This is a genomic window from Enterococcus caccae ATCC BAA-1240, assembly GCF_000407145.1.
Classification (GTDB): Bacteria; Bacillota; Bacilli; order Lactobacillales; family Enterococcaceae; genus Enterococcus_L; species Enterococcus_L caccae.
Genome location: NZ_KE136472.1, coordinates 115343 through 173013 on the forward strand (window position 1 = coordinate 115343; position 57671 = coordinate 173013).

58 protein-coding genes, 1 CRISPR repeat array and 1 other annotated feature (2 of these 60 running past the window's edge) are annotated in these 57671 nt (G+C 35.2%); of the genes, 46 read left to right on the top strand and 12 right to left on the bottom strand.

Translation table 11 applies throughout. The features are described 5' to 3' along the window. The 7 genes from I580_RS00515 to I580_RS00545 form a co-directional block, all read left to right on the top strand. A protein-coding gene (locus I580_RS00515) for a DUF1048 domain-containing protein (protein ID WP_010773279.1) crosses the window boundary here: on the top strand, positions 1–128 show its final stretch. Its footprint begins 235 nt before the window's first position; only the last 128 of its 363 coding nucleotides appear in the window; its start codon lies beyond the left edge, outside the window; its stop codon occupies positions 126–128. 211 nt (positions 129–339) lie between these two features. Then, positions 340–1020, top strand: a complete 681-nt coding sequence (locus tag I580_RS00520) for an O-methyltransferase (protein WP_010773278.1) — start codon at positions 340–342, stop codon at positions 1018–1020. Positions 1021–1095: 75 nt separating this feature from the next. Further along, positions 1096–1722, top strand: coding sequence for an endonuclease III domain-containing protein (locus I580_RS00525; protein WP_010773277.1), 627 nt, complete (start codon positions 1096–1098; stop codon positions 1720–1722). 75 nt (positions 1723–1797) lie between these two features. Next, complete coding sequence (locus I580_RS00530; RefSeq protein ID WP_010773276.1) at positions 1798–2649, top strand: alpha/beta hydrolase; 852 nt, start codon at positions 1798–1800, stop codon at positions 2647–2649. 351 nt (positions 2650–3000) lie between these two features. Next, complete coding sequence (ahpC, locus tag I580_RS00535) at positions 3001–3564, top strand: alkyl hydroperoxide reductase subunit C (RefSeq protein WP_010773275.1); 564 nt, start codon at positions 3001–3003, stop codon at positions 3562–3564. Positions 3565–3658: 94 nt separating this feature from the next. After that, the gene (locus I580_RS00540) at positions 3659–5347 is read left to right on the top strand and encodes an FAD-dependent oxidoreductase (protein WP_010773274.1); all 1689 of its coding nucleotides are present in this window, start codon (positions 3659–3661) and stop codon (positions 5345–5347) included. A 182-nt stretch (positions 5348–5529) separates the two neighbouring features. Beyond that, entirely contained in the window at positions 5530–6555 is a 1026-nt protein-coding gene (locus I580_RS00545) for an acyltransferase (protein WP_010773273.1), read from the top strand. Between the two features lie 130 nt (positions 6556–6685). Here I580_RS00545 and I580_RS00550 read toward each other — a convergent pair whose 3' ends face one another. From I580_RS00550 to I580_RS00560, 3 genes are all read right to left on the bottom strand, one after another. Continuing rightward, positions 6686–7447, bottom strand: coding sequence for an SGNH/GDSL hydrolase family protein (locus I580_RS00550; RefSeq protein ID WP_010773272.1), 762 nt, complete (start codon positions 7445–7447; stop codon positions 6686–6688). A gap of 87 nt (positions 7448–7534) precedes the next feature. Next, complete coding sequence (locus I580_RS00555) at positions 7535–8068, bottom strand: 3'-5' exonuclease (RefSeq protein ID WP_010773271.1); 534 nt, start codon at positions 8066–8068, stop codon at positions 7535–7537. 284 nt (positions 8069–8352) lie between these two features. Beyond that, complete coding sequence (locus I580_RS00560) at positions 8353–9111, bottom strand: exodeoxyribonuclease III (RefSeq protein ID WP_010773270.1); 759 nt, start codon at positions 9109–9111, stop codon at positions 8353–8355. Between the two features lie 405 nt (positions 9112–9516). Between I580_RS00560 and I580_RS00565 the strand changes: the two genes are divergently transcribed. Both I580_RS00565 and murB read left to right on the top strand, forming a co-directional pair. Continuing rightward, positions 9517–10431 carry a Gfo/Idh/MocA family protein gene (locus I580_RS00565; protein ID WP_010773269.1) on the top strand — a complete coding sequence of 305 codons (915 nt, stop codon included), beginning with the start codon at positions 9517–9519 and terminating at the stop codon, positions 10429–10431. Positions 10432–10502: 71 nt separating this feature from the next. After that, positions 10503–11405, top strand: coding sequence for a UDP-N-acetylmuramate dehydrogenase (murB, locus tag I580_RS00570; RefSeq protein ID WP_010773268.1), 903 nt, complete (start codon positions 10503–10505; stop codon positions 11403–11405). 38 nt (positions 11406–11443) lie between these two features. On the opposite strand, the gene cbpA is transcribed toward murB, so the two are convergent. Next, entirely contained in the window at positions 11444–12088 is a 645-nt protein-coding gene (cbpA, locus tag I580_RS00575; protein WP_010773267.1) for a cyclic di-AMP binding protein CbpA, read from the bottom strand. Between the two features lie 148 nt (positions 12089–12236). Between cbpA and rpmG the strand changes: the two genes are divergently transcribed. From rpmG to I580_RS00630, 11 genes are all read left to right on the top strand, one after another. Then, entirely contained in the window at positions 12237–12389 is a 153-nt protein-coding gene (gene rpmG / locus I580_RS00580; protein ID WP_010760564.1) for a 50S ribosomal protein L33, read from the top strand. A gap of 17 nt (positions 12390–12406) precedes the next feature. Then, positions 12407–12577 carry a preprotein translocase subunit SecE gene (secE, locus tag I580_RS00585; protein WP_010773266.1) on the top strand — a complete coding sequence of 57 codons (171 nt, stop codon included), beginning with the start codon at positions 12407–12409 and terminating at the stop codon, positions 12575–12577. 168 nt (positions 12578–12745) lie between these two features. Continuing rightward, positions 12746–13288, top strand: coding sequence for a transcription termination/antitermination protein NusG (gene nusG / locus I580_RS00590; RefSeq protein ID WP_010773265.1), 543 nt, complete (start codon positions 12746–12748; stop codon positions 13286–13288). 112 nt (positions 13289–13400) lie between these two features. Further along, positions 13401–14267 carry an alpha/beta hydrolase gene (locus tag I580_RS00595; RefSeq protein WP_010773264.1) on the top strand — a complete coding sequence of 289 codons (867 nt, stop codon included), beginning with the start codon at positions 13401–13403 and terminating at the stop codon, positions 14265–14267. Positions 14268–14303: 36 nt separating this feature from the next. Next, positions 14304–15320, top strand: coding sequence for a LacI family DNA-binding transcriptional regulator (locus tag I580_RS00600; RefSeq protein WP_010773263.1), 1017 nt, complete (start codon positions 14304–14306; stop codon positions 15318–15320). A 144-nt stretch (positions 15321–15464) separates the two neighbouring features. Further along, positions 15465–16385, top strand: a complete 921-nt coding sequence (gene rihC / locus I580_RS00605; protein WP_010773262.1) for a ribonucleoside hydrolase RihC — start codon at positions 15465–15467, stop codon at positions 16383–16385. Positions 16386–16400: 15 nt separating this feature from the next. Further along, positions 16401–17774, top strand: coding sequence for a C4-dicarboxylate transporter DcuC (gene dcuC / locus I580_RS00610; protein WP_010773261.1), 1374 nt, complete (start codon positions 16401–16403; stop codon positions 17772–17774). A 35-nt stretch (positions 17775–17809) separates the two neighbouring features. Continuing rightward, entirely contained in the window at positions 17810–18277 is a 468-nt protein-coding gene (locus I580_RS00615) for a GNAT family N-acetyltransferase (protein ID WP_010773260.1), read from the top strand. Positions 18278–18293: 16 nt separating this feature from the next. Then, positions 18294–19193: a ribokinase gene (gene rbsK, locus I580_RS00620; RefSeq protein ID WP_010773259.1), complete on the top strand. Its 900-nt coding sequence runs from the start codon at positions 18294–18296 to the stop codon at positions 19191–19193. A 167-nt stretch (positions 19194–19360) separates the two neighbouring features. Then, positions 19361–20221 (top strand): sigma-70 family RNA polymerase sigma factor, encoded by an 861-nt coding sequence (locus tag I580_RS00625; RefSeq protein WP_010773258.1) that lies wholly within the window; start codon positions 19361–19363, stop codon positions 20219–20221. 74 nt (positions 20222–20295) lie between these two features. Further along, positions 20296–20745: a carboxymuconolactone decarboxylase family protein gene (locus tag I580_RS00630; RefSeq protein ID WP_010773257.1), complete on the top strand. Its 450-nt coding sequence runs from the start codon at positions 20296–20298 to the stop codon at positions 20743–20745. Between the two features lie 47 nt (positions 20746–20792). On the opposite strand, the gene sdaAA is transcribed toward I580_RS00630, so the two are convergent. Both sdaAA and sdaAB read right to left on the bottom strand, forming a co-directional pair. Beyond that, a complete protein-coding gene (sdaAA, locus tag I580_RS00635) occupies positions 20793–21680 on the bottom strand; it encodes an L-serine ammonia-lyase, iron-sulfur-dependent, subunit alpha (RefSeq protein ID WP_010773256.1) in 888 nt (295 codons plus the stop codon). A gap of 25 nt (positions 21681–21705) precedes the next feature. Continuing rightward, positions 21706–22374: an L-serine ammonia-lyase, iron-sulfur-dependent subunit beta gene (gene sdaAB / locus I580_RS00640; RefSeq protein WP_010773255.1), complete on the bottom strand. Its 669-nt coding sequence runs from the start codon at positions 22372–22374 to the stop codon at positions 21706–21708. A 289-nt stretch (positions 22375–22663) separates the two neighbouring features. On the opposite strand from sdaAB, the gene rplK reads away from it, so the two are divergent. The 6 genes from rplK (at position 22664) to I580_RS00670 (ending at position 25911) form a co-directional block, all read left to right on the top strand. Then, the gene (gene rplK, locus I580_RS00645) at positions 22664–23086 is read left to right on the top strand and encodes a 50S ribosomal protein L11 (RefSeq protein ID WP_010773254.1); all 423 of its coding nucleotides are present in this window, start codon (positions 22664–22666) and stop codon (positions 23084–23086) included. A 110-nt stretch (positions 23087–23196) separates the two neighbouring features. Beyond that, positions 23197–23886 carry a 50S ribosomal protein L1 gene (gene rplA / locus I580_RS00650; protein WP_010773253.1) on the top strand — a complete coding sequence of 230 codons (690 nt, stop codon included), beginning with the start codon at positions 23197–23199 and terminating at the stop codon, positions 23884–23886. A 79-nt stretch (positions 23887–23965) separates the two neighbouring features. After that, positions 23966–24093: a sequence feature (ribosomal protein L10 leader region), on the top strand. A gap of 112 nt (positions 24094–24205) precedes the next feature. After that, a complete protein-coding gene (gene rplJ / locus I580_RS00655) occupies positions 24206–24706 on the top strand; it encodes a 50S ribosomal protein L10 (RefSeq protein ID WP_010773252.1) in 501 nt (166 codons plus the stop codon). A gap of 61 nt (positions 24707–24767) precedes the next feature. Then, the gene (gene rplL / locus I580_RS00660) at positions 24768–25133 is read left to right on the top strand and encodes a 50S ribosomal protein L7/L12 (protein WP_010760579.1); all 366 of its coding nucleotides are present in this window, start codon (positions 24768–24770) and stop codon (positions 25131–25133) included. Between the two features lie 157 nt (positions 25134–25290). Further along, positions 25291–25554 carry a hypothetical protein gene (locus I580_RS00665; RefSeq protein ID WP_010773251.1) on the top strand — a complete coding sequence of 88 codons (264 nt, stop codon included), beginning with the start codon at positions 25291–25293 and terminating at the stop codon, positions 25552–25554. A gap of 114 nt (positions 25555–25668) precedes the next feature. Next, positions 25669–25911: a GlsB/YeaQ/YmgE family stress response membrane protein gene (locus tag I580_RS00670; protein WP_010773250.1), complete on the top strand. Its 243-nt coding sequence runs from the start codon at positions 25669–25671 to the stop codon at positions 25909–25911. A gap of 86 nt (positions 25912–25997) precedes the next feature. On the opposite strand, the gene I580_RS00675 is transcribed toward I580_RS00670, so the two are convergent. Next, positions 25998–27896 (bottom strand): BglG family transcription antiterminator, encoded by a 1899-nt coding sequence (locus I580_RS00675; RefSeq protein ID WP_010773249.1) that lies wholly within the window; start codon positions 27894–27896, stop codon positions 25998–26000. Positions 27897–28124: 228 nt separating this feature from the next. On the opposite strand from I580_RS00675, the gene I580_RS00680 reads away from it, so the two are divergent. Genes I580_RS00680 through I580_RS00695 form a run of 4 tightly spaced genes read left to right on the top strand, consistent with a single transcriptional unit; the run spans position 28125 to position 31512 of the window. Then, the gene (locus tag I580_RS00680) at positions 28125–28445 is read left to right on the top strand and encodes a PTS sugar transporter subunit IIB (RefSeq protein WP_010773248.1); all 321 of its coding nucleotides are present in this window, start codon (positions 28125–28127) and stop codon (positions 28443–28445) included. Between the two features lie 21 nt (positions 28446–28466). Next, positions 28467–29720, top strand: a complete 1254-nt coding sequence (locus I580_RS00685; protein WP_010773247.1) for a PTS sugar transporter subunit IIC — start codon at positions 28467–28469, stop codon at positions 29718–29720. A gap of 4 nt (positions 29721–29724) precedes the next feature. Then, entirely contained in the window at positions 29725–30069 is a 345-nt protein-coding gene (locus tag I580_RS00690; RefSeq protein WP_010773246.1) for a PTS lactose/cellobiose transporter subunit IIA, read from the top strand. An 18-nt stretch (positions 30070–30087) separates the two neighbouring features. Continuing rightward, entirely contained in the window at positions 30088–31512 is a 1425-nt protein-coding gene (locus I580_RS00695; protein ID WP_010773245.1) for a glycoside hydrolase family 1 protein, read from the top strand. 62 nt (positions 31513–31574) lie between these two features. On the opposite strand, the gene rlmD is transcribed toward I580_RS00695, so the two are convergent. Next, positions 31575–32945, bottom strand: coding sequence for a 23S rRNA (uracil(1939)-C(5))-methyltransferase RlmD (gene rlmD / locus I580_RS00700; protein ID WP_010773244.1), 1371 nt, complete (start codon positions 32943–32945; stop codon positions 31575–31577). Positions 32946–33082: 137 nt separating this feature from the next. On the opposite strand from rlmD, the gene recX reads away from it, so the two are divergent. The 3 genes from recX (at position 33083) to bph (ending at position 37063) form a co-directional block, all read left to right on the top strand. Further along, positions 33083–33883: a recombination regulator RecX gene (gene recX / locus I580_RS00705; RefSeq protein WP_010773243.1), complete on the top strand. Its 801-nt coding sequence runs from the start codon at positions 33083–33085 to the stop codon at positions 33881–33883. Then, entirely contained in the window at positions 33873–35048 is a 1176-nt protein-coding gene (gene mutY / locus I580_RS00710; protein ID WP_010773242.1) for an A/G-specific adenine glycosylase, read from the top strand. The genes recX and mutY overlap by 11 nt, the downstream gene beginning before the upstream one ends. A 165-nt stretch (positions 35049–35213) precedes the next feature. Beyond that, positions 35214–36255: direct repeats of the CRISPR family, unit length 33 nt; unit sequence GTCTAGCTCTGTTTAGAGCTAGTGGATTGAAAT. Between the two features lie 274 nt (positions 36256–36529). After that, complete coding sequence (bph, locus tag I580_RS00715) at positions 36530–37063, top strand: biofilm phosphatase Bph (protein WP_010773241.1); 534 nt, start codon at positions 36530–36532, stop codon at positions 37061–37063. Between the two features lie 322 nt (positions 37064–37385). Here bph and I580_RS00720 read toward each other — a convergent pair whose 3' ends face one another. Then, positions 37386–37820, bottom strand: a complete 435-nt coding sequence (locus I580_RS00720; protein ID WP_010773240.1) for a GNAT family N-acetyltransferase — start codon at positions 37818–37820, stop codon at positions 37386–37388. Positions 37821–37966: 146 nt separating this feature from the next. Here I580_RS00720 and I580_RS00725 point away from each other — a divergent pair, with 146 nt between their 5' ends. The 3 genes from I580_RS00725 to I580_RS00735 all read left to right on the top strand — a co-directional run bounded on the left by I580_RS00725 (position 37967) and on the right by I580_RS00735 (position 41142). Next, positions 37967–38152 (top strand): hypothetical protein, encoded by a 186-nt coding sequence (locus tag I580_RS00725; RefSeq protein WP_010773239.1) that lies wholly within the window; start codon positions 37967–37969, stop codon positions 38150–38152. A gap of 220 nt (positions 38153–38372) precedes the next feature. Then, positions 38373–39518: an AI-2E family transporter gene (locus tag I580_RS00730; protein ID WP_010773238.1), complete on the top strand. Its 1146-nt coding sequence runs from the start codon at positions 38373–38375 to the stop codon at positions 39516–39518. A gap of 244 nt (positions 39519–39762) precedes the next feature. Further along, complete coding sequence (locus I580_RS00735) at positions 39763–41142, top strand: hemolysin family protein (protein ID WP_010773237.1); 1380 nt, start codon at positions 39763–39765, stop codon at positions 41140–41142. A gap of 52 nt (positions 41143–41194) precedes the next feature. Here I580_RS00735 and I580_RS00740 read toward each other — a convergent pair whose 3' ends face one another. Beyond that, positions 41195–42685, bottom strand: coding sequence for a helix-turn-helix domain-containing protein (locus I580_RS00740; protein WP_010773236.1), 1491 nt, complete (start codon positions 42683–42685; stop codon positions 41195–41197). 503 nt (positions 42686–43188) lie between these two features. Here I580_RS00740 and I580_RS00745 point away from each other — a divergent pair. Continuing rightward, positions 43189–44766, top strand: coding sequence for a peptide chain release factor 3 (locus I580_RS00745; RefSeq protein ID WP_010773235.1), 1578 nt, complete (start codon positions 43189–43191; stop codon positions 44764–44766). Positions 44767–44984: 218 nt separating this feature from the next. Next, entirely contained in the window at positions 44985–45644 is a 660-nt protein-coding gene (locus tag I580_RS00750; protein WP_010773234.1) for a CatB-related O-acetyltransferase, read from the top strand. 96 nt (positions 45645–45740) lie between these two features. On the opposite strand, the gene I580_RS00755 is transcribed toward I580_RS00750, so the two are convergent. Further along, entirely contained in the window at positions 45741–46055 is a 315-nt protein-coding gene (locus tag I580_RS00755; protein WP_010773233.1) for a DUF1827 family protein, read from the bottom strand. Between the two features lie 203 nt (positions 46056–46258). Beyond that, entirely contained in the window at positions 46259–48514 is a 2256-nt protein-coding gene (locus tag I580_RS00760; RefSeq protein WP_010773232.1) for an ATP-dependent Clp protease ATP-binding subunit, read from the bottom strand. A 329-nt stretch (positions 48515–48843) separates the two neighbouring features. On the opposite strand from I580_RS00760, the gene I580_RS00765 reads away from it, so the two are divergent. From I580_RS00765 to I580_RS00800, 8 genes are all read left to right on the top strand, one after another. Then, positions 48844–49035, top strand: coding sequence for a hypothetical protein (locus I580_RS00765; RefSeq protein ID WP_010773231.1), 192 nt, complete (start codon positions 48844–48846; stop codon positions 49033–49035). Positions 49036–49208: 173 nt separating this feature from the next. Further along, positions 49209–49475 (top strand): phosphocarrier protein HPr, encoded by a 267-nt coding sequence (locus tag I580_RS00770; protein WP_010773230.1) that lies wholly within the window; start codon positions 49209–49211, stop codon positions 49473–49475. Next, on the top strand, positions 49475–51202 hold the full coding sequence (gene ptsP, locus I580_RS00775) for a phosphoenolpyruvate--protein phosphotransferase (protein WP_010773229.1): 1728 nt from the start codon (positions 49475–49477) through the stop codon (positions 51200–51202). Before I580_RS00770 ends, ptsP begins: the two co-directional genes overlap by 1 nt. Positions 51203–51988: 786 nt before the next feature. Beyond that, complete coding sequence (locus I580_RS00780; RefSeq protein WP_010773228.1) at positions 51989–52957, top strand: DUF1002 domain-containing protein; 969 nt, start codon at positions 51989–51991, stop codon at positions 52955–52957. A gap of 200 nt (positions 52958–53157) precedes the next feature. After that, positions 53158–55929 (top strand): sigma-54-dependent transcriptional regulator, encoded by a 2772-nt coding sequence (locus tag I580_RS00785; protein ID WP_010773227.1) that lies wholly within the window; start codon positions 53158–53160, stop codon positions 55927–55929. 72 nt (positions 55930–56001) lie between these two features. Further along, a complete protein-coding gene (locus I580_RS00790) occupies positions 56002–56418 on the top strand; it encodes a PTS sugar transporter subunit IIA (RefSeq protein ID WP_010773226.1) in 417 nt (138 codons plus the stop codon). A gap of 19 nt (positions 56419–56437) precedes the next feature. Further along, positions 56438–56908 carry a PTS sugar transporter subunit IIB gene (locus tag I580_RS00795; RefSeq protein WP_010773225.1) on the top strand — a complete coding sequence of 157 codons (471 nt, stop codon included), beginning with the start codon at positions 56438–56440 and terminating at the stop codon, positions 56906–56908. Positions 56909–56922: 14 nt separating this feature from the next. Continuing rightward, positions 56923–57671, top strand: the 5' portion of a protein-coding gene (locus I580_RS00800) for a PTS mannose/fructose/sorbose/N-acetylgalactosamine transporter subunit IIC (protein ID WP_010773224.1). Its footprint extends 40 nt past the window's final position; the window shows 749 of its 789 coding nt (coding positions 1–749); its start codon is at positions 56923–56925; the stop codon falls past the right edge of the window.

A 57671-nucleotide genomic window follows, 5' to 3' on the forward strand; every position in this document is an offset into this window, starting at 1 on the left:
AATTAGTTGGAGAAGATGTCGGATCTTTTGCTGAAAATACACTCCATGAAATGCAAGCGAAAACACGGATCAATGAACTGAAAAGAAAAATGAATGAACGAATCGCTAAAAAAATCAGTAAAGAATAGTAAAGTCCTAAGAAATGAAGATGAAAATTATTTTTTGACATCATATCCTTCTCTCCGTATAATAAAGAAGTGAATTTTTCTCACTAGTAAATCTGATGTAAAAATAAGTTCAAGATATTTTAAGGGACAAATAACATACTATGTTCCTTGTACTGTTCAACATCAGCTCATAAAAAACATTCGCTGTGTTTCACAGTAAAGGAGCGATAATATGCGAAACGAAATGATGCATCGACCAGTTGTGAAACAAGAACTCGTTGATTTTATGCGAAATAAGCAAAAAAAGATCCAAGGTGAACTTGGTGTAATCGAAGAAGAAGCACACGAAGCAGGGGTGCCGATTATTCCTCATGAAACAGTTGTGTTTCTACAATTTTTCTTAGATCAAATCAAACCTAAAAATATTTTAGAAATTGGTACAGCAATCGGTTTTTCTTCTAGTTTGATGGCACAATATGTTGGAGAAGAGGGACACGTTACGACAATTGATCGATTTGATGTAATGATCAGAAAAGCGAAAGTAACTTATGAACGCCTAGGGCTGACAGATAAAGTAACCTTATTAGAAGGACAAGCGGCAGAAGTTTTACCCACATTAACGGGCCCTTATGATTTTATTTTTATGGACAGTGCGAAATCCAAATATATTGAATTTTTACCAGAATGTTTACGTTTGTTACGTGTTGGCGGCGTGCTGATGGTAGACGATGTTTTCCAAGCAGGAACGATTTTAGACCCAATCGAGGAAATTCCACGTAGTCAAAGAACGATCCACAGAAAGTTAAACCAATTTTTAGATACAGTTATGACCCATCCCGATTTGACATCTACCTTGTTACCCTTAGGTGATGGTGTAATCATGATTACAAAAGAAAAAGAGCTAACTGAATAACCATTATAAGACTTGGGTCAGGATTTTATTATTTTGATCTGAGTTTTTTTGTGACATAATAAAGGGAGAGATACAGTGAAAACAGATAAAGAAAAACTTCAAGTGTTAAATAATTTAGTTGCACACTATGGCTTCCAATATTGGTGGGAGGACACCAATCGGATCTCTGATTGGGTCTCGATGATTTTGATCCAACAAACAACAGAAAAAAATGCGCATAAAGCATTAGGAAATTTAAAACCCTATTTAACTGTGGAAAGTCTTCAGGAAATTGAATTGGAAACACTTCAAGAACTAATTCGTCCAGCTGGATTTTTCAAACAAAAAAGTAACTATATTAAAGCCCTGATCGATTGGTTTATTTCTCATGATAGTGATTTTGATAAATTCCGTACATATTCTACAGATGCGCTAAGAAAAGAGCTTTTAACGATTAAAGGTGTAGGTTCAGAAACAGCAGATGCGATGCTGCTTTATATTTTTGAACGAAATGTATTTATCGCGGATCAATATGCGATTCGATTGTTTAATCGGCTAGGTTTTGGGCCATATAAGACGTATGAAGAAATGCGTAAAGAGTTTATTCATTTGACGGAATCGGTCCCTCATGATTTATGCAAAGAATGGCATGCAGCGATTGATGTTCACGGAAAGCATTTTAATAAAGACAAGAAAATGGATGAAACATTTTTGAGCTCTTAAACGAGCGTTTATGTTATGTTTAATTTTCATTTAAGTTTCAAGGCGTAGACTTTCTCTATATTGGAGGAGAACGCCATGAAAAAGAATAAAAGCATAAAAAGAAAGTTTCCTAAAATACTTTTGATTGTAGGTGTTGTTTTAATGCTCTTTCTTTTATTTCAAAAAAACCTTACTGCATTTGCTGAAAAATTTGTACAAACAAGTGAACCTGTGGCAATTCAAACACCTATCATTTTTGTTCCAGGCACCAATGGAACAGTAAATAGATTCAATGGTTTGATCAAAACATTAGATTCAAAAGCCGATGTGTTAAAAGTGACTGTAGCAACAGATGGAACGGTTTCTTCTAAAGGGAAACTAACAAGTTCAACAGAACATCCTATGATAGTGATTGCGTTTAAAGATAGCAGTGACAAAACATTACCTGTTCAAGGGAAATGGTATCAATTAGCATTAAGTTATATCCAAAAAAAATATTCATTTGAAACGTATAACTATCTAGGCCATTCCAATGGAGGATTAGTGATTACATCGTATCTGGAAGAATTTCAGCAATCCGAAGATCCAAAGTTAGCCAAATTGATAACTTCAGGAACACCATATAATGATACATCAGAAAAATACAATGAAGCTGTGACCTCATTTACACAATTAAAAGAAACAAGTGACCTACTCAAAGGTTACTTAAAGAATCTAGAAAATATACCAGATGCGATCAAGATGCTAAATATTGCTGGAGAAGTTGATGATACGGCATCTGATAATATCGTTCCTGTGCAAAGTGTTTTTTCTGGAAGGTATATTTATCAAGAGCGAGTAGCTGAGTATCAAGAAGTATTGATTCAAGGGGAAAATACAAGTCACAGTGAACTAGTTGAAAATCAGGAAATAGTTCTGCTGCTAAAAGATTTTTTTTGGCAGAATTAGAATCAAGATATCATAGGATAAAGCATTCACCTTTGTTCTGTTTTTGTTTTATTGTGTAAAAATGAACAGACAAACGATAAAAGCTGCTTTTTTTCGTTATTGAGAATGAAAGAGCTATTTTCTCAAAGAGAAGACGAAAATGCCAAAAATAAAATAACTAAACTGTAATAATTCTATTGACATAATAATTTTAAATTGATACGCTAAGAGTGTAGAAAAATATCTAGCTGCATGGGCTATTCTCTCAGAAAAAAGATAGAATAGGAGTGAAGGGGAACGCACTTCATCCCTATTTTTCAGTTGAGACAAAGCGAGCTCATGATGCTTTTAAATTTTAGGAGGAATAATTAAATGAACTTAATCAACACGAAACTATTAGACTTTGAATGTGATGCATACCAAGATGGTGAGTTTATCAAAGTATCAACGGCAGATGTATTAGGTAAATGGAGTATTTTCTTCTTCTATCCAGCTGACTTTTCATTTGTTTGTCCAACAGAATTAGGGGACATGCAAGATCACTACGATCACTTAAAAGAGTTGAACTGTGAAGTTTATTCTGTATCTGAAGATAGCCACTTTGTTCATAAAGCGTGGGCAGATGCGACTGATACGATCGGTAAAATCAAATACCCAATGTTAGCTGATCCAAATGGTAAAATTGCTCGTTTCTTTGGTGTTTTAAATGAAGATTTAGGTCAAGCATACCGTGGAACATTTATTGTTAGCCCAGAAGGCGAAATCAAATCATATGAAATCAACGATATGGGAATCGGCCGTAATGCAGAAGAGCTAGTTCGTAAATTAGAAGCTTCTCAATTTGTAGCTAAACATGGCGATAAAGTTTGTCCAGCAAACTGGAAACCAGGCGAAGAAACAATTGCACCAAGTTTAGACTTAGTTGGTAAAATCTAACCATTAAATAGACAACCTTAAGACTTCCTTTCTAGGAAGTCTTTCTTAAAATTTATAGAGCAAAATAATGAGATAGACAAAAAGGAGAACATACATGAGTCAAGAAGTTTATGATTTGATCGTGATCGGCGGCGGTTCAGCAGCTTTATCAGCTGGTATTTATGCTGGACGTGCAATGTTAGACACATTAATTATTGAAAAAGATAAGATTGGTGGGCAAGTTACGACGACGTCTGAAATCGTGAATTATCCAGCGATTCGAGCAACAACTGGGCCTGAATTGATGGAAGATATGCGTTTACAGGCACTAGATTTCGGTGTTGAATTTACGACAGATGAAATCATTGATGTTGATTTAAGCCAAACTGTCAAAACAGTGAAATCGGCAACTAAAACCTATCAAGCATACGCAGTGATTATCGCAACAGGTGCTTCAGCTCGTAAAATTGGTTTCCCTGGTGAAGTTGAATTTACGGGTCGTGGAATCGCATATTGCTCAACATGTGATGGTGAATTTTTCCAAGGATTAGATATTTTCGTACTGGGTGGCGGATATGCCGCAGCAGAAGAAGCAGTTTACCTAACTCGTTACGGTAAATCAGTGACGATGATCATTCGTGAACCTGATTTTACTTGTGCAAAACTAACAGCAGAAGCAGCTAAACAACATCCAGATATCAAAATTGTTTACAATACGGAAGTCAAAGAAATCACTGGGGATGACTTTGTTCGTAAAGCCGTTTTTGTTAATAATGAAACTGGTGAAGAAACAACATATGAAGCGCCAGCAGACAGTACATTTGGTATGTTTGTTTTTGCAGGGAACAAACCAAGTACAGAGATTTTTGAAGGGAAAGTCGAATTAGACCGCGGCTATGTTCCAACAAATGAAAATATGGAAACCAATGTACCGGGTGTCTATGCAGCTGGAGACTTACGTATCAAAGAATTACGTCAAATCGTTACCGCTGTTGCAGATGGCGCAATCGCTGCAACAAATGCACAAAAATATATCACAGAAGAAAAAACAAAAGCTGGCTTGCCAATCGTCAATGAACGGATGGAAAAACGTTTAGCGAAGCAACATGCTGAAAATAAAGAAACCCAACCAAAAGCAGAGAAAAAACCAGCTAAAGCAACAAGTGGTAATAACACATGGTTCCCTGATGCAATGAGAGAGCAATTGGGCGGTATTTTCGGTAAATTGACGAAGAATGTAACCTTGTTACAAGTTATGGACAGCAGTGAAGAAAAATCACTTGAATTAAATTCATTCCTAACAGAATTTGCCTCATTAAGCGACAAAATCTTGTTGGAAACTGTTCAAAAAGGTGCTGATTCTGATAGAGAAGCGAAATACGGCATTGATAAATTACCGAGTGTAGTTGTTTTAAATGACCAAGGTGAATACACAGGCATCAAGTTTAGTGGTATTCCAAGTGGACATGAAGTCAACTCGATCGTGTTAGCTGTTTACAATGTCGGAAGTGCAGGACAACCAATCGAAGAGCCAGTCGTTAATAAAATCAAAGAACTTCCTAAGAAGAAAGTACAGATTTTCGTTTCATTGACATGTCATTATTGTCCAGATGTGGTAGCTGCTTGTCAGCGAATTGCTTCAATCAACCATAATGTTGAAGCTGAAATGATCGATATCGGTGTTTTCCCAGAATTGAAAACAGAGAAAAAAATCATGAGTGTTCCAGCAATGATCATTGATGATAAAGAAATTATTTTTGGTTCTAAAAATATGGACGAGATCGTTGAGATTTTAGAAAAATAACTAAAAAAGTCTTCTGTATTTATGTTCAATACAGAAGACTTTTTTAATTATTTTTATCATTAAGTTTTGCTTAGATTTATAAATAGGTAATTATTTTGTGATGAAGACTATAATTGTTTATGGAATCTAGTATAATAGATTAAAAGAAATTTAAATTTGAAAAATTAAGGGGATTATGATACATGAAAGTTAGAAAGTCAAATTTTGAGCTTTTCAGGATATTGAGTGCATTTATGATTGTAATGCATCATTATGTTGTTCATTCAGAATGGAATTTTGGAGAGAATTTAAGTATAAAACCAATTTTTCTCGATATTGTTGGATCGGCGGGGAAATTTGGAGTAAATTGTTTTTTATTGATTAGTGGATACTTTTTAGTCAATAAAGCATTTAAACCAAAAAAATTGCTAAATCTATGGTTACAAGTATTTTTTTATTCAATTTGTATTTTTTTAATATTTGCATTTTTTGGAAAAGATCCTTCTATTTTGAACGTTAAAAATCTTATTGTGGTTAGTTTTCCTATAACATTTCAACAATATTGGTTCATTAGTTCCTATGTGCTACTATACTGTTTATCACCGTTTTTAAATATTTTAGTTGTAAATATGAAGAAAAAGCAACATGTATTTCTTTTAATATTTCTTTTGATGTATTTATCAATTAAGCCAGTTATATCATTGTTGGTTATGAATCATGGTGGGACTGAAAGTGGTATGTGGTTTTCGTTTATTTACCTTATTGCGGCTTATATAAAGATGTATCCTGAATCATTTGCTAAGAGTAGCAAAAGTTATTTTATAAAAAGTGTTGTTGTTTTTGCAATCATCATTTTTTTAATCGTTTTACTTGCTGTTCATAATGATCAAAGTGAGAACGTACTTTCAAAAGGTTTGCTAATGGACATTCAAAGTCCTCTTTATCTTCTTTTGGCAATCTTGCTTTTCTGTGGATTTAAAAATTGGGATGTTGGCGAGATACCTGTGGTGAATTTATTTGGATCTGCAACGTTAGGTGTTTATCTGATTCATGATAATAACTATATTCGTTATTATCTATGGAAAGTTTTGACAGCATTTAAAGTTTCATATAATGGTATAAATTTAGTTCTGACGTCTGCTCTAATTATTATCATAGTTTATATTGTTTGCTCAATAATCGATATTTTGCGGCAGAAATTATTTATTTTGATGCGTATTGGAACATAAGGAATATACTTGAATCAAAAAAATGTAAAGTTAGCTACTGGTATGTTAAAAGACCATAAGAAATCTGTTTTCCAGTTTTCTTATGGTCTTATTATTTCAGCAACTATCTATATAAATGAAATATAAGAGATCATTTAAACAAATGAATATAATTTGATAATCTAGGTTCAATGGATTGGAAAATCCGCCGAGCAATCTCTTCATGTCCTTTTTCATTTGGATGCATATCATCTTTTATGTTTTTGTTTTTTAAAAAATTATCAGCACTTTTAGGCTCGATAGTATCTTTTGTATTGGTCCATAAGCTGCGAATATTTGCTACAGGAATATCATATTTAGAAGCAACTTTAAAGATAATATCGTCATAAAGTTGTGATATATTTTGGTCTCTGTTCCATGTAGTTACTAAAACGATAAGAATATTTTGTTCTTGAAGCTCCGATATGATATAAGATAAGTTTACTTCAAATTGTTTTAAACTATTTTCATTTTTATAATCTAAAAGATCATTCGTTCCGTATTCTATCGTAACAATGTTTGGTTTTTGCTTCTTGACGTCTTCAATGCTTGAAATCCCAAGATCACTAGCTCGTGCACCAGGATTAAATACTCCTTTTTGCTCAACTTGTATATCATAAGATTCCTCAATTAGATTTGCCAAAATATTGGTAAATATTTGCTCTTCATTTTTGACAATCAGCCCAGCACTTATGCTATCGCCCATAGGGGAATAAGTTAATTTATCGACTTTTTTTGATAGACTAGATGAAGATTGGGTTTCTTCAGATTTAGATTTGTTTACTCCAGGCGAGTCTGGTGACAAAAAATAGCACAGCGAAAATAAAATGATAGGAATCAATGCTCCCGCTAATAGATATATCGCTTTTTTCATTGATGAATCCTTTCTTGTTGGTAAGTCTAAAAAAAGCTATCTACAATAATGATTAACTGTAGATAGAGAATATAAAAAATATCATAACTATTTTATTGTGACAAGTTTCTTCAACGGTTCAACACCAAAATGTTTCTCTTGATACAACAGAATTTCAGCACAGGCTCGGCTATCTTCTAGAGCATCGTGGTGATTATTCAATTGAATATTTAGATTCTCACAAACGGTGTTTAATTTATGATTTGGCATTTCTGGAAATAACTTACGACTGGTTTTCACAGTACATAGCGAAAGGTAATTTGGCTGATCAATGCCATAATAATCCAAGCATCCAGCTAAAACACCACAGTCAAAAGGAGCATTATGAGCAACTACTAAACTATTTGCTTTAAAGCAACCTTGAATTTGTTTCCAAACTTCTGGAAATTTAGGTGCATCGGCTACATCTTCTGGTTTGATTCCGTGAACTTGAATATTTTTCCAGAAAAAATCTGTTTCTGGTTTAATCAAAGAATAGTATTCATCAACGATTTTATTATTTTCTACTTTTACTAACGCGACAGAACAGGCACTATGCTTAGCATAACTAGCTGTTTCAAAGTCTATGGAATAAAAATTCATGTTCATTATCCCTTTCAGTTCAAAATTAATTCATACATGTAGTATAACAAAATGAATGACGTATAGTAACCCTAATTGAAAAATATTAACAGAAACTAAATAAAAAGAGGTTGGGACAGGAGTGCTTAATCCTGAGAAACAAGTAGGTACTGTGTAACATCAACTCATTCCTCGTTGTGTTTTACAGCAATTTCAGCATGTTTCTGATAAGATTGCTTCTACTCCCACCGTTTATTTGGATTCAAAGTGAGTGGGATATGACTCGAAGAGTTATGTCACACTCACTAAGCAATAGTCAAGTCAACCTCAACTGGACAATGATCACTTCCAGTAATTTCTGTGTGGATCTTCGCACTCGTCAAAGCGTCTTTCAAGCCATCTGAAACGACAAAATAATCGATTCTCCACCCAGCGTTATTTTTCCGAGCATTAAAACGATAGCTCCACCACGAATAAACGCCTTCTTGATCAGGATAGAAATGGCGATAGGTATCTATAAAGCCACTATCGAGTAAATCAGTGAATTTTGCTCGCTCTTCTGGTGTAAAGCCAGCATTTTTTTGATTGGTTTTCCAGTTTTTTAAATCAATATTTTTGTGGGCAACATTTAAATCGCCGCATAGAATCACTGGTTTTTCTTTGCTTAACTCGTTTAAATACGCACGGAATGCATCTTCCCAAGTCATACGGTAATCTAAACGTTTTAATTCGTTTTGTGAATTAGGTGTATAGCAAGTAATCATAAAGAAGTTTGGGTATTCCAGTGTGATGAGACGTCCTTCTTGGTCATGTTCTTCAAGTCCCATGCCATAACGAACGCTTAAAGCTTCTTCTTTGGCAAAAATAGCAGTACCAGAGTAGCCTTTTTTCTCAGCGTAATTCCAGTATTGGTAGTAGCCAGGTAAGTCTAAATCGATTTGACCTTCTTGCAGTTTTGTTTCTTGTAAGCAGAAAAAATCTGCCTCTAATTCGTTGAAAACTTCCATAAAATTTTTCTTAACAACAGCACGTAAGCCATTGACATTCCATGATATACATTTCATTTCTACAGCACCTTCCTAAAATTCTATAGCTGAGTAGTTCTAAGTAATAGTTTAACATAAAGACGTTTAATAATGAGGAACGAAAACTTTTTGTAACCATTCCCAATCTCATGTTGTAAATCAGGATAGTGATAGTATTGTACTGATAGTGAGTTACCTTATTTTTAAATAAAGATCAAAAGCATACTGTTAACTGAAGTGGTGATATCATATAAAAGAACGGCTATACTAGACTCAATTGTTTTCGGTAGAGTTTTATCGTAGAATGTTGTTTTTTTATAGTTTGGGTGTGTTCTCTATTCAGATGCAGATGTATTGGTGAATTAGAATGTACTCGATTTTCTCACTTTTTAGAACAAAATATAGTATGATAGTCTTATCTAGAAATGATTGAGAGGGAATACTATGAAAATAGGTGTTATCGGCTTAGGAAACATTGCTCAAAAAGCGTACTTACCTGTGTATGCCAAACTCAGAGACCAAGCAACTTTTGTACTATCTACCCGAAATGAACAGACACGTCAAATGATTAGCAAAAAATATGGCTTTACAGATATGGTGTCTTCAACAGAAGAATTGATTCAAGCTGGTATAACTGCTTGTTTTGTCCATGCTGCAACCAAAGTTCATGGACAAGTGGTGAAACAACTGCTTGAAGCGGGCATCAATGTCTTCGTAGATAAACCTTTAAGTGAAAATTTAGCAGAAGTAAGAGAAATACAAACTTTAGCTACAGAAAAAAATCTGTTGTTGACGGTGGGCTTTAATCGTCGTTTTGCACCTTTTGTAGAAGAATTGAAAGCTGTTGAGAATAAAAATATGTTACTGATTCAAAAAAATCGAGTAGCATCAGAATCTACAGCTAATTTTGTGATTTATGATTTATTTTTACACGTAGCTGATTTACTTGTTTATTTACTTGATGATGATATTCGTCATATTGAAACAAAAATTATTGAAGACGGCAATCTGCTAAAAAGAGCCGTGCTTCATGTAGAAACCGAAACGACTACAGCGATTGCCTCAATGAATCTCTATGCTGGTGCGAATACAGAAACCTATCAATTAACAAGCCCAGAGGGAACATTGATTTTAGAAGATCTAACTGATTTAACGATTAAAAACCAATCTGGAATCCAACTAAAAAAGTTTGGTGATTGGACAACAACGTTGGAAAAACGAGGTTTTGAGCAAATGGTGGAGGAATTTATCAAGGCTGTTCAAACAAATGACGGCACTCATTTAAAACAAGAAAAAGTTTTCACTAGTCATGAATTATGTGCACAGATGTTACATAAACATCAAGAACATATTTTATAGACTCAGACTAGAAAGTTTCTCTTTGACATGCTAGAATAAGTAGGATGTTTGAAAGAAAGGAACGACTTTCGATGAATAAAATTGAAATGATGGATGAGTTAACAGATATAACGTTACTATTTGACGAACCTTTGATGAACTTTACCTTTACCAAAACAGGTGGACCTGTAGATGTCTTGGCTTTTCCAAAATCAAGAGCTGAAGTAACAACTTTGGTCGAATACTGCAGAAGTCATGAAATCCCTTGGCTTGTTTTAGGAAATGCCAGTAATTTAATTGTACGGGATGGTGGTATTAGAGGAATGGTGATCATGTTGGAAAATATGAAGCAAATCACGGTTTCTAAAAATCAGATCATTGTGGAAGCAGGCGCAAAATTGATCGATACAACATATGTTGCTTTAGAGCATGATTTAACAGGTTTTGAATTTGCGTGCGGCATTCCAGGCAGCATCGGTGGAGCTGTTTATATGAATGCGGGTGCTTATGGCGGTGAGGTCAAAGATATTTTCACAAGCGTAGATGTCTTGTTAGAAGATGGAACAATCAGAACTTTGAAGAACGAAGAGATGCAATTTTCTTATCGTCATAGTGCGATTCAAGATATGCATTGTATTGTGTTAGAAGCAACTTTTTCTTTAGAAAAGGGAGAACACAGCATCATTAAGAGTCAAATGGAAGAGCTAACAGAATTAAGAGAATCAAAACAACCATTAGAATATCCATCTTGCGGCAGTGTTTTTAAACGACCAGAGGGACATTTTACAGGAAAATTGATTCAAGATGCTGGTTTACAAGGGATGAAATGGGGCGGAGCTCAAATCTCAGAAAAACATGCAGGTTTTATCGTGAATATCGATCATGCTACTGCTACTGATTATGTAGAATTGATTGCCCATATTCAACAAGTTATTAAGGAAAAATTTGATGTTGTATTAGAGACAGAAGTCCGTATTATTGGTGAAGAACGTTAAAAAAAAGCCTTTCAATTGAAAGGCTTTTTTTTTACATTTTATTCAGCATTTGCTTGTAAATCTTCAATCTCAACGACTTTAAGATTCTTACGCTCTAAATTCTCAACAATCACTGCACAGGTTTCTTCAGTTGTTTCAGCAGGTAATGTAATCAACGTACGACGGATAAATTCATCCTCACCGATATCTAACGTAATACAGCTGGCAATACTACTATGTTTAGCAATGATCTTTGTCATAGCAGCTAAATCTCCTTGTTTACCAGTTGTAGCAATTGTCAAAACATAACTACCACGTTGGATATTCCAAGACTGAGCAAGAATATTCAATAACGTACTATGCGTTAAAATACCATAAAAATAGTTATTTTCATCCAACACTGCAATGTAAGGTAATTCTTTGATCGTAAAGAAAACTTTGAAGAATGAGGTGTTGACGAAAATAAATTTTGTCGCATTTTTTAATAAATAAGTAACTGGTAAATTCATGTCTCCACCGTTTGCTTTGTGGCGGTAGATGTGCATTTTATAAATATTTCCTCTAAAAATCTTTTCCGACTCATCTAAAATCGGCACACAACGATAACCTGAATCTTCAAGGATTTTCAAAGCCTCTTCCAAAGTGCAAGATTCATTGACTGTTGTAAGATTTTTCTTTTTGATAACAACGGATTTTAATAACATATTTTGACCCCCCGTAGGTTAAATTCATCTGACAAGCTAATGATAACATAATTTGAAAGAAAACCATAGTTTATTGAGTATCCATTGACATTTTGCTGAAAGAATGATAATGTTATTGAGTAAATTTGCGAATAGAGGAGGTTGAACAATGGCAACAAAAAAATCAGCACTTGCTTGTTCAGATTGTGGCTCCAGAAACTATTCTAAAGCCGTCAGTGAAGGAAAACGTGGAGAACGGTTAGAAATCAAAAAATTCTGTAAATACTGTCAAAAATACACGTTACATAAAGAGACGAAATAGAAAATGGAGGAGTACAGATGAAATTTTTACGTAGTGTTAAAGATGAGATGAAACAAGTGACTTGGCCATCTAAAAAACAATTACGCAAAGATACGTTGGTCGTTATTGAAACATCAATTATTTTTGCGGCATTATTCTTCGTAATGGATACAGTGATCCAAACAGTTTTTGGTTGGATTCTTAAATAATTCAAACTAGTATTTCGTTGCAATAAGTGCTATAATACACATGAGGAAAAACTTCGGGGGACTGAGGTTTTTTTATTTTCACATGAAAAAAATAAGCCGCAAGAAAAGTCTTGTTGCTTTTAATTAATTGTTTCATCAACTATCAAACTTAAAGGAGCCGAAGCAGAAATGGAATCATTTGAAAAAAATTGGTATGTATTACATACATACTCAGGTTACGAAAACAAAGTAAAAGCCAACATTGAATCGCGTGCACAAAGTATGGGCATGGGAGATTTTATTTTCCGTGTCGTTGTTCCAGAAGAAACAGAAACAGAAGTAAAAAATGGTAAATCAAAAGAAATCGTTCATAAAACATTCCCAGGTTATGTACTAGTGGAAATGACGATGACAGATGATTCTTGGTACGTAGTACGTAATACACCAGGCGTTACAGGCTTTGTTGGTTCACATGGTGCCGGAAGCAAACCAGCCCCATTATTGCAAGAAGAAATCAATCATATCTTACGTTCAATCGGTATGAGCACACGTCAATCTGATTTGGATGTTGCATTAGGCGATACAGTTCGTATTATTGAAGGTGCGTTTTCTGGTCTTGAAGGTGAAGTAACAGAAGTCGATGAAGAACGTCAAAAATTAAAAGTGAACATCGACATGTTTGGTCGTGAAACAAGCACAGAGTTAGATTTTGAACAAGTTGATTCAATCTAAAAAAATAAAAAGCTAAAACGAATCTGTTTTAGCATGTAGAGAGTGGAGCAAAACTAACCGCAGTTTTGTGCTACTCTCTTCTTACTATAGTGATAGTTGAAAAGGTGATTAAATGAAAAATAAAAAGTTTAATTTGATAATAGCTGTTTGTTTCTTGTTGCTTTTGGTTAGTTGCACTAGTCAAAAATCATCTGATAATGAAAATCAAAAAGTGCAGAAGGATTCAACGAACATTGAAACGATTCAAAAATCATCTATGCCCACATTATTTATTCATGGATATAGTGGTGGCAACAATTCTTTTGGTCGCATGATCAAGCGCATGGAAAGAAATGACCTTACCAAAAAAGAACTGATTTTAACCATAAGTGCTGAGGGAGAAGTCAAGGCAAAAGGCAAGCTGACTAGTAAAGCTACGAATCCTAGTGTCCAAGTCCTATTTGAAGATAATAAAAACAATGAATGGAATCAAGCTGAGTGGATCAAATATTGTTTGGCATATATGCAAACTAACTATGATGTAACTCACGTAAATCTAGTAGGACATTCAATGGGTGGTGCCAGCTCCTTACGTTATTTAACTACTTTTGGTGATGATCCAAGCCTGCCTAAGGTCAACAAATTTATCGGGATAGCGGCTCCATTCAATAACTTTGTAGAACTATCTAATGGAGAAACAATCGAGGATGTGATCCATAATGGGCCTACAGTTCAAAGCGATCGTCTGAATGATTACATTACTGGAAGTGAAAATATATCTAAAGATATGAGCGTTTTGATCATCGCAGGTGACGTAGAAGATGGCAGTTTAAGTGATGAAGCGGTTCCTGTTGCAGATGCACTAAGTGTTATTTCATTGTTTAAAGAACACGGCAATCAAGTACAAGAAAAAATCTTTTATGGAAAATCTGCACAGCATAGCCAACTACACGAAAATATAGAAGTAGATCAACTTGTTGCAGATTTTTTATGGAAATAAACGACTAAAACAAGCCTATTGATAAAGGAGAGAGCCATGAAAATCAGAATGAAAGACATTGCAAAAATGGCCAATGTATCTGAAGCTGCAGTTTCTTTAGTATTAAATGACAAACCTTCTAGAATTTCTGAAAAAAAGAAGCAAGAAATAAAAACAATCGCAAAAGAATTGAATTATATTCCTAATATAGCTGCTCAAAGCCTTGCTAAAAACGCTTCACAAACGATAGGTGTTGTTATTCCTGATATTGAAAATCCATTTTTTTCAAAACTGTGCAAACAATTAGAAGAGCAATTTAGGGTGATGGGTTATTTGACGATTATCGTTAATTCTAATGATGATTTTGCTGTAGAGAAAAATCTGATTCAAATGCTGTTAAATCGTGGTGTTGATGGGTTGATCATTGCGTTGTCGAATGAGTCTTTTTCGTGCAAAAAAGAACAAGAAGATTTTTTAAAAGAAATCGATGCACCATTTGTTTTGGTGGATAGACAGGTTTCCATAAAAGGCGTCAATCAAGTCTATTTTGACAGTCAAGAAGGTGGTAAGCTTTCAACAGAATATCTTCTAGAAAATGGTCATCGACATATTGCTTTCATGACAGGAGATTTTAAGGTGCCAAGTACACTTGAACGAATTGAGGGCTACAGACAAGCATTGCAAAGTTATGATATAAACGTAAATGAGGACTACATCATTGAAACGGGTTATCGTTTTAATTGTGGCATCGAAAAAGCTAATGAACTCTTCGGATTAACAGAGGTTACAGCCGTGATAACCTCCAACGATATGGTTGCATTTGGTGTTTTAAAACAAGCTTTAAACAGTGGAAAGAAGATTCCAGAAGAGCTTTCGGTCATTGGCTACGACCGTTTAGAAATAGCAGATATTCTAGGCACTTCCTTAGCAACAGTAGAACAAAACATTTCTTCTTTAACAGAACAAGCAGTCTCCCTTTTAAAAAAGAAACTGACAAAGAAACAACTGAAAGCCACAACGGTTATTTTGCAGCCAAGCTTATTTAAAGGGAAAAGTGTCAAAAAAATAAAATAGTTATTGACTAACCCAAAATAAAACGCTATCATAAGGTTCAGATAGATTAAGCGGTTAATCTAAAAAATGCTTTTTTGATTATTCAAAAGGTGTTTTTTTATACCATTTTGGTAATGCGCTTAACCTAAGAAGGAGGAAGGATTTATGATAAAAGAAAAAAGACCGATCATCATTGACACAGACCCAGGAATTGACGACGCAGTTGCTTTATCGATCGCCCTTAATCATCCAGAATTAGATGTCCAACTATTAACAACTGTTGCTGGAAATGTAAACGTACACAAAACGACTGAGAACACATTGAAATTAGTATCGTTTTTCGAAAAACAGGTCCCTGTTGCGAAAGGCTGTGATAAACCATTGTTGATCCAGCTAGAAGATTCAGCAGAAATTCACGGAGAAAGTGGAATGGATGGATACGATTTCCCCAAAGCCACAGCCAAAGCTCTTGATATTCATGCTGTAGAAGCAATGAAAGACTGCATCCTTTCCAGCTCAGAACCAATCACGTTAGTTCCAATTGCAGCTTTAACAAATATTGCATTACTTTTAAGTATGTATCCAGAAACAAAACAAAATATCAAAGAAATCGTGATGATGGGTGGTTCGCTATCAAGAGGAAATACCAATACGAGTGCAGAATTCAACACCTATGTTGATCCACATGCTGCACAAATCGTTTTTCAATCAGGTATTCCAATCGTAATGGTTGGCTTAGATGTAACTAGTACAGCTTTATTGACAAAAAATGAAACAGAAAAAATCAAAGCTTTTGGGAAAGTGGGCAATATGTTTTACTCATTATTCCAACATTATCGTGGTGGTAGTTTACAGACCGGATTAAAAATGCACGATGTTTGTGCCATTGCCTATTTAACTGATCCAGATCTATTCACAGTTCAAGAAACTTTTATTGAAATCGCTTTAGATGGTCCAGCTGCAGGGGCAACAGTGGCCGATTTAAAAATGAAATATCATGATTCAACGAATGCAACGGCGTGTTTAGATATCGATATTCCAGCATTCCAAAAATGGGTCGTATCAAATTTAGAAAAAATAAATTAAAAAAGGAGTCATACTATGATTGAGTCATTGTTAGTGTTAGTTGTTCTAGCTCTTGTTGCTTATTTGATTATTAAGAATTATCACCCTGCTCTAAGTTTGATCAGTGGGGCATTGATTTTGTTATTGTTTGCTGTTTTATTGGGGCATCCGTTGTATCCAGCTGGTGAAGGAACGGGTTTAGCATTCTTTGATATTTTCTTGAAATTCAAAGATACGATCATTGCCCAAGTTAGTTCGGCGGGAATCGTTATTATGATTTTATTTGGTTATTCAGGCTATATGAACGTAATTGGAGCCAATCAAGTAGCCGTGAATATTTTAGTGAAACCGCTACAAAAAATAAAATCAAAAGCATTATTCGTGCCACTTGTTTTCTTAGTTGGTAATTTAATGTCTTTGGTTGTGCCAAGTGCTTCTAGTTTAGCAATTATTTTGATGGCGATTTTATATCCGATGTTAGCAAGTATGGGCATTTCTTCTTTGACTGCAGCAGGTGTAATCGCTATGACTGCGACAATTATGCCAACACCACTCGGAGCAGACAATGTTATTGCAGCTCAAACATTAGATTATGATTTGCTGACGTATGTTGCATGGAATGCCAAAATTTCAATTCCTACTTTGCTGATCATGGCGGTTGTACATTATTTTTGGCAAAAATATTGTGATAAAAAAGAAGGCGCTGCTGCTTTTGTTGCAATCGAAAATGATGGACTCGCGAAGCAAGAAGAGTTTGATACACCGAAAATTTATGCGCTGTTACCATTATTACCGTTGATCTTGATTTTAGTCGTTGGAATCACAAGTATGTTTGTAAAAGGGATTCAAATGGATATCTTTGTTTTGACATTCATTTCATTTTTTATAGCTGTAGCGTTTGAAACAATTAGACATAGATCGTATAAAAAAATTCAAGATTCCGCAGCAGAAATGTTTAAAGGGATGGGCCAAGGATTTAGCCAAGTTGTCATGCTAGTTGTTGGAGGTTCTTTGTTTACGACGGCAGTTCAATCGCTAGGAATTATTGATAATTTAATGGCATCTGTTGAATCTTCGGCATCAGCTGGATTAGTTACAACATTGATTTTCAGTGGTGCTACTACTTTATTTGGTATTCTAAGTGGTGGTGGGTTGGCTATGTTTTATGCAGTGATCGAATTGATTCCAGATATTGCCTCTAAAGCTGGAATTGATGGCATTTTGATTTCATTACCAATGCAAATGATTGCAAACTTAGCAAGAACGATTTCACCAGTAGCCGCAGTTGTGATGATCGTTGCATCAACTGTTGGTGTAAGCCCAGTTCGTATTTTAAAACGGACAAGTGTTCCGACGATTGTAGGGATTATTTGCGTCGTTGTATTATCGATTCTTTTACTTCCTTATTAATCTAAGGAGCTGAACTTTTGCGGAGATGAGTATAAATGGAAATAACGTTGGCTGAACTAAAGGACTTTAAAGAAATCAACGATTTGTTTGAATCAGCAAAAAAATATATGGATCAAACGAATGTGCATCAATGGACCAAGTTTTATCCGAATGAACACATCGTTCAGCATGATATTTATGAGCGATCTTTATACAAATTAGTTGTGGATCGTCACATTGTTGCGGTAGCTACCTTGGATAAGTTGGATCAAAATGCCTATAGTCTAAGGCGTATCGCAACAAATCCAAATTATTTATCTAATGGTTATGCATCAAAATTACTAAATGATATAATAAATAGAGTAAAAGAAAAAAATGGAAAGCATATTTATTCAAGTACAAATCAGTCCAATCGTAACATGCAGCATTTTTTTAAGAAGCATGGTTTTGAAAAAATTTCAGAGTACACTGAAATTGAAAGAGAGCATCTGGGTTCTTTCTATAAGTATTTGAAGAAAATATAAGTAAGGAGAGTCCGCGATGAACAAAGTAATAGTTTTAGGAAGTATCAATATGGATATGGTCATGGAAACAGACCGACTGCCAAAAATTGGAGAAACGCTACTAGGAGAGACGATTGATTATTATGTTGGAGGTAAAGGCGCTAATCAAGCGGTTGCTGCTTCCAGAGTGGGTGCAGAGGTTTCTCTAATTGGAAAAATCGGCGACGATACATTTGGTTCTAAGGTTTATAAGCACTTAGAAAATGAACACATCGATGTGAGTGCTGTCATATCTGAAAAAAATATTTTCACAGGTGTTGCGTCTATTTTTAAACTAAAAGAAGATAATGCAATCGTAGTTTTACCTGGTGCAAACATGTTGTTGACGAACATCGATAGTGAATTAAATGAAAGAATAACGGCTAAAGATGTTCTTTTGACACAGCTAGAGATACCTGTCGATACTGTGAAAAGAGGGTTGCAACTTGCTAAGAGCAAAGGTGCTATCACTATTTTAAATCCAGCTCCGTACAATGACCAGGTTCCTGAAATGCTATCGTTTGTGGATATCATTACGCCAAATGAAACAGAATTTGAAGGTTTATTAGGACACAGAATTCCAAATGCAGACCAATTTGAACAAGAGATGTTGAATTGGTCAAAAGCAAATGATACTCAGCTAATCGTAACTAGAGGAGGCGAGGGCATTTCTTACACAACTAAAAATGAGGTTGTGACTGTCCCTGCTGAAAAAGTGATGATTGTGGACACAACGGGTGCGGGGGATACGTTTAACGGGATTTTAGCTGCTTGTTTGGCTAAAGGAATGTCGACCTCAGAAGCAATCAAGCTTTCTGGAAAAGGTGCGACACTTTCCATTACCAAACTCGGGGCGCAGACTGGCATGCCGACTTTAGCAGAAATAGAGGCATTTTAATTGTTGAAATAAAATGGACACTGTTACTTCATTGGATCGAATGAAGTAACAGTTTTTTTGATGAAAGCAAAGACTAAAAAGATTTTGACATTGAATCAGACCGTAATAGCAATTATAATGAGTCTAAAATTGTACATGTAAATGATGAATAGAAATGAGGGCAAGTCATGGAAGAAGCCATTTTAATTTTTAACAACTTTAAATCGTTATTATACTCGATTGCCTATAGAATCTGTCATTCACGAGAAGAAGCAGAAGATATTTTACAGGAGGTTCAGTTGAAATGGTTAGAGCAACCAATTGATTCAATCGATAATCCTAAAGCCTTTTTATCAAAGCTTGTCGTGAATCGTTCGATCAACTATTTGAATTCTGCACGAGTTCAACGTGTAGACTATTATGGACCATGGATTCCAGAGCCAGAAATAGAGTGTGTTGAAGAGCCAATGATTGGAAAAGAAAAAATTACATATGCTTTACTAGTCGTTATGGAGTCCTTAACCCCGCAAGAGCGCGTTGTTTTTTTGCTGAAAGATATTTTTGATTATTCTCACCAAGAAATTAGTCAGTTACTGGATATAACCCCTGAAAATTCTCGGAAATTATTGAGTCGATCAAAAAAAACGATTAAAGAAGCCAATATTTCTGTTGATAGATCCAGTAATTCAGAAAATCAACAATTTATCGACTTGTTTAATACAAGCATTGAAAAAGGGGACCTAACCCCATTGCTAAGTTATTTAACAACAGAAGCCAAAATGTCGATCGATGGAGGTCAAAAACGTCGTGCACCGCTTAGAACATTGGTGAAATCAACTCGGATTTTTACTTTTTTAAAGGGGGTTATGCCTCACGACTTTTTTGGAGACGAACGTTTTGTAACTGAAATTTATCAGCAACCATGCTTAGTTATTAAAGAGAAAAATCAACTGAAAAGTATTTTATTTTTAGGGTTAAATTTAGAAAAAAACAAGGTTCAGCATATTTTTATTATTAATAATCCAGATAAATTAAAAAATATTTCTTAAAAGCTGTCACGTTTTATCAGGTTAGTTGGTCTTAATAGGTGTAACATCAAATAATAATCAAAGGGGATATTACGATGACTAGCACAAGATTCTTATTACCAAAAGAAAACAAGACAGCATATCAAAAAATTGCAGAACTAGATCAAATCGGTAAATCTGGAAGTATCAACGAAAAATTACAAGAATTGATCAAAATCTATGCTTCTCAATTAAATAGCTGTGTCTTTTGTATTGATATGCACTCAAAAGATGCTTTAGCTAAAGGAGAAAAACTGCAAAGAATCATTGGATTAACTTCATGGGAAGAGGCATCTTTTTATACAGCAGAAGAACGTGCGGTACTCGCATTTACAAAGGAAGTCACGTTGATCCAACAAGGTGGAGTAAGGGATGAGACTTATCATGAATTGCAAAAATATTACAGCGAAAAGGAAATAGGCGAGTTACTTATATTGGTGGGAACAATCAATATTTATAACCGTATCGGCGTGACGACACGATTACAGCCAAAAATAGATCAATAAAAAAGTGGCAGTCAAAACCAACTTGTTTTGACTGCTACTTTTATTTATTAGTTATTTGAATTATCTGTTTGGTTATCCAGAATTTCTTTTGCTAAGCGTTGGGCAGTTGGTGTTACTGCAAGCCCACCTTCAGCAGTTTCTTTAAATATCTGTGGCATTTGACGACCAACTTGATACATCGCAGCAACCACTTCATCTGGCGGAATCACGCTGCGAATACCCGCTAAGGCCATATCAGCTGAAATAAAGGCTTGGGAAGAACCTAGAGCGTTACGTTTCACGCAAGGAACTTCTACGAGACCTGCCACAGGATCACAAATCAACCCCATCATATTTTTTAAAGTAATGGCAATCGCTTGTGCAGCCTGATCGGCTGAGCCGCCAGCGGCACATACTAAAGCGGCACTGGCCATCGCGCTTGCTGAACCAACTTCGGCCTGACAACCACCTTCAGCACCACTGATCGATGAATTATTAGCAATCACTAAACCAAATGCACCAGCAGTAAATAAGAAATCTAATTGTTGTTCATGTGTCAGTTCTAAACGCTCAATAGCGGCCATTAAAACTCCAGGTACTACACCAGCACTTCCAGCAGTGGGTGTCGCACAGATCAACCCCATGTTTGCGTTGACTTCATTAACTGCAACGGCATTTCGAACGGCTGTTAAAATGGTTTTCCCACTTAAAAAATTTCCAGCTTGAATATAGTCATTCATTCGAACTGCATCTCCGCCAGTGATTCCTGTGACAGATGTTACACCATCAACACCTTCTTCGATTGATTGTTTCATCACAGCAAGATTGCGTTCCATCGTTTCAATGATTCGTTCCCGACTATGACCATGATTTTCTATTTCAGTTGCAATCATTAACTCAGCTACTGATGGAAAATCTGCAGCTTGTTGCACTAATTCTTCTATAGATAGAAACATAACTAGTTTGCTCCTTTAATTTAAATTAATCAAAATAATTCACGCTGTAAATATGAGGGATCTGAACGAGTTTCATTGTGATGTCTCCGATATCTGCATGATCGATTTCAATGATCATGATTGCTTTTTCACCTTTTGACTCTCGTGTCACAGTCATTGTTCCAATGTTGATATTTGTATCTGATAGTAAATTGGTTACTTTGGCAATCATTCCAGGTACATCTTGATGCACGATAATGAAAGTTGGGGTCCCCATTGTCAGAGAAATTTTAAAGCCATTTAATTCTGAAATTTGAATATTACCGCCGCCGATTGAGATTCCTGTGACAGAAAGTTTTCGTTCACCTTTTGAAACGAGTAATTTAACTGAGTTTGGATGTTCAGCTTTTTCTTTAAGTGGAACAAATAAAACTTCCATGTTTTTTTCATGCGCAATCTTTAAAGAATCAGCCAGACGCTCATCGTCCGGTTCCATATCCAGCAAACCACCAACTAAAGCAATATCCGTTCCATGACCACGATATGTTTTGGCGAAAGATTCGTATAAGTAAATATCAACTGTATCTGGTTGCTCACCAAAAATACTCCGAACGATTTTACCGATACGAGCAGCACCAGCAGTATGAGAACTACTTGGTCCGATCATGACAGGACCAATGATGTCAAAAACACTTTTATAACGTAGATTTTCCATTATTCATTCACCTATCCTTTAATTTAAATCAGGATTTTTCTAACGAAAGTCTATCACAATTAAAGCAAAGAAACTAGAAGCGGACTAAAAATGCGAGAAAAACTTATCTTGTTCTCATTTCTATTCAAAAAATAAGCTTGAAAAGTGTTGAAATTTACTTAGAAGTAGAGTATACTTTTCTAGTGTGCATTTTTGCATATTAATTTTCTTTGATTCGTCAAAGAATGACGTGGGAGGAGAAATCTTCATCTCCAATTAACCACATCACGGACTCAAGGAGGTATGTCTCGTGGCAAAAAAAGTAGAAAAATTAGTTAAATTGCAAATTCCTGCAGGTAAAGCAACACCAGCTCCACCAGTAGGTCCAGCGCTAGGTCAAGCGGGTATCAACATTATGGGATTCACAAAAGAATTCAACGCTCGTACAGCTGATCAAGCTGGTTTGATTATTCCAGTAGTAATCTCTGTATATGAAGATCGTTCATTTACATTTATTACGAAAACACCACCAGCTGCAGTATTACTTAAAAAAGCTGCAAAAATCGAAAAAGGTTCTGGTGAGCCAAACAAAACGAAAGTAGCGAATGTTACGAAAGATCAAGTAAAAGAAATCGCTGAACTTAAAATGGCAGACCTAAACGCAGCTGATATTGAAGCAGCTATGCGCATGGTTGAAGGAACTGCAAGAAGCATGGGAATTACTGTAGGATAATTTTTATTCTAAGGAACCCAAAGAAGTAGCTTCTCAGTTTATTTCATATTCAAAGATATGAATTACGTGGGAGGTTCGACCGTTATAACCACAATCAAGGAGGAAACAAAATGGCTAAAAAAAGCAAAAAAATGCAAGATGCATTAAAAAAAGTTGAAGCAACAAAAGTTTACCCTGTAGCAGAAGCAATCGCTTTGGCTAAAGAGACAAATATCGCAAAATTCGACGCAACTGTTGAAGTTGCTTACCGTTTAAATGTAGACCCTAAAAAAGCAGACCAACAAATCCGTGGTGCAGTAGTATTACCTAACGGAACTGGTAAAACACAAAGCGTTTTAGTTTTTGCTAAAGGCGATAAAGCAAAAGAAGCTGAAGCAGCTGGTGCTGATTACGTAGGTGACGCTGACATGGTTCAAAAAATCCAAGGTGGATGGTTTGACTTTGACGTAGTAGTAGCAACTCCAGACATGATGGCTGAAGTTGGTAAATTAGGTCGTGTCTTAGGTCCTAAAGGTCTTATGCCTAACCCTAAAACTGGTACTGTAACAATGGACGTAACAAAAGCTGTTAACGAAGTAAAAGCTGGTAAAGTAACGTACCGTGTTGACAAAGCTGGAAACATCCACGTACCAATTGGTAAAGTTTCATTTGATAATGAAAAATTACTAGAAAACTTCAATACAATCAACGATGTATTGTTGAAAGCTAAACCATCAGCAGCAAAAGGTCAATATATCAAAAACATTTCAGTAACAACTACATTTGGCCCTGGAATCCACGTTGACCAAGCTTCATTTTAATTAGAAAAACTAATTTATGAAGATATAGAATTAGAATTTATACTTGACTCAACTACCTTTCCCATGGTAAGGTAGTTGAGGTTAATAATTAACTGTACCGAAGACAGTAGGTGACGCAAGTCTTAATTTCCTACCGAGGACAATTGTTGATACATACAATTACGTCCCTCTATGTCAACGGTGGCATGGAGTTTTGTTGTTTTACACGACTTTTTGAAAAAAAGACGATGTAAAACAATACTTGGCGAACAAAGTGAGCGAAGTATCATTTTGTAAACCAATCTAAACTTCTCCATCAATAATCAGGAGGTGAAAATAAATGAGTGAAGCAGCAATCGCTAAAAAAGAAACCCTAGTCGAAGAAGCAACAGCTAAGTTTCAAGCAGCAGCTTCTGTAGTCATCGTTGACTACCGTGGTTTGACTGTAGAAGAAGTGACGAACTTACGTAAACAATTGCGTGATGCAAATGTTGAAATGAAAGTTATCAAAAACTCTATCCTTTCACGTGCAGCTAAAAAAGCTGGACTAGAAGGCTTGGACGAAGTATTTACAGGACCTACAGCAATCGCTTTTAGTAACGAAGATGTAGTAGCACCTGCTAAAATCATCGACGAATTTGCAAGTACTGCCAAAGCATTGGAAATCAAAGGTGGCGTTATTGAAGGTAAAGTATCTTCAGTAGAAGAAATGACATCTTTAGCAAAACTTCCAAGTCGCGATGGACTACTTTCTATGCTTTTATCTGTACTACAAGCGCCAGTCAGACAAGTGGCTTACGCTGTCAAAGCAGTGGCAGAAAAAGAAGAAGAAGTTGCATAATTGCAGCCTAGTAACAAACTAAACTAAAAAATAATGAATTATTAAAACGGAGGAAACCATAATGGCATTGAACATTGAAAACATTGTTGCAGAATTAGAAGGCGCAACTATTTTAGAATTAAACGATTTAGTAAAAGCTATTGAAGAAAAATTTGACGTATCTGCAGCAGCTCCAGTAGCCGCAGCAGCAGGACCAGCAGCAGCTGGCGAAGAACAAACTGAATTCACTGTAGAATTAACTTCTGCAGGCGATCAAAAAGTTAAAGTTATCAAAGCAGTTCGTGAAGCAACTGGTCTTGGCTTGAAAGAAGCTAAAGCAGTAGTTGATGGCGCTCCTGCACCAATTAAAGAAGGCGTTTCTAAAGATGAAGCAGAAGCTTTAAAAGCTGCTTTAGAAGAAGTTGGCGCTTCAATCACAGTAAAATAATCTTTTTAAGATTAACTTTTAAGCTAGAATCCAATCGGATTCTAGCTTTTTTGTTTAACAAAGTTAGTTTCAAAGCATATCAATCGAATTATTCATTAAAAGCATATAAACTTATTTATATAGATTCATTTTGTGTTGATAAGGAGGAATTGTTGCGATGGAACGAGAAATTAGTGTTGAACTTACATGTAAAAATTGTGAAAACAAAATGATCGGTAAATTTTTATTAAACACGCGAACGGATAAAGAAAATCATCAAAGAGTGAATATCCCGTTAGGAGAATTGAACCTTTCTGGCGATGAGATCGAATTAGTTTGTGATGATACTATAGTGGATGATGAAATAAATCTTCATTATAATTGTAAAAATTGTGGGACTAAAAATCATGTAACGATTTTAATAACAGATGAGATGAAATAAAAATGATAAAAAACAAATCTAAAATGCATTTCTTTCGCAAGAAAATAAATAATCTGTTAGCATAAATAAGTAATCATTTTTAACATTATTCTATTTGTAAAGGAGGCAATATATATGCATTGGTTATGGGTTTTAATCGTAGGTGGCGTTATCGGAGCTATTGCTGGAGCGATCACAAGTAAGGGAAAATCAATGGGTTGGATATTCAATATTATTGCAGGTCTTGTAGGCTCATCAATCGGTCAAGCTCTTCTAGGAAGTTGGGGACCTCAAGTTGCCGGTATGGCATTGATTCCTTCAATTATCGGTGCTGTGATTTTAGTTGCAGTTGTATCTTTTTTTGTAGGTAAAAACTAAATGGATCAATAAGAAAAAAGCTAGGAGATTAAATTCTCTTAGCTTTTTGTTATAATGTAAATCAATCAGTCGTTATACTTAACTATTTAATTAAATAATTCATCAATAAATCCTTCATAATCATTAACTTTCAAAAGATTACTTAATTTCCCCTGATTTGAAAAGGTATCAATCATAAAATCAAATAATTGCCGGAATTTTTTTATATCATCTTGATTCATAACAATCATGATAATCACTTGAACATAGTGATTTCCCCATTTTACAGGTCTGTCATTCAAAATAATAGAGATCCCCGTTTTTTCAGCGCTCATTTCAATCGCATGTGGTAAAGCGACAGAGTTATTGAACGAAGTAGCAGACATCTTTTCTCGTTCTTTGATCAAGTCAATAAAATGAACATCAATATAGTTTTTTTCGATTAATTGAGCCCCTAGATGTTCAATGTATAGATCTGGAGTTTTTAAATAAATATTTCGTTCAAACCGCTCTGGTGTTAGGTATGTTTGGACACTTTCTTTTAAAGTTTTCAACAACTTTTTTTGCTTTACTAGCTGGATAGATTGTTGGATTTTTTTTATATCTTTTCCTGATAAAAAAGGAGAAATTAAAACGATATGTTCCAGCTCCTTCATTTCTATAGTCGATAAAACTAAATCAGCTTGTTCTATTTTTGCCAGAGTTTTACTGTCTAGTCTATAAAAGGTTCCTACAATATTTAAACTAGATTTGAATGTATCCCCGATTTTATAAATCAAACGTTTGTGCATATCATAATATTCCGGCGTATAAATCACACAACTTAATTTATTTTCTGACTCAAATTTTTCTTCAAAGTATGAACCAATATGAAGTGCGATAAATGTAATTTCATCATCCGAAATTGGAATATTGATCTGTTTTTGAATCTGTTTGGCAATGAAAACAGCTACTTCATAAATAAAAGCATAGGATTGCTTGATTTCTTCAGATAAAGGATTATGAACTTGTTTGCCAGTTTTTGCTCGTGAGATTAGGTTTGACACGTGTAATGCTAAATTCAATACTAGTTCATCTGAAATATGAGTAATAAAATATTTTTCGGCAACAGTTTCCATCATAGTGGAAATAAAGGTATAAATAGACGTGCCCATATAATCTTTTAAGAAAGCATCATTTGATGGTGATATTTTGGTCATTAGTAAGAGAGTCAAGTTGTTGATTTCATAAAGATCCATCTCTACAGCAAATGCCTCATTGATATCTTTTCCAATCTGTGTAGCAATTTGATATTCAATATGATCGTCAGTAAACAGTTCTGGAATAACATCCACTTCAGATCGTTGATGATGCTGAAGACGATTAATGGCGATAGCAATATGGAGTAATAGGCTGTTAATAGCATAGCCATTTATATAGAGATGTTGACTGCTCAAACGATCGATCACGATTTTTTGGATTGTTTCAATTGGAATATCCGGGAATACGGTTTGAATGTAATCCACGGATTGAAAATTTTGCAATGCCTCATCTTGCAACATATCACTAGTAAGCTTTCTAAAGTTGGACTCATCACCTTCCATACTTAGAAAATGCCTATGTTTAACGATTTTTAAATGATATTTATTCATTTTTTTGCGGAGCCGAATGGTATCTTTTTCTATGGTTGGAATGCTGACAAATAACGTTTCTGCCACTTCAAAGTAATCGACATTTTTGTGTTTTATCAATAAATTCATCAAATAATACATGCGTTCAACAGGTGTATTCAATTCCCGTTTATTATGAGAAACAAATTCATCGATCTGAACACTACTATCGATTTTATATCCTTGCCTTGAGGATTGGATCATTTCAAAGTTAGCATTTTGATTAATCCGAGTTACATAGTTACGTATTGTTCTTGTTGATGTGGATAATGCTTCTGCCAGAAAAGCTGAAGATAGCCAATTGTAATGTTGGATCAACAGCTTTATAAGTGCCGTTTCTTTCTTATTTAAGGACACAATATCCGCTCCTCTCCACTTTTTATATCTCTTATTATTCTTTCTTTTAAATAGCAAATCAAGTACAGTTGCTTCCGCCAATGCAGTAAGAGGAGGAAAGAATCATATTTGATAGTGACGTGTAAAACGTAGATGATAAGAGTGTAATAATTAGGCGAGCTTGTTCAGCTTTTAGTATTGTCTAGCTTCATAAGCTTGTTCACTTTTTAAATGAGAGAGGAGAAAAAAATGAGTGAATTAAATGTATTGTTAGTCTGCGGATCAGGTGCTAGTAGTGGGTTTATGGCTGCAAATATGCGTAAGGCGGCCAAGATAAAAAATTTAGACATGAGTATTGTTGCGAGAAGTGAATCGGAAATCGAAAACTATATTGAGGAAATCGATGCGTTGATGGTGGGACCACATCTTGAATATATCATTGATGAAATCGATGAGATTATTCACGGGTTTCCTGTAAAAGTTATTCTGATGAAAAAAGAGTATTATGCGACGTTAGATGGGGATGCCGCTGTTGAACATTTGTTAAGTTCCTTAAAAGAAGACGAATAATGTGAAAAAGGAGACGTAAATATGAATAAGTTGATCTTTTGGTTGGAAAATAGTTTCTCACCTAAAATGAATAAAGTGAATAATAACCCTTGGATCGTCAGCATCAAAGATTCAATCATGCAGACGTTACCTTTTATTTTCTTAGGTTCGATTTTTTCGATGTTAGCTATTTTAAATGAGTATTTTCCGGCTCTACCAAGTTTTTGGGTACCATTTGGCTGGACGATGGGGAAAATTTCACTGTTTGTAGCCTTCTTGATTCCATTTAACTTAATGGAGAAAAAAAGATTACGAAAACAAAGAATCGTCGCTGGAATGAGCGGATTAGTTTTGTTTTTAATGATTATTTCACCCCAAATCGAGAAAGATGGTGTGATCGGTTTTGGTCATGATGCATTAGGAGCTGGCGGTATGTTTGTTGCGATTGTAGCCGGATTGATTGCTGGATTTGTCTTGGTTACCTTGGGAAAATTTACATTCTTTAAAGAAGAATCAGTGATTCCTGATTTTGTCAGAGCTTGGTTTGATTCTATGTTGCCGATAGGAATTATTATCATTTTTGGCTGGGTCGTTGTTTTGATCATGAAAGTGGATTTATACAACATTGTTTTAAGTATTTTTATGCCATTATCAAGCTTTATGGAATCTCCTGGAGGTTTTGTAGGGATGATGTTTTTAATTTGTTTTCTTTATTCAATGGGGATTTCTACTTGGGTTTTAACACCTGTGGTTCAGCCTGTCTTACTAAAAGCAATTGCCGAAAATATCGCACTAGTTCAAAATGGCACAGCATCTGTTGAAACGTTAAATTTGGTTACTAGCAGTACCTTATATTCAGCTTATCTATGGATCGGTGGAATTGGCTGCACGATGCCTTTGGTTTTAATGATGATGCGGGCTCGTTCTAAGAAAATCAGTGCATTAGGCAAAGCATGTATCGCACCATCAATTTTCAATATCAATGAACCAGTGATTTTTGGTGCAGTTGCATGGAACCCATTGTTAATGATTCCAATGTGGCTTCAAGGAATTATTTTACCGATCGTGATTTATATCTTTACAAAGGTGATTCCATTTGCGCCGATTCCTAAAGTTCAATTTGAATTGTGGTACTGTCCGTTTCCATTTGCAACTTGGTTTACGACTGGGACGATTACTGGAATTATTTTAATGCTAGTTATTTTTGCGATATCGACAGCTATTTGGTATCCATTTTTTAAAGCATACGATGATCAAGAAACAAAAGCTGAAAATCAAACGATGAAGGAGGCTTAATTATATGGACGATATATTATCAGAGCAAGCGATGAAAATTATTTTATTCGCTGGGGATGCCAGAGTTAATTGTAAAAATGCCCTTGTTGCAACTGAAAAGAACGATTTTGAAACAGCTACAGAAGAAATGAAAGTTGCCAAAAAAAATATCACTGAAGCGCATAAAATTCAAACAAGAGCTATTCAAAGTGAAATGGGTGAAGAGGCAAAACAACAGGAGCATTCTTTGTTATTCGCACACGCGCAAGATACGTTGATGACGATTTATAGTGAAATCAATATGGCGAATCACTTAATCAAAATAGCCAAGCAACTCAATGATCGTTTAACGTTACTTGAAAAAAATTAAAGAAAAGAGGGCAAAAGTATGTATCAAGTACCGACGGGGTTTCCAAAAAACTTTTTGTGGGGCGGAGCTGTTGCTGCTAATCAATGTGAGGGTGCGTATGAGTACGAAGGAAAAGGCACAAGTGTGGCTGATATCAATGAGTTTAGAGCCGATCTGCCATTAGAAAAAAGATCAAACGCAGAAATTTCCACAAGCTACATTGAAGAAGCCTTGAATAGCAAAACAGGTATATTTCCAAAAAGATGGGGGATCAATTTCAAGGAAACCTATCCAACGGATTTAAAATTATTAGGAGGCATGGGATTAACGTTATTTCGAACCTCCATTGATTGGTCTCGAATTTTTCCAAATGGTGATGAGCTTGAACCAAACGAAGCGGGCTTGCTTTTTTATGATAAACTAATCGATGAAATTATCGCAAATGGTATGGAACCAATGATTACACTTTCTCACTATGAGATGCCGTTGAATCTTACATTGAAGTATAAAGGGTGGTATTCAAGAGAAGTTGTAGATTTCTTTGTTCGTTATTGTAAAGTTATTTTTGACCGCTATCAAGGCAAAGTGAAATATTGGATCGTGATTAATCAGATCAATTTGATCGGTCATGAATCATTCAATCATTTAGGGATCGCAGAAGATAAAGTGGAAAATCTGCAGGAGGCGAAATATCAAGGGGTACACCATATGATGGTAGCTTCTGCTTTAGCTACGGAATATGCGCATCAAGTTGATGAAAATTATCAAGTCGGGATGATGCTTTGTGGTGGACCAGAATATGCGGCTACTTGTAATCCAGAAGATGTGCTAGCAACTTTGAAAATCAACCAAATGCAGTATTTCTTTGCAGATGTATTACTACGAGGTTATTATCCAGGTTATGCGTTTCGTTATTTTGAAGAACATGGTATTAAGCTGGAATTTGCTGCAGAAGATGAAAAAATTTTAAAACATACAGCCGACTATTTATCGTTTTCTTATTATTATACTCAGATTTGCGATGCCACTCATGATGAACCATATCGAAATAAAGCTTTGCCAGCAAATCCTTGGGGCTGGACGATCGATCCATTAGGGTTAAGAACATTGTTGAATTCTTTTTATGATCGCTATCAATGTCCAATTTATATCACAGAGAATGGTATCGGATGTTATGATCAGTTAGAAGAAGATGGAAGTATTCACGATGGCTATCGGATCGACTATTACAAAGCTCATATCGAACAAATGAAAGAAGCCATCAAAGATGGTGTTGATCTTAGAGGGTATTGTGCTTGGGGACCGATTGATATTATTAGTTGCTCTTCTTCGGAAATGAGTAAGAGATATGGGTTTATTTATGTAGATCAAGACGATTATGGGAAAGGGAGTCAAAAACGGTATTTGAAGGATAGTTATGATTGGATGAAAAAGGTTATAGCTAGTAACGGAGAAACACTTTAACAGTGTTTAAAAAAGATCCAACGACCAGATTTATATCTGATTGTTGGATCTTTTTAAGCAAATCATCTCTTAGTCAATTTCACAACAACCTCGCATCGTGCTGTTTGCGGAAACATATCCACTGACTGTAAATAGTTCACATCAAAGACTTTAGCCAAATCAACCAAATCTTTTGCAAGTGTCGACACGTTACAAGAAATATAAACCATCTTTTTCGGAGGCTGTCTTAAAATAGCCTTCAGCAACTTTTGATCCAATCCAGTTCTAGGTGGGTCAACAATGATTGCATCAGGTTTAAAACCGCTCTGAAGCCATTTAGGTAACAATTCCTCGGCAGTCCCAACTTCGTAATGAGTATTCGTAACACCTAAGCGCTCAGCATTCATCTTAGCATCTTCGATCGCTGCTGGAATAATATCCATTCCTCGAACTTCTTTCGCTTGTTTAGCGATACTTAACCCAATTGTCCCGACACCGCAATAAGCATCTACAACAGTTTCATTTGGTTGTAAATCTAAAGCTTTCAATGCTTCATCGTATAAAATTTCAGTTTGTTCTGGGTTTAGCTGGAAGAAGGCTCTGGGAGATAGATCAAAGGTAACTTCGTTGATTTGCTCTTCGATACTTTCTTTGCCCCAGACGTGAATTGTTTCATCCCCCATAACAATTGAAGTTCTTTTGTTTTGAACGTTTTGCATGATCGATACCACTTCTGGAAGATGCTGAGTAATTTCTTCGATCAATGCTTTTTTCTGTGGGAATTTTACGGATTGCGTAATAAAAACAACTTGAACTTCATTGGTTTTAACTCCGACACGAACCATTAATGTTCGGAAGATACCGCTGTTTTTTCGTTCATTATAGATTGGTAATTGATATTTGTTCAACAATTCTACTAAAGCATTCATTACTTTGGTTGTAGCCAGTTGTTGAACAAGACAATCAGAGATTGGGACCAAACGATGAGAATCAGCTTGGTAAAGCCCTGCTTCGATCTCACCATCAATCTTACGTAATTGAAATTGCGCTTTATTACGATAATTCCATGGATTTTTCATGCCGATCGTTTTAGGTAGTTGGTAATTGTCAAAGTTTCTCGGTCTAAATTTATTGAGCGACTGTTTTAATAAATCTTTTTTAAAGTGCAGTTGAGCAGGATAAGCTAAGTGCTGCAGTTGACAGCCGCCACATGCTTCATAAACAGGACAAGGTGGTACGACTCTTTCAGGTGCGGCTTTTACAATTTTTTTCAGTTGTCCTTCCACAAAACGGGGAGCTATGTTTGTGATTTCTACAGAGACATCTTCTTTAGGTAATGCACCAGGTACGAAAACGATCGTCTTTTTGTAATAGCCAATCCCTTCACCATTGATGCCTAAACGTTTTATTTTTAAAGGAATCGTTTGTCCTTCTTTTAATGTTTGTGTGGTCATAATTCCATCCTTTTGATCCGTAGATCTGTTAATCAAATATATCGATAGTTCTTATTTTAGCACAATTTAGCTAGTTTAGCTTCTGCCAAATATATGTTATAGTAGAATATATGTTCTCACTAGAAAGGCGGAGAAAGATGGAAACAATCACGAAAATTACAAAAGACAAAGGTCAATTTTATCTTATCTGGCTGTCTTCGGGAGAAAAATTGCGTGTATCTGAGGATACTTTAGTCCGACAACGTTTGTTAAAAGGACAAGAATTATCAGATGAAATGGTCGAAAAAATTAAAAAAGCTGGTTCTTATGATGTGGGCCTGCAGATGTCTTTAAATTATTTAAGTTATCAGTTGCGTTCAAAAAAAGAAATTTTAGATTATTTGAAAGAAAAAGAAATCTTAGCAGATGATCGAAAAAAAATCGTGATCCGCCTAGAAGAAATGAATCTTTTAGATGATAAAATTTTTAGTGAAAGTTATGTCCGTACTTTGATGCGAACAAGTGATAAAGGACCCAAAATGATTGAACAACAACTAAAACGAAAAGGCTTGAATGATGAAGACATTCAACATGGGTTAACTTTTTATACAATGGATGAACAGGTAGAAGTAGCAAAAGCGACTGCTGAAAAAGCGATGAGACGTTACCGAACAAAGAGTTTCAAAGATGCACTCCAAAAAGTCCAAATGCATTTGATGCAAAAAGGCTTTAATCGAGAAGTCATTGATTTGGCTCTTGAAGAACTTTCTTTTGAAAAGGACGAAGACCAAGAATTAGATGTGATCAGAAAAGAAGGCGACAAACTATGGGAAAAACATCGCAAATTAGATCCTTATAAACGCCTGATGAAAGTCAAACAGGGATTGTTTCAAAAACGTTTTGATTCAGACTTGATTCAGCAATATTTTGATGAAAAGGAATTAGAGAATGAAGAATGAGAAATATTGGGAAACTTGGAGCGCCGAAAAACTTGAATCATTTCAAGAAGAGTTTATCGATTGGTATGAAAAGGAAAAACGAAATTTACCATGGCGAGTTAATCTAGATCCGTATCGTATTTGGATATCAGAAATTATGTTGCAGCAAACACGTGTTGATACGGTGATCGATTATTATTATCGTTTCATGGAATGGTTTCCAACAATTAAAGATTTGGCCGAAGCACCAGATGATAAGTTGTTAAAAGCATGGGAAGGCTTGGGTTATTATTCTAGAGCTAGAAATTTAAAAGTTGCAGCGCAACAAATCATGAGCGAATTTAATGGTCAAATGCCTGAAACGATTGAAGAAATTCGACAATTAAAAGGGATTGGTCCTTATACAGCTGGTGCAATCGGAAGTATTGCCTTTCACATTCCAGAACCTGCAATCGATGGTAATGTAATGCGGGTAGTCAGCCGTTTGTTTGAAATCAGTGATGATATTGCCAAACCTAGTAGTCGCAAAGTTTTTGAAGAAGCGATGTATAAAATCATCGATCAACAACGTCCTGGGGATTTTAATCAAGCGATGATGGACTTAGGTTCCGGGACTTGTACACCAACATCGCCGAAGTGTGAAGAGTGTCCGATTCAATCGTACTGTTTAAGCTATGAACATAATACAATGACGAATTTTCCAGTTAAATCTAAAAAGTTAAAACCAAAAGACGTTTATTATATTGGTGGAATTATTGAAAACAATCAACAAGAATTTCTATTAGAGCAACGTGATACTAAAGGCTTGTTAGCAAATATGTGGCTGTTTCCAATAGAGGAAGTCAGTAAAGAACGTTTTGAGTTTCTACAAAAAATGAGGGTGAAAGAAGATCAACAATTATCACTTGATTTTGAAGAACCATCATTAGTTGCGGAAGAAAATCCAGAAATTTTTGAAAAATATACTAGTGTAGTTTGGCAAAAGCGAACCTTGGGAGAGGTAACCCATATTTTCAGTCATCTAAAATGGCATATTCTTGTGTTTTATGGCCGACAAACAGGTTTAACAGTTTTGGCTGAAAATCAAGAGTGGGCAACAAAAGACGAATTTTCCACCTATGTTTTTCCAAAACCTCAGCAAAAAATGTTAGAACTCTATAAAAAAGAATTTAAAACAGAAGAATAATTTTGGGTGCGAACTCTAAGTGCACATAAAAACCCTAGGAGATCCGCACCATAAATTTGAGGAATTAAGCGGAAAAAACCGCTTTTTCTCATTTTAATTTAATGTTATAATTAGCTTTAGTAGTGGAATAGCCGAAATATGTAATGTATTTCTACTAATTTCACGGTCTAGCTCTGTTTAGAGCTAGTGGATTGAAATTTGCTGCGGTAAACGTTCTAAATCTCGTTTCGAGTCTAGCTCTGTTTAGAGCTAGTGGATTGAAATCTCTACGGTGAAAGAAACTTGTCAAATAAATATGGTCTAGCTCTGTTTAGAGCTAGTGGATTGAAATAAACCATCAATGTCGTTATCTTGATTAAATTCATCGTCTAGCTCTGTTTAGAGCTAGTGGATTGAAATAAAAGATTATATAACTAAAGATATTAGTATAACGTCTAGCTCTGTTTAGAGCTAGTGGATTGAAATTAGGATTATCCCAAGAATAGTAAATTTTATTAGGTCTAGCTCTGTTTAGAGCTAGTGGATTGAAATTGGGAGAAATGTTGTAATAGGTAAAAATAACAAAGTCTAGCTCTGTTTAGAGCTAGTGGATTGAAATAACACTGCTTACTGACGGATTAGAAGGCGCACCTAGTCTAGCTCTGTTTAGAGCTAGTGGATTGAAATAAAGTCATTCAAAAAGTCAACCGATCGTTTGCAGTGTCTAGCTCTGTTTAGAGCTAGTGGATTGAAATTTCCGTCAATGGCTTGTCTGGTGGAAACTCAATGAGTCTAGCTCTGTTTAGAGCTAGTGGATTGAAATCAGACTATGTGAACGCAGCATTCCCAATTGAAGAAGTCTAGCTCTGTTTAGAGCTAGTGGATTGAAATCCTACACAAATAAAGCTCACCATCTTTAAATACGTCTAGCTCTGTTTAGAGCTAGTGGATTGAAATATTTGCTGAAGTCCCGTTGTGATTGTTTTGTCGAGTCTAGCTCTGTTTAGAGCTAGTGGATTGAAATTATGTTTTTCACCAAGTTCAACAACTAAAGTTACTGTCTAGCTCTGTTTAGAGCTAGTGGATTGAAATTACCATGCCTCAGTGGTCTTTTGCCTAGCTTGGAAAGTCTAGCTCTGTTTAGAGCTAGTGGATTGAAATCGGTGCAAAGCTTAGCGGCGATGGTAAATCAGTAGTCTAGCTCTGTTTAGAGCTAGTGGATTGAAATAAATAACTGATATACGGCAATTCCTTCGGTTTCTGTCTAGCTCTGTTTAGAGCTAGACATTTTTCATTTCAAGCCCAATTTAAACATCAAAATTTCAAATTCAATCTAATAATTCAAATAGATTATTCCTTAGCACTATGAGAAATCAAACTCCTTAGTATGCAAAGTTGAAAATTATGATATAATTGTATTGATATCGGTGTAATGAACACCCAAAACGAAGCGCAATCAGCTTTGATACGCGATTTTTCGTACTAGGGAAAGTTGGGGGACTATGGCAATTCCAAAAGAAGGTGAATTTGTAACGATTCAAAGTTACAAACACGATGGGCATTTGCATCGAACATGGCGAGATACTATGGTATTAAAAACAAGTGAGTACTCTTTGATTGGCGTGAATGATCATACTTTGGTGACAGAGTCTGATGGACGTCGTTGGGTTACTCGTGAACCAGCGATTGTTTATTTCCATAAGAAATACTGGTTCAACATAATAGCAATGATTAGAGAAAAGGGGGTTTCTTATTACTGCAATCTAGCGTCACCGTATCTTTTAGATGATGAAGCATTGAAGTATATTGATTACGATTTGGATATCAAAGTTTTTCCAGATGGGGAAAAACGTTTATTAGATGTGGATGAATATGAATTTCACAGTAAAATTATGGATTATCCAGAAGATATTGATTTTATCCTAAAAGAAAATGTAAAGACATTAGTAGATTGGATTAATAATGAAAAAGGACCATTCTCTGAAGCTTATGTAGATATCTGGTATCAACGTTATCAAGAGCTATCAAAAAAATAGCCAATGTAAGATGTTAAGTGAAAAAAAACAGTAAAACTTGTTAGAGTTTTACTGTTTTTTAGTATACTTATTTTAAAAATAATTTTTATTCTATGGATTTTTTATTGTTAAATTATAGGAGAATCACTAGTTTTTATCTGTATGTTTTCCGCAGAAGATTGAATTAGTTAGAGGCGATCGATCCTCAATACGAAATTCTATTTTTTTGGTATTCAATAGTTGAAACTAAAGTAAGTTGATGGAAATAAGAGGCTAAAACTTAAGGGTTCAGCATAAATAGTAGAAGCAACTCCTACTATTTATGCTTCAGTCTCTTATTATTTTAAATGTTTTTTGTCATTTGATAATGTTTGATAGCTGCATCAAGGAACATTTCGCCTTCTTTAGAGTAGCCCATTTTTTCATAGAAACCAATTGCGGTAATTTGAGCTCCTAATGTAATCATGTTGTACCCTTGTTCTTTTGCAAACTCTTCAGCACCTTCTACAATCAAGCGACCAAACTCATTCCCTCTAAACGCTTTTTGAACGGCCATCCGTTGTAATTTTATCAAATCGTCTTGTAGCGGCAATAACCGGCAAGTGGCAATAGCTTCGTTTTTATCACCGTATAAAACAAAGTGAATACAAGCCGCTTCATATTTATCGATTTCAATTTCACCAGGAACACCTTGCTCCAGCATAAACACTTGACGACGAATTTTAACGGCATCTAAGTAGATATCACTCATAGTATCTTTTGTGTGAACGATTTTCATGTAGCACCTCTATCATAATTATTTTATCCATTATACCTCAAAAAATAAAATAGTAGAATATTGAGAGCATTTGAGGTGTATCCTTTGTAAAAATAATAGTAGCAGTGTACATTATAAATAATAAAAAAAGAAAGGTTGTGTATGGAATGAACACAGAGGAAATCGTGCAAAAAGTCAAAGACTTGATTGGTGAAGGTAACGTTGAAAAAGCAAAGCAATTTCTTGAAGAACATAAAGATGAGATTGGTGAACAATACGAGAAATTAAAGGGAATGATTCCTGATATTGATACAGGTGGATTAGCTGATAAAGTAAAAAACTTTTTCAAATAATAAACATATCGTTGTAATTTAAACGCTTCACAAAAACATCCGTGTATCTATTTAATGGATGTTTTTTTGTATAGAGAAGAAAAATAGTGGCAATAAAAATAGGTATAAAGAAGTATTGCTATCTTATTTATGAAAAGGTATGCTAGAATCTATTAACAAGCAATTATTTTTATAAAGAGTACAACAAAGAAAAATTATAATAATCAAAGGAGGAACATCTTTGTTTGAAAAATTAAGACAATCGAAATTATTTTTTTGGTCGGCAGAGTTGTTAGTGATTGCCACATTGATTTTTGTATCATCAAAAATTAATTTTATTTTTACGCCGATAGGAACATTTTTTTCAACATTATTTGCCCCCGTTTTGGTAGCTGGTTTTTTGTATTATATTTTAAATCCAATCGTCAATCTATTGATGAAAACGAATATGAAACGAATTTTTGCGATCTTAATTGTATTTTTACTCTTGATTGTAGCATTTGTATTAATTTTAGTTAGCGTGATTCCTAGTCTAGTATCTCAATTATCTAGTTTGGCTTCTAACATGCCAGATGTTTTTAAAAGTGTAGAAGCATGGGTTTATCAAATGGCTAAGCTACCGTTGTTTAAAGATTTTGACTTGCCGAAATATATTGATCAACTTGATATTTCTTATGGCAATATTATTCAACAGTTTATCAGTGGTTTATCTAGTAGTTTAGGTTCGATCGTATCAACTGTTGCCTCAACGACGATCATCATTGTCACAGCGCCATTCATTCTATTTTACATGTTAAAAGATGGAGATCGTATGGTTCCAGGGATCAAACGTTTTTTACCTGAAAAGCGTCAAGATGATATTGTTGATTTATTAAGTAAATTGAACAAAACATTATCAAGTTACATTAGCGGACAAGCGATTGAATGTTTATTTGTTGCAACGTTTACTGTTATCGGTTATTCATTGATCGGTGTCCGATATGCATTTTTATTTGGTGTAATTGCTGGTGTAACCAATTTGATTCCTTACTTAGGACCTTATATTGGTCTTGCCCCAGCGGTCTTTGTTACAGTCTTTGACGAACCATTCAAAGCATTATTGTGCTGTTTAGTTGTATTGGTTGTTCAACAAATTGATGGGAATATTATCTATCCAAACGTAATCGGTAAATCATTACAAATCCATCCTTTGACGATTATTCTTATTTTACTAGTTGCCGGAAATATTGCTGGACTCTTAGGTATTTTTCTAGCAGTGCCATTTTACGCTGTGTGTAAAACAATTGTTGTACATGTTTTTCAGATGATTCGTAAGAATAAAATAGATGAGCAACCGATTCTTGCGTTACCTGACGAAATAAACTCACCACAAAGTAAGGAAAAATAGTTGATGAATATTGAAATCATATCCCGTTTGTGATACGATTTTAGCGTGACTACCTCATGTAGTCACGTTTTTTTAAAACAAAGAAGGCAACATTTTCTAGATTTGGGAATTGTCTGTTGTACGAACTAAATTTTTGAGGAAAATAGTGCGAATAAGATAAGAAAAATCATATTCATCAGACCCTATTTTTTATTGAAGAAGCTCGATTGGTCATTCCCACGAACATTTAAGGAGAGAAAACATTATGAATAATGCTGACCCCGAGAGTCAGTCGCTTATCGCGCAAATTTTACTATTGGTCATTTTAACATTGATCAATGCTTTTCTTGCAGCATCAGAAATTGCGGTAGTTTCTGTAAATAAGAATCGTGTTGAACAAAAAGCAGAAGAAGGCGATGCTAAGGCGAAGAAATTATTAAAAGTCTTACAGGATCCTACAAGCTTTTTATCTACGATTCAAGTTGGTATCACTTTAGTCAATATTTTATCTGGTGCCTCATTAGCTGACTCACTATCAGCCAAATTAGCCCCCGTTCTTGGTGGTGGCACTGCTGCCAAAAATATTGCAAATATTATTATTTTAGCTTTATTAACCTACGTATCAATTGTTTTTGGTGAGTTATATCCAAAACGAATTGCAATGAATAAATCAGAAGAAGTGGCTCAAGCTACGTCAGGATTCGTGCGTGTGATAGGCGTTGTTGCTAAGCCTTTCGTATGGTTACTTTCTGCTTCCACAGATTTACTTTCAAAAATTACACCAATGAAATTTGATGATGCTGACTCAAAAATGACCCGTGACGAAATGCGCTATATGTTGGAATCAGAGGGTGTTTTAGATAACGATGAGTTGGAAATGCTTCAAGGTGTCTTCTCTTTAGATACAAAGGTTGCTCGTGAAGTAATGGTTCCACGAACAGATGCTTTTATGATCGATATTGAGGATGACATTCAAAAGAATATCGACGCAGTTTTATCTGAAAACTATTCAAGAATTCCTGTTTATAACGCAGATAAAGATAAAATCGTAGGTGTTCTTCATACTAAAAATTTGTTAAAAGCAGCGCATAAATTTGGTTTTGACAACATTCAATTAAACAGTATTATTCAAGAACCACTGTTTGTCCCTGAAACGATTTTTATTGATGATCTATTATATGAACTAAAAAGAACCCAAAACCAAATGGCTATCTTGTTAGATGAATACGGCGGTGTTGTTGGGTTGGCAACATTAGAAGATTTATTAGAAGAAATTGTCGGAGAAATTGATGATGAGACAGATGAAGTAGAAAATCTATATACTAAGATCAACGAACATGAGTATTTGATTCAAGGAAGAATGCTGATTGACGAATTTAATGAAGCATTTGGAACTGATTTACACATGAGCGATGTAGACACAATGGCAGGTTACTTGATCACGGCTTTAGGAACGATTCCTGATGAAGGAGAAAAACTTTCATTTGATGTTGGAAATCTCACCCTAACTTCCGAAGAGATGGAAGGAACAAGAGTTTTAGCATTAAAAGTTGTTTTCCATGATGAAGAAATAGTGGACGAAGAGCCAGAAGAATATCGTCGTTTTTTCCGTAAAGAAATGGAAGATGACGAGCCAAGAAGATAACAACAAACTAGAAGGAATAGAAGTAGCCCCGCTACCTCTATTCCTTCTAGTTTTATTGTGGATCAAGTCCTTTTTTATTATGAATTGCTTTGATTGCTTGATAGAGTCCGATGTATTGTTCATCATTATCTGCGGAAAAACGAAAAACAAAAGAAGGCAAATGACACTCTTCAGGTATTAAATAAGACGAAGTAGCGACAATAAAATCTACAGATGAGAACTCTCCTTGAGCATAAGCAACTAATTGAACAAATGGTAATTCTTCAATAAACTGTGCTAGAGGTTGAATAAGTAGATAATTAGATTCAGCAATCAACGCAATACGCACAATTTTGTTTACTTGAAAGGACTCATACAAGGGCACGAGCAAAGTAGCAAGCGTATCTGATAATTGTTCGATATTGTCTTTAAGCCAGCCAAAATCCTTTCTCTTAGAAATTTTTTGAAATAGAGCCTTAAAATGGTTCATTAACTGATAGTAATATTCATTTTTCGAGTAGAGAGAATGATTGATCAAATGAAATAATGTAGGTAATGGTTTTTTACTAATTGTGGTAGAAAAAATAATATTTGCTGTGTTTCCAAATAAAATAGGGACATCTTCCCAAGAAAAGTCTCTCGGCATAAAGTCTTGCTTAAACAACGCACAAAATTCTTCCAATAATTTTGTTGCAGAATTTTTCTGATTTTCTAAATAGTCATTCAATAATGTTAGTCGATAATCATTATTTCTAAAAAAATTTGGTGTGGCGATCAATAAATATGCTGCATATTGTGCTTCAGCTTCCAATGCGTTGCTGTCTTTGAGTAAGTCGCCAAAGAAAATTTTTGCGTACGATAGACTTGTTGGGATGTAAGAATCGATAGTAGATTTCTCTGTCAATACATTCCCAGATTGGACCCTTAAAAAAACAATATCCAATATCAGCTTGATTTGTTTGTTAGCAGAGTAACTAAAACTATCAGGGAAATACGGACTGATGATATTGGTGATTTCTGCGTAGTTAATCGGATTATTTTCAATTTTAGGTAAATTAGTTCCTTGAGAAGATAACCAAATCAGCGTATACAAAGTGATTCGAATAACACGTTCATCACCATAAAGAGTCAATTGTGAAGTGTTCATTTTTATATTGAATCGTTTAAAGTAGTCACTTAATAACTTAGATTTCCGGACAACAGTTGTTTTGCTGTGATAATTTTTTTCACAGAATTTACTAAGATTATCGTTCGGATAAAAAAGAATCGAAATCAGTAACTGATAGGGAACACTTTGAGTGATCAAGTACTGATAGTAGCGATCATATGAAATAGTTTGTTTGTAATGAACACCATTTACTTGAAGTATTTCTATTTCTTCACCTGTAATATTAGTGATATCTTGTTGAATCAATTCTAGTAGATAAACGACACGGCTATATGAATAATCAAGTCTTTTTTCAAAAAAGTTGATACTGTGTTGTTTGTTAGAAAATGCTGTTAATAATTTAAAAAGTATCAATTTACGTTTAGCAGTATCTTCTAACATCATTGTTTCGATCATTTTGTCCTCCTTAAAAATAAATTTATCAATAAAGTAAAAAGTATGAACCTAAATTGAATAATTTCTGAAGAAACACTTCATTTAATAACGTGAGAAAAATATTTTCGTTGTTATACAAGGGTTTTCAGGTGTAAAAATAACTAATAAAGTTGAGTAGTAAATACTCTATCCATTGGTTTTGACTATTTGCACAATTTTGTGACGGACTTTATACTTGAGTTGTTCAGTATAAAACAATTCTTAGTAATAATGCTAGTTTTTTTAGTTTGTTATTATGATTTATTTCTTCCCCAATTTAATAGAGACCAAGGCAAAATGTATTTCGTTTTGTTTTGGTCTCTTTGACATTTTTAGAAAGTTAACTAAAGACTTTGAAAACTAGAGTAATTCCATGATATACTACATTAGTTGAAGAATAAAGTGTAGGGAGAATATTTCAATGTAGATATCCATTAAATAAATGACGTTTTTGCTTAGAAAATAATAATAGATTGGAGCAACAAATGAATAATCCACATTTAAAAGAACAAGTAGATAGCCGCCGTACATTTGCGATTATTTCCCATCCAGATGCGGGGAAAACAACGATTACAGAACAGCTTTTACTCTTTGGGGGAGCGATCCGTCAAGCTGGAACTGTTAAAGGGAAGAAAACAGGAAACTTTGCAAAATCTGACTGGATGGAAATTGAGAAACAAAGAGGGATCTCGGTAACCAGTTCTGTGATGCAATTTGACTATGATGGTAAACGTGTAAACATTCTGGATACACCAGGACATGAGGACTTTTCAGAAGATACGTATCGAACGTTAATGGCTGTAGACAGTGCTGTTATGGTAATCGATAGCGCAAAAGGGATCGAAGCCCAAACAAAGAAATTATTTCAAGTTGTCAAAAAACGAGGAATCCCGATTTTTACGTTTATCAATAAACTGGATCGTGATGGTCGCGAACCATTAGAGCTTCTTGAAGAATTAGAAGAGTTGTTAGATATCGAATCTTATCCAATGAACTGGCCGATCGGTATGGGAAAAGGATTGGAAGGATTATATGATATCTACAACAAACGTGTAGAAGTTTACCGACCTGAAAATAATAATGGAGAACGCTTTATCCCATTAGTTGATGGTGATATTCCAAGTGATTTGCCGTTGCATCAAGATAGTGTTTATCAACAAGTATTGGAAGAAGTTGAGTTATTAGTTGAAGCAGGTGATGAGTTTGATACAGAGAAAATTGCTCGTGGTGATCAAACACCAGTCTTCTTTGGTTCGGCTTTAACCAATTTTGGGGTACAGACAATGTTGGAGACTTTCTTACAATTTGCTCCTTCACCGTATGCTCATAAGACAGAAGAGGGAGAAGAAGTTAGCCCTTATGAAGAAGAATTTTCTGGTTTTGTGTTTAAAATTCAAGCAAATATGAATCCAGCACACCGAGATAGGATTGCTTTTGTCCGCATTTGTTCAGGGACTTTTGAACGCGGTATGGATGTCGTTCTTGGTAGAACAGGCAAAAAAATCAAGTTAAGCAACGTGACACAATTTATGGCCGATGCTAGAGAAAACGTAGAAGAAGCGGTAGCAGGTGACATTATTGGAATCTATGATACTGGTAACTATCAAATTGGTGATACGTTATATGAAGGGAAACTGAAAGTTCAGTACGAGGAGTTACCTTCGTTTACACCAGAGTTATTTATGAAAGTTAGTGCTAAAAATGTGATGAAGCAAAAATCATTCCATAAGGGCATTTATCAGTTGGTCCAAGAAGGTGCGATTCAACTGTATAAAACATATTTAACCGAAGAATATATTATCGGAGCGGTTGGACAACTTCAATTTGAAGTATTTCAGCATCGGATGCTGAATGAATACAACGCTGAAGTGATAATGACACCAATGGGCACCAAAATCGCTCGTTGGATCGATCCAGAGGATTTAGATGAACGAATGAGTTCTAGTCGAAATATTTTAGCGCGTGATCGTTTCGATCAACCATTATTCCTATTCGAAAATCAATTTGCGATGCGTTGGTTTGCCGATAAATATCCAGATGTTGAATTGAAGAGTTTGATGTAAGAGTATGTTTAATCCATGATTATTAGCCGTTTTTATCGATTTTGAATGGATAGAAACGGTTTTTTAGGATTTGACATTGAAGAGAGTAATACGTATAATCAACAACATTATTGGAGTGATTAAAAATGAGCCGACGTTTAAGGCAATTAAAAAATGTTTCAGTGGTAGTAAGCTTCTAAGTTAAAAGAAAAATCAAACTTAGAAGCGAGGAAGAAAAAATGACAAACAATAATAATTTTGAAAAATGGTCAGATACAATGTACTTAAAGGATTTAGTGACTAATCCCTTGATCGAGGTAGGCGAGTTTTCTTATTACTCAGGCTATTATGGCAGTCAGGAGTTTGAGAATGGTTGTGTTCGCTATTTGTGGGGGGATTCGTTAACGAAGGCAGCCTTTGATCCAGTGAAAGACATGGGATGGCATCTAGATAAATTGATTATTGGTAATTATGTATGCATTGCAGCTGGTGTTACGATTTTGATGGGCGGTAATCATAATCATCATCCAGATTGGATCACGGTTTATCCTTTTGCTAGTCATGTGGGGGAATCTTATGAACCAAAAGGCGATACAGTCATTAAAAGTGATGCTTGGATCGGGATGAATGCAATGATCATGCCTGGTGTTACGATTGGTGAAGGAGCAGTGATTGCAGCCGGTTCAATGGTTGTAAAAGATGTTCCGCCCTATACTATTGTTGGTGGAAACCCAGCGAGAGTAATCAAACAGAGATTTTCGAATGAAGAAATCAAGATGCTTTTGGAGCTGAGGTGGTTTGACTGGACAAAAGAACAGATCGAAGCAGCAAAAGATATTTTGATGAGTAATGCTATTGATAAACTTTATACGTACTATAAAAAATGTATTTTAAACTAAATAAAAAAGACGCCTAGATCCGAGAAATAAGAAGGAATTCCTTCTTATTTCTCGGATCTAAACACTTCTGTCCCAACCTTGATTTATTGCGTTTGTTTAACTTTCAACAAGACTAGAAGTCATAGGAATCGAAATTTCTATAACATCTTTTAATTCAATAATCGAAATTTGGTTTCGATCGTATTTTTCTTTTGGTATTCGTTTTAAAACATAAGTTAGGATTTCATTGATTTCTGTTTTACGAACAGCGCGCTTTTTATTTACGATCAATAGTTCAGCATGTTGAGCAGCTTCTGTATAAACAACGGTCGTGTTACCCGCTGAATAAACTTTAACAAAGTATGCATCGGTATTTTCTAGTTGTTTATTGACTAACTGTTTGTAGCTGTTGGTTACATTGACTAATTTCATTTTTTTCACCTCAACTTTATTCTTTTTTATGTTAATAATAAAAAACAGAATATTCACAGAAGTAATAGGACTGGAATAATCTTACTTAAAATTTGATATCGATTTCACTCATCCTTATTATAATTTTTTTTGGCTTAAATAAAAAGAAATTTGTCTTAAAAAACAAAAAAAAGTCAATCAGTTTGCCTGATTGACTTCACTTTTTATGCTTCTTCTGTTGTTGCTTCATTGGTATTACTAAGATCTGCAATTTGTTCGCCAGTAACAACGATTTTTCCATCATTATCCAGTTTGGCAACTAATTGATTCTCTTCGGGATGATCCAAGAAGTATTCAGCGATGCCATCTTCGATTTGCTCTTGGATCGTCCGACGTAATGGGCGAGCTCCCATTGAAGGATCATAGCCTAAATCAACTAACTTTTCTTTGACATCCATGGGTACATCAATGTGGATCTTTTGATGAGCAAGTAATACATTCACTTCATCCAGCATTAAACCAACGATATTCATCAAGTTTTCTTTACTCAATGCTTTAAATTCAACGATGCCGTCAAATCGGTTTAAAAATTCTGGTGTGAAGAAATTATTCAACTGTCCTAAAACTGATTTCGTAAGACCAGCACGGGCAGCACCAAATCCAACATTTGCTTCTACATTACCAGTCCCAGCGTTACTTGTCATGATAATGATCGTATCCTTGAAGCTAACGGTTCTGCCTTGGGCATCTGTTAGACGACCGTCATCAAGAATTTGCAAGAACATATGCAGTACATCCGGATGTGCCTTTTCGATTTCATCCAATAAAATCAAGCTGTAAGGATTACGGCGAACTTTTTCTGTCAATTGCCCAGCTTCATCATAACCAACATAACCTGGAGGAGAACCAATCAGTTTAGAGACACTATGTTTTTCCATGTATTCACTCATATCAAAACGAATCATTGAATCTTCTGAACCAAATAATTCGTAAGCTAATTGTTTGGCTAATTCAGTTTTACCAACACCCGTTGGTCCTACGAATAAGAAGGAACCGATTGGCCGATTTTGTTTGCCTAAACCAACGCGATTACGGCGAATAGCTTTAGAAACTTTATCGACTGCATCATCTTGTCCAATGACATGAGCTTTTAGATCGATTGCCAGATTTTTCAGTTGAGTTTGTTCTTTTTCTTTTAACTCACCAACAGGAATACCGGTTTTTTGTTCAACAATAGCTTCGATATTTTTTTCGCCGATTACGGGCGTTTCTTCATCGCTAATTTGTTTTTCTTTCATTGCTTGTAATTTATTGATTTGATCGCGGTAATAAGCTGCTTTTTCAAAATCTTCCTCTGCGGAAGCTTGTTGTTTTTGTTGTTCAGCATCTGCTAGTTTTTTCTCGATTGTTTTAGGATCGACGAGTTGGATTGTTAAGTTCATTTTAGAACCAGATTCATCTAATAAATCGATCGCTTTATCAGGTAAGAAACGGTCTTGAATGTAACGGTTTGATAAAGTGGCAGCAGCATTGATCGCTTCATCTGTGTATTTTACATGATGATAGTCTTCATAGCGTTTTTGCAACCCTTTAAGAATTGCAATCGTTTCGTCGACAGTTGGTTCATCCACACGAACAGGTTGCATCCGACGTTCTAACGCAGCATCTTTTTCGATGATACGGTATTCATTTAAAGTGGTTGCACCAACCATTTGTAGCTCACCACGAGCTAAAGCTGGTTTTAAAATATTCCCAGCATCCATGTTACCGTCACCAGCAGCACCGGCACCAACGATTTCATGAACTTCATCAATAAACAAAATGATGTTTTCAGCTTGCTTGATTTCTTCAATCAATTTTTGCATGCGTTCCTCAAATTGACCACGGATGCCAGTTCCTTGAACTAATGAAACAACATCTAGACGAATAACTTCTTTGTCTAATAATTTTTGAGGAACATCACCATCAACAATTTTTTGTGCTAAACCTTCGACAACTGCTGTTTTACCAACACCAGGTTCACCAATCAAGACTGGATTATTTTTTGTACGACGATTCAATATTTCAATCACCCGTTTGATTTCTTCGTCACGACCGACAACGGGATCGACATCGCCATTTCTAGCGGCTTGCGTAATGTTAATACCATATTCGCCTAATAAGCCATTAGCTTGACCAGCGCCTCCTCTTGGTGGTTGACCACCGTTAAAGCCATTACCATCACCAAATTGAGTAGGTGGTGTTTGCCCATTAGGACCGCCTTGTTGTTCTTGCATTTGACGAGATAAAGAGCGATATAGATCATCTAAACTTCCAAAACCAAATGGATCTTGTTGAGACATTGATGGTTGAGTATCATTTGCTTGTGCTTTTAATTTTTGATAGCAACTTTGGCAATAGTCCAGTTGTTTTCTTTGCCCATTAACATTTGCGTATAAGTGGATCGTCGCTGGATTTTGTTGACAATTTTGGCACATCATAGGATAAAACACGTCCTTTCAAAATAAGACTGATTCTAGATCAAAGTCCTTTAGAGAAGGTCAAATGATCTGCTGACCATTTTTGACCTTTGAAGTTATTATAGCATCTTTTTAGTAAGAATCAAGCAATTGAACTCTAAATTGACAGAACAAAATACGAATATAATCAGATCGATTAGAAATTAAATTTAGTTAAAATGGCATTTATTTCATTTATATAAAGTTAATAGAGTTTGTTTATAGGTATTGTAAGTATAATTTAGACAAATATCTATTTTTGTCATACAATACTTTCAGGATAAAAATAAAAGTGAAAGCTGTGATCAACAATGCATGAAAATCCATTTCAAGAACAAATCAATGCCTTAAAGGAAGGCTCTATTTCTGAATTAGTAATAGAACCGCAAGATTTTACAACCTTTAGAGAAGTTTGGAAAAATTTACCAGATAGAATGTCTTTTGTCGGGGAAGCTGGATTAAATGGACGAATTATTTATCATTATATGAAAGAAGAAAATTAATTGATCATTTCAATCGATAAAAAATAGATGAAAAGTGTTGTAACTACTCACAAAAAATGGTAATCTTAAAAATTGAAAGGGTATGTTCTAGATTCTAGTTTCATTTGAAACGTATCAAGAAAGGAAAACCCTAACATAAAAAATTATTTTACTTACGAAGGAGACCGATTCATATGGAAAAGAAAGAATTTCACATCGTAGCAGAAACAGGGATTCACGCTCGTCCAGCTACATTATTAGTACAAACTGCAAGTAAATTTAACTCAGATATCAACTTAGAATACAAAGGTAAATCTGTTAACCTTAAATCAATCATGGGCGTTATGTCTCTAGGCGTTGGCCAAGGTTCAGATGTAACTATCTCTGTTGACGGTGTTGACGAAGCTGATGCATTAGCAGCAATCGTAGACACAATGAAAAAAGAAGGATTGTCAGAATAATGTCTGAAATGCTAAAAGGAATTGCCGCAAGTGATGGTGTCGCTATTGCTAAAGCTTACCTGTTAGTTCAACCTGATTTATCTTTCGACAAAAAATCTGTAGATGATACATCTGCTGAAGAAAGTCGTTTAGATGATGCATTGGCAAAATCTACGACTGAGTTGCAAGCAATCAGAGAAAAAGCAGCACAAAGCCTTGGTGAAGAAGAAGCGCAAGTATTTGACGCACATTTAATGGTTTTAGCTGATCCAGAAATGATTGGTCAAATCAAACAAAACATTCAAGATAATAAAGTAAATGCTGAGTCAGCGCTAAAAGAAGTGACTGATATGTATATCGGTATGTTCGAAGCAATGGATGATAATGCTTACATGCAAGAACGTGCTGCTGATATTCGTGACGTTGCTAAACGTATTTTAGCACATTTATTAGGTGTTACTCTTCCAAATCCTTCAATGATCAACGAAGAGGTAGTTGTGGTTGCCCATGACTTAACACCAAGTGATACCGCTCAATTAGATCGTACGTATGTAAAAGCATTCGTAACAGATATTGGCGGACGTACCTCTCATTCAGCGATTATGGCTCGTTCTCTAGAAATTCCTGCAATCGTAGGAACGAAAGAAATTACTGCCAAAGTCAAAGAAGGCGATATTTTAGCTGTTAACGGAATCGATGGCGATGTTATCGTTCACCCAAATGATGCTGAAAAAGCTGACTTTGAAGCTAAAGGGAAAGAATACGCTGACCTTAAAGTTGAATGGGAAAAACTTAAAAATGCTGAAACAGTAACTGCTGATGGTAAACACATCGAGTTAGCTGCTAACATTGGTACACCGAAAGATTTAGATGGTGTACACAACAATGGTGCTGAAGCTGTTGGTTTATATCGTACAGAATTCCTTTACATGGATTCTCCTGATTTCCCAACAGAAGATGAACAATATACAGCTTACACTGCAGTACTTGAAGGCATGAACGGCAAACCTGTCGTGGTTCGTACGATGGATATTGGTGGAGATAAAGAATTACCTTATCTGCAATTACCGCATGAAATGAACCCATTCTTAGGGTATCGTGCTTTACGTATCAGCTTGTCTGAACGTGGCGACGAAATGTTCCGTACACAAATGCGCGCATTATTACGTGCTTCTGTTCACGGTAACTTACGTATCATGTTCCCAATGGTTGCTACATTAAAAGAATTCAGAGCAGCGAAGAAAATCTTTGAAGAAGAAAAAGCAAAATTAGTTTCTGAAGGAACAAACGTTTCTGATACGATTCAAGTTGGTATCATGATCGAAATTCCTGCAGCAGCTGTAATTGCGGATAAATTCGCCAAAGAAGTTGATTTCTTCAGTATTGGAACAAATGACTTGATTCAATACACAATGGCAGCAGACCGTATGAACGAACGTGTTTCTTACTTGTACCAACCATATAACCCATCAATCTTACGTTTGATCAAAAACGTGATTGACGCATCTCATGCTGAAGGTAAATGGACGGGTATGTGTGGAGAAATGGGTGGCGATCAAATGGCTGTACCATTATTGGTAGGAATGGGCTTAGATGAGTTCTCAATGAGCGCTACATCTATTCTTCAAACTCGTAGCTTGATGAAACGTCTAGACACTAAGAAAATGGCTGAACTTGCAGATCGTGCGTTGAATGACTGCGATACAATGGAAGAAGTTATTGAGTTAGTTAAGGATTATACGAAATAAATAGTAATTAGAAGCTTTCGCAATTCAGAATTTTTTTGAATTGCGAAAGTTTTTTATAGTAATAGAAGGTTGTTTTTTAGGTAAATTGATTATACCGGTGTTTTAAAAATTCGAGGAAGCTACATAGTGTTGTTATTCGTTTGATGTTTTTGTTTATTTAAAGTAATAGAATGAGGTGGAAGCCTCGTTAAACTTAGAAAGTTTGAGAAGAGTTATGCTAAATTTATTGTTTACATTATTTTCAATAGTTATGCTTTTTGTGTCAGCTCTTTTTGTTTATTTGGATTTCAAGAAAAAGTTGACAGCAAAAGATAGAATAAGTTTCATAATTTTAGTTTTACTATATTCTTTATCCGTCGTAGTAAAACTGATTTTATAAAAAGAACATTATTAGAAGAAGCCAAATTCTGTTTCGATGTTTTTTTCTTGTATAAACAGAATTGTACGGATTGCTTGCTTTCATTGCAGTAACATGGTCTACTGGAATACAAGCGACAACATTAATGACTGCGATCATTGATATGGATCAGAATCCTTGATTGTTTAATTTACAAAGCAATTCCATTTATTATTTCAGCATTTGTTTTAGGTATTTTACGGTTTTTTTACTCGTTTATTAGAATTTGTCATTTAGGATGCTTTTATAAGATGTAAACCTTATGAAGATGGTAGAATGAGAGTGTTAAAAGAAAATCAATAAAAATTTCTTAAACCTGATGTATCTTAAGAAATAACTAAAACTATTGTTGTATAGTAAGGAACTAGTAAATCTTTTAGGAGGCTTCTATGAAAAACAAACAAAAAAAACTCACTGTAGCGATGGCAGTATTGTTGATCTCTACAGGTTTATACACTGGAAAAACAGCATTGGCAACACAAGGTAGCACAGCAGAAAGTACTTCAGTAAGCTCTAGTAATACAGAAACCACTCAAAGTTCTGAGAAGAATCTACAAATCAACGCAGTTGCCTTAGGTAACGCACTGACCCAAGAGCAAAAGGACTTTACTTTAAAAGAATTAGGTATTAAAGGTGAAACACCTCAATACACAACCACTGGGAAAGATTTGATGAGCTTTATCCCTGATGGCGGCTTTACACCAGAATGGGCAGTGTATAGTTCTGTTCGGATGGAAACTCAGAAAAAAGGGGCTGGAATCTCTGTAGATATTGCCACACCTAAAAATATCACGAAAATCACAGAAGCCCAGTACCAAAATGCGGCATTGACAGCAGGAATCACAGATGCTAAATTAACCGTTGCGTCCGCTGTGCCAATCGATGGTTCAGGTGCTTTAGCAGGTGTTTATAAAATCGTCGAAGAATCTGGCGGCATCATCAACCGAGATCGCGTAGGCGTTGCACAGGACGAAATGGACGTACTCTCTAAGATCACAGAAGAAAATAAAGACAAAGATGGCTATTCTGATGAAGCTTTGAATGCGGCACAAGAACAAGCGAAAAAAGAATTGGCAGCAAAAACGGCTGATGGTAAAAATCTGACACAAGCAGATATTCAAAAAACAGTTGAAAGTGCGTTACAAAGCCAAGGAATCAAAGATGTGATGTCCTCAGATCAGGTGAAAGAATTGACGACATTGATGAGTGATATGAAAGATAAAAATATTTTTGAAGATTTTGTAAATCAACTAGATTTGTCTAAAACGAAAGAACAAATTCAGGAGAAATCTAAAGGACTTTGGGAGAATATTAAAGGCTTCTTTAGTGGACTTTGGGATTCGATTACTGGGAAATAAAATAAGCAAAGATGGATGAGTTAAAGCTATTGATTAGTTTTAGCTCATTTTTTTGTAAGTGCAAATAATTAAGAAATGAAACATACTTTTTATTGTATAATCAACGTATCGTCAGAATAAGAAAATAATTTTTATATCTGGTAAAAAAAGAGATATATTTTTCTAAAAACTTTCGCTATGATAAAGTCAGGAGGGATCATATGTTAAAAGAAAAACTGTTAGACTATTTAAAAAATCAAACATCTTTTTTCAATCCTGAAAATGTAAGCGATATTTTTTCAGCATCTGATATTGCTGTAAAATTTTCAATTAAACGAAATACAGCTAGCCATTATTTGAATCAGCTTGCGGACGAAGGTATCTTAGTGAAAGTCAATACACGCCCTGTTTACTTTTTTCATAAAAAAACATTTGAATTGCAAAACTATCCACTGACAAATTCGTTTTATCAAAACTTATTAGAGATTGAAAAGGAAAAACCGATTTTTGATAAGAAGATTGATTTTTTTCAGAATGTGATTGGCAATCGTGGCAGTTTAGCACAAACGATCGAGCAACTAAAAATGGCCGCATTCTACCCTAATGGTGGATTGCCTTTACTTTTAACTGGAGAAAGTGGGACTGGAAAAAGTTATTTAGTTCAATTGCTCTATCAATTTTGTTTAGCAAACGATTTATTAACGAGTGAGGCACCTTTTATCACAGTGAACTGCGCTCAGTATGCAGATAATCCAGAATTATTGACTAGCCATTTATTTGGTCATGTAAAAGGAGCTTTCACAGGTGCCGATACTGAAAAAATAGGTGTCTTTGAAGCGGCAGCAGATGGATTTTTATTTCTGGATGAAGTACATCGTTTAAGTGCGGAAGGACAAGAGAAATTATTTACTTTTCTAGATCAAGGAATTATTTATAAAATGGGTGAAAGTAAACATCCAATTGCAGTTAATTGCCGATTGGCTTTTGCAACAACGGAAGAGGTGAGCAGTACCTTTTTAACTACTTTTTTAAGACGAATTCCGGTACAAATCAAAATTCCAGCGCTTAATGAACGAACGCAGGCAGAACGAAAACAGCTGATTATTCGGTCATTCTTTGAAGAGCAGCAAACTATTTTAAAATCGCTGCTCATTTCACCACAGGTTATCAAAATTTTAGAAAATCGGTCATATAAAGGAAATGTAGGGGAATTAAAAAATTTAATCAAAATCATAACAGCTAAAAGCTTTACAAGTAATCACGAGAAAACACAAATCCCAATCACCTTACATTCATTACCTAATTACTTATTAACGGAAAATCATGAGATCACTTTTTCAGAAGCGGAATCACTGTTAAGAATCGATGGTCAAAGTAGTTTGGAGTATTTACTTGAAGAAAGTGAACCAGAACAAAAGAGAATTATTCAAAGCTATGAAAAAATCTTGCTAACTTATGTGAATAATCAATCAGAAATCAACGCTTCTGTAGGCTTGATTTCAAAGGAAATCGACTATCTTTTTGATTATTTATTGTTTGAAACAAAAAGAGAGCAGCAACATGAGATGCTGCTATTTATCACTCAGCATGTGCGGCAGATGTTAGAAAAAATTGAATCCGCCTATCAAATTAGTTTTAATGGTAGTTTGGTATATGCAATCAGTCATTATCTGTTTCAACGACGTTACGTGGAATGGCTGCCGGAAGTTGAGATGGTTCAGTTGATCGAGACTTTGTTACTGGATATCAAAGCTAAGTTGCCAAACAGTTATCGATATGCAGAACAGATTTTGAATTTAGTCAAAACCTCATTGGACATTGAAGTTTCCAGTATGGATCGAATCATTTTATCTGTTTATATTGATAATCTAGGTTACACCAAAGAAACCTCTTATCCAAAAGCAGTGATTGTGGCTCATGGCTATGCCACCGCTAGTAGTATTGCCAATGTGGCTAATCGAATGTTGAATGAATTGTTATTTCAGTCTTTTGATATGCCATTAGATGTTACGCCAAAAAAAATTGCTGAGAAACTGATGCAATATATTGAGCGAAATGATACATCAAATGGATTGATTATTTTATTTGATATGGGATCTTTAAAAGAGATCCATCGCTATTTTTCAAAAGAAACCACATCATCTATTATTTTGATGAATAACGTAACAACTAGCTTAGCGATTGCAGTAGGCGAAGGAATTCAAAGACAACAGCAACTTGGTGAAATTCCAACTAATGCGATAAGCAGTCATCGATATCAATGGGAAATCATTAAGCCAGAAACGAAAAAAGAAAAAATCATCCTCACAACTTGTGCCACGGGTATTGGCACGGCCGTTCAAATTAGTAATTTACTTGAAAAGAGTTTACCAGATACGACATCTGTCAAATTTATTCCATGTGAATTCCGTCAGTTACGTGATCCTGTTGCATTTGAAAAAGCTTTTTCGTTGTATGAGGTGCTTGGGATTGTTGGTACGGCTAATCCAGTCGTGGAAAATGTGCCGTTTATTTCTTTAGAGGATTTGATTGCAGGAATTGGGATCGAAAACTTGCTAGAGTGGCTGAAAAAAGAGTTAGTACTGGATTCTCAGGAAGAATTTAGCAATCAGTTGATTCGTAATTTTTCCTTAGATCGGGTGATTCAATCTGTGACGATTTTAGATACAGAAAAAATCATTGAACAAATCGAAGGATTTATGAAACAGTTAGAAGAACGTTGGGGTCAGCGGATTTCGAATGATCGAAAGTTAGCCTTGTATGTTCATGTTAGCTGTTTGGTCGAACGATTAATCCGTAATGTACCGATCGAAGAATATAGTGGTTTTGACACTTTACAAGAGTGTCACGGAAAAGAGCTACGAGATATTAAAGAAGCATTTAGTGTCATAGAGAAAGTCTATAGTGTCAATATCCCAGATTCAGAACTTTCGTATGTTCATGATGTTTTATTTGAAAACACTGAATATATTAGCGATGAAAGTGATTTTTAATCGTTAAACGAAGGGTGCCACTAAAGTTGGCACCCTTTTTGCTATTAATAAAGTGTAAGTGAGGTGAGCAGGATGGCAAGAAAAATTATTTTAGCCACACATGGAAATTTTGGGCAAGGTATCAGAACATCTTTAGAACTGATTTGTGGGAAAGCAACAAATGTAGAAGTTATTTGTGCCTATATGGATGAAGCGTTTGATTTAGGCAAAACAGTTGAAAAGATTATTTTCGACAATCAAAGCAATGAATTACTGGTTATCACAGATATTTTTGGTGGTAGCGTGAATAATGAATTTTTTAAGTATGTTGAGCGGTCAAATGTGCACTTAGTTTCTGGATTGAATTTATCTTTATTGATCGAGCTTTACACTCAACTGGAAATCACAGACTCCTTAGAGAATTTGATTATACAAGCAATAAAAACGTCTCAAGAAACTATTCAGTATTGTAACGTATTGAAAGCAAAAGATGAGGAAGAAGAATTTTAAAATAGGAGGAAAATAACTCATGATTAAATTAGTACGTGTAGATCACCGTTTATTACATGGACAAGTGGCATTTTCTTGGACTCAAAGTTTAGGGGTAGATTGTATTTTGATTGCCAATGACGATGTACCGCAAAATGATATCCGCAAAACGACGATCAAGTTAGCCAAGCCTGCAGGCGTTAAATTAGTGATTAAAACGATCGAAGATTCAATCAGTGCTTTACAAAGTGGCGTAACGGATAAATACAAGTTGTTTATCGTTGTTGAAAGTGTGGCAGATGCGTATAAATTAGCGAAAGCATGTCCAGAAATCAACCATATAAATCTTGGTGGAATGAAAGTGAGAGAAGGGACTAGAAATATTTCTAAGGCGATAAATATTACGCCTGATGAAGAACAGTTGGTCAAGGAGTTAGTAAATGAAGGAGTCGATGTAGAAATCAGACAAGTACCCAATGATAAAAAAGTTGCTGCTTTAGATGCATTTTAGAAAGGAAGATCAAAATGATTGTACAAGCAATTTTGTTAGGCGTTATCGCATTTATTGCCCAGTCTGAGTATGCGTTAGGTACGTCACTTTTATCCCGACCAATCGTGACGGGATTATTTACAGGGATTGTTTTAGGGGATATTAAAACGGGGATTATTATGGGTGCAACTTTGGAATTAGCATTTATTGGGTCATTTTCAGTAGGTGCATCGATTCCGCCAGATGTAGTGACAGGGGGGATTTTAGGAACGGCATTTGCAATCACAGCTGGTGCTGGAACAGAAACCGCATTGGTACTAGGGCTGCCAATCGCAACATTAACCCTGATTTTGAAAAATGTTTATCTAGGATTGGTAATTCCAACGATGAGCCAAAAAGCAGATAATTACGCGGACGATGGGAATTATAAGGGAGTAGAACGAATGCACTTGGCGGCAGGCTTTGGGTTGTCTCTGATGTTAGCACTTATTGTTTCGATTTCATTTGCTGTAGGGAGTAACACGATCAAAGGACTATTAGACATGATTCCCGAGTTTGTTCAACATGGTTTATCAGTTGCAACAGGTATTATTCCAGCTCTTGGGTTTGCAATGTTGGCACGTTTATTGATCAGTAAACAAGTAGCACCATACTTCTTTCTGGGTTTTGCTTTGATGGCGTATTTAGAAATTCCAGTTACAGGTATTGCAATTTTAGGGGCAATCACAGCTGTGATCGTGGTCAATATCATGAATCACAATAAAGGCAAAGATAGAATTCAAAC

What these genes read in the sequence shown, in the direction of transcription:
- I580_RS00520 (WP_010773278.1), top strand. Translation starts at nt 340, where the DNA reads ATGCGAAACGAAATGATGCATCGACCAGTTGTGAAACAAGAACTCGTT.
- I580_RS00530 (WP_010773276.1), top strand. Translation starts at nt 1,798, where the DNA reads ATGAAAAAGAATAAAAGCATAAAAAGAAAGTTTCCTAAAATACTTTTG.
- ahpC (WP_010773275.1), top strand. Translation starts at nt 3,001, where the DNA reads ATGAACTTAATCAACACGAAACTATTAGACTTTGAATGTGATGCATAC.
- I580_RS00540 (WP_010773274.1), top strand. Translation starts at nt 3,659, where the DNA reads ATGAGTCAAGAAGTTTATGATTTGATCGTGATCGGCGGCGGTTCAGCA.
- I580_RS00545 (WP_010773273.1), top strand. Translation starts at nt 5,530, where the DNA reads ATGAAAGTTAGAAAGTCAAATTTTGAGCTTTTCAGGATATTGAGTGCA.
- I580_RS00550 (WP_010773272.1), bottom strand. Translation starts at nt 7,447, where the DNA reads ATGAAAAAAGCGATATATCTATTAGCGGGAGCATTGATTCCTATCATT.
- I580_RS00555 (WP_010773271.1), bottom strand. Translation starts at nt 8,068, where the DNA reads ATGAATTTTTATTCCATAGACTTTGAAACAGCTAGTTATGCTAAGCAT.
- I580_RS00560 (WP_010773270.1), bottom strand. Translation starts at nt 9,111, where the DNA reads ATGAAATGTATATCATGGAATGTCAATGGCTTACGTGCTGTTGTTAAG.
- I580_RS00565 (WP_010773269.1), top strand. Translation starts at nt 9,517, where the DNA reads ATGAAAATAGGTGTTATCGGCTTAGGAAACATTGCTCAAAAAGCGTAC.
- murB (WP_010773268.1), top strand. Translation starts at nt 10,503, where the DNA reads ATGAATAAAATTGAAATGATGGATGAGTTAACAGATATAACGTTACTA.
- cbpA (WP_010773267.1), bottom strand. Translation starts at nt 12,088, where the DNA reads ATGTTATTAAAATCCGTTGTTATCAAAAAGAAAAATCTTACAACAGTC.
- rpmG (WP_010760564.1), top strand. Translation starts at nt 12,237, where the DNA reads ATGGCAACAAAAAAATCAGCACTTGCTTGTTCAGATTGTGGCTCCAGA.
- secE (WP_010773266.1), top strand. Translation starts at nt 12,407, where the DNA reads ATGAAATTTTTACGTAGTGTTAAAGATGAGATGAAACAAGTGACTTGG.
- nusG (WP_010773265.1), top strand. Translation starts at nt 12,746, where the DNA reads ATGGAATCATTTGAAAAAAATTGGTATGTATTACATACATACTCAGGT.
- I580_RS00595 (WP_010773264.1), top strand. Translation starts at nt 13,401, where the DNA reads ATGAAAAATAAAAAGTTTAATTTGATAATAGCTGTTTGTTTCTTGTTG.
- I580_RS00600 (WP_010773263.1), top strand. Translation starts at nt 14,304, where the DNA reads ATGAAAATCAGAATGAAAGACATTGCAAAAATGGCCAATGTATCTGAA.
- rihC (WP_010773262.1), top strand. Translation starts at nt 15,465, where the DNA reads ATGATAAAAGAAAAAAGACCGATCATCATTGACACAGACCCAGGAATT.
- dcuC (WP_010773261.1), top strand. Translation starts at nt 16,401, where the DNA reads ATGATTGAGTCATTGTTAGTGTTAGTTGTTCTAGCTCTTGTTGCTTAT.
- I580_RS00615 (WP_010773260.1), top strand. Translation starts at nt 17,810, where the DNA reads ATGGAAATAACGTTGGCTGAACTAAAGGACTTTAAAGAAATCAACGAT.
- rbsK (WP_010773259.1), top strand. Translation starts at nt 18,294, where the DNA reads ATGAACAAAGTAATAGTTTTAGGAAGTATCAATATGGATATGGTCATG.
- I580_RS00625 (WP_010773258.1), top strand. Translation starts at nt 19,361, where the DNA reads ATGGAAGAAGCCATTTTAATTTTTAACAACTTTAAATCGTTATTATAC.
- I580_RS00630 (WP_010773257.1), top strand. Translation starts at nt 20,296, where the DNA reads ATGACTAGCACAAGATTCTTATTACCAAAAGAAAACAAGACAGCATAT.
- sdaAA (WP_010773256.1), bottom strand. Translation starts at nt 21,680, where the DNA reads ATGTTTCTATCTATAGAAGAATTAGTGCAACAAGCTGCAGATTTTCCA.
- sdaAB (WP_010773255.1), bottom strand. Translation starts at nt 22,374, where the DNA reads ATGGAAAATCTACGTTATAAAAGTGTTTTTGACATCATTGGTCCTGTC.
- rplA (WP_010773253.1), top strand. Translation starts at nt 23,197, where the DNA reads ATGGCTAAAAAAAGCAAAAAAATGCAAGATGCATTAAAAAAAGTTGAA.
- rplJ (WP_010773252.1), top strand. Translation starts at nt 24,206, where the DNA reads ATGAGTGAAGCAGCAATCGCTAAAAAAGAAACCCTAGTCGAAGAAGCA.
- rplL (WP_010760579.1), top strand. Translation starts at nt 24,768, where the DNA reads ATGGCATTGAACATTGAAAACATTGTTGCAGAATTAGAAGGCGCAACT.
- I580_RS00665 (WP_010773251.1), top strand. Translation starts at nt 25,291, where the DNA reads ATGGAACGAGAAATTAGTGTTGAACTTACATGTAAAAATTGTGAAAAC.
- I580_RS00670 (WP_010773250.1), top strand. Translation starts at nt 25,669, where the DNA reads ATGCATTGGTTATGGGTTTTAATCGTAGGTGGCGTTATCGGAGCTATT.
- I580_RS00680 (WP_010773248.1), top strand. Translation starts at nt 28,125, where the DNA reads ATGAGTGAATTAAATGTATTGTTAGTCTGCGGATCAGGTGCTAGTAGT.
- I580_RS00685 (WP_010773247.1), top strand. Translation starts at nt 28,467, where the DNA reads ATGAATAAGTTGATCTTTTGGTTGGAAAATAGTTTCTCACCTAAAATG.
- I580_RS00690 (WP_010773246.1), top strand. Translation starts at nt 29,725, where the DNA reads ATGGACGATATATTATCAGAGCAAGCGATGAAAATTATTTTATTCGCT.
- I580_RS00695 (WP_010773245.1), top strand. Translation starts at nt 30,088, where the DNA reads ATGTATCAAGTACCGACGGGGTTTCCAAAAAACTTTTTGTGGGGCGGA.
- rlmD (WP_010773244.1), bottom strand. Translation starts at nt 32,945, where the DNA reads ATGACCACACAAACATTAAAAGAAGGACAAACGATTCCTTTAAAAATA.
- recX (WP_010773243.1), top strand. Translation starts at nt 33,083, where the DNA reads ATGGAAACAATCACGAAAATTACAAAAGACAAAGGTCAATTTTATCTT.
- mutY (WP_010773242.1), top strand. Translation starts at nt 33,873, where the DNA reads ATGAAGAATGAGAAATATTGGGAAACTTGGAGCGCCGAAAAACTTGAA.
- bph (WP_010773241.1), top strand. Translation starts at nt 36,530, where the DNA reads ATGGCAATTCCAAAAGAAGGTGAATTTGTAACGATTCAAAGTTACAAA.
- I580_RS00720 (WP_010773240.1), bottom strand. Translation starts at nt 37,820, where the DNA reads ATGAAAATCGTTCACACAAAAGATACTATGAGTGATATCTACTTAGAT.
- I580_RS00725 (WP_010773239.1), top strand. Translation starts at nt 37,967, where the DNA reads ATGAACACAGAGGAAATCGTGCAAAAAGTCAAAGACTTGATTGGTGAA.
- I580_RS00735 (WP_010773237.1), top strand. Translation starts at nt 39,763, where the DNA reads ATGAATAATGCTGACCCCGAGAGTCAGTCGCTTATCGCGCAAATTTTA.
- I580_RS00740 (WP_010773236.1), bottom strand. Translation starts at nt 42,685, where the DNA reads ATGATCGAAACAATGATGTTAGAAGATACTGCTAAACGTAAATTGATA.
- I580_RS00745 (WP_010773235.1), top strand. Translation starts at nt 43,189, where the DNA reads ATGAATAATCCACATTTAAAAGAACAAGTAGATAGCCGCCGTACATTT.
- I580_RS00750 (WP_010773234.1), top strand. Translation starts at nt 44,985, where the DNA reads ATGACAAACAATAATAATTTTGAAAAATGGTCAGATACAATGTACTTA.
- I580_RS00755 (WP_010773233.1), bottom strand. Translation starts at nt 46,055, where the DNA reads ATGAAATTAGTCAATGTAACCAACAGCTACAAACAGTTAGTCAATAAA.
- I580_RS00760 (WP_010773232.1), bottom strand. Translation starts at nt 48,514, where the DNA reads ATGATGTGCCAAAATTGTCAACAAAATCCAGCGACGATCCACTTATAC.
- I580_RS00765 (WP_010773231.1), top strand. Translation starts at nt 48,844, where the DNA reads ATGCATGAAAATCCATTTCAAGAACAAATCAATGCCTTAAAGGAAGGC.
- I580_RS00770 (WP_010773230.1), top strand. Translation starts at nt 49,209, where the DNA reads ATGGAAAAGAAAGAATTTCACATCGTAGCAGAAACAGGGATTCACGCT.
- ptsP (WP_010773229.1), top strand. Translation starts at nt 49,475, where the DNA reads ATGTCTGAAATGCTAAAAGGAATTGCCGCAAGTGATGGTGTCGCTATT.
- I580_RS00780 (WP_010773228.1), top strand. Translation starts at nt 51,989, where the DNA reads ATGAAAAACAAACAAAAAAAACTCACTGTAGCGATGGCAGTATTGTTG.
- I580_RS00785 (WP_010773227.1), top strand. Translation starts at nt 53,158, where the DNA reads ATGTTAAAAGAAAAACTGTTAGACTATTTAAAAAATCAAACATCTTTT.
- I580_RS00790 (WP_010773226.1), top strand. Translation starts at nt 56,002, where the DNA reads ATGGCAAGAAAAATTATTTTAGCCACACATGGAAATTTTGGGCAAGGT.
- I580_RS00795 (WP_010773225.1), top strand. Translation starts at nt 56,438, where the DNA reads ATGATTAAATTAGTACGTGTAGATCACCGTTTATTACATGGACAAGTG.